The following is a 54,664-nucleotide window of genomic DNA, read 5'->3' as shown; positions in this document are numbered from 1 at the left end:
TGCGCGCGGAAGTCGCTCAGCTCACCGCTTGAAGCCGCGCAGGTACGCGAGCGCGATCCCGAGCGCGTCCTCCAGCGCCGTGAGGTCGTGCCGGATGTGCGCCAGCAGCAGTCCACCTTGGACGGACGTCATCGCCGCCTGCGCCAGCCGCGCCGGATCGGCGTCGACGGCGAGCTCCCCGTTGTCCTGCAATGTTTTCAGCCCGCGCGCCAGGTGGGACTCCCACGTCCGGTAGGCCTGGTCGACCAGCGGCGCGAGCTTCGGGTTGTCGCCCACTTCGCCGGCGAGGTTGCCCAGCGGGCAGGCGATCGGCGCGCCCGCGCGGCGGTGAACGTCCAGCAGCTGCTCGGTCCACGTCTCCAGATCGGCCCACGAGGCCAGCGTGAAGATCGCCGGCTGGTTGCCGAGGATCTGCTCGAGGTAGCGGTCGATCACGGCCTCGACCAGCTGTTCCTTGTTCTTGAAGTAGTGGTACATCTGCGATTTCCCGGCCCCGCTCGCGGCGAGCACCTTGTCGACGCTCGTGCCCGCGACGCCGTCGACGTACATCAGCGTGGCCGCCGCATCGACGATCGCCTCGCGGGTCCGCTTGCCGCGTGGGGTCGAAGCCGCTTGCGTCTCCATGTACTGGATAGTACAGTTCGCCTCACTGTACCGATCAGTACAACCATTAGGGGGATTTCATGACACTCCAGAACGCCCTGACCGGGATCAACGACCACGCCCGCGGCGCACTGCCGGCGGAGGTCTTCGCGGTCCTCGACGCCGACCGCCGCCGGGCCGGGAACCCGGATGTCTCCCAGGTGGGCGCCCGGATCGAGAACTTCGAGCTCCCCGGGGCCGACGGGAAGCTGACGAGCCTCGGCGAGCTGGTCGCGGTCGGGCCGGCGGTGCTCGTGTTCTACCGCGGCCAGTGGTGCCCGTACTGCAACCTGACCCTGCGCACCTACCAGCAGGAAGTCCTCCCAGAGCTGGAGAAGTACGGCGCGACGCTGGCCGCGATCAGCCCACAGCAGCCGGACGGCTCGGTGCCGTTCGAAGACCTGGCGTTCCCGGTGCTTTCGGACGTCGGCAGCACGGTCGCGCGTGGGCTCGGGCTGAGCTACCCGGTGTCCCAGCCCGTGCGGGAGGCCATGGAGGCGCTCGGCACGGACCTCGAGAAGGTCAACGGCAGCTGGGAGCTGGTGCACCCGGCGGTCGTCGTGGTCGATCAGGACCGCGTGATCCGCTACATCGACGTCCACCCGGACTTCGTCACGCGGACCGAGCCGGTGGAAATCCTGGAAGCGGTCAAGTCGCTTTGACGCTGTGTTTCACGCTGTAGGTGATCACCGAACCCAGGATCAGGGCCACGGCCAGGGAGAGCAGCGGGCTGATCCCGGGTTCGGTGACGATCCGGCCGCCGGCGTAGCCGAGGAAGGCCACGTACGACGTCCAGAGCGTGACGCCGACGGCCGAGGCGGTGAAGAACTCCGTCATCGGCCACCGGAGCGATCCGGCGAGGAGGGCGCCGAGCGTTCCGCCCGACGGCAGCCAGCGGGCGACCACCAGCACCGGCCGGGGATGGCGCTGCAGCCGCCCGTCGAGCCAGCCGAGGCCGGCGGCGATCTTCTTCCGCCGGCTCAGCCGGTCCAGCGCCGCCCGGCCACCGAACCGGCCCCACAGACTGCCCGAAACCATGCCAGGAGTTGTCATGGTTCGCCGCGAGGCTGGGCGCATGAACGAACTTTCCGGAAAAGTCGCCCTGGTGGCGGGCGGCACGCGCGGCGCGAGCCGGGCGATCGCCGTCGAACTGGGCCGCGCGGGCGCCTTCGTGTACGTGACCGGCCGGACCACGCGCGCCGGACGGTCCGAAGTGGACCGTCCGGAGACGATCGAGGAGACGGCTGAGCTGATCGAGCGGGCAGGCGGTGCGGCGGAAGCGATCCGCGTCGACCACCTGGTCCCGGCCGAGGTCGAGGCCCTGGCCAAGCGCATCGAACGCCTCGACATCCTGATCGATGGCCTCTGGGGCGGCGACCGGCACCTGGGCTGGGGCAAGCCGGTGTGGGAGCACGACCTCGACGCGGGTCTGCGGATGATCCGCCTCGGCATCGACGCGCACCTGATCACCAGCCACTACCTGCTCCCGCTGCTGATCGGCCGTCCGGGCGGGCTGGTCGTCGAGCTGACCGACGGGACGGCCGAGTACAACGCGAAGTACCGGGTCGGCACGTCGCTGCCGTTCTATCTGGCGAAGGCGTCGGCGCACCTGCTGGCGATCGGCGAAGCGGCCGAGCTGGCTTCTTTCGGGGCGGCTGCGGTCGCGTTCACGCCGGGGTACCTGCGGTCGGAGGCGATGCTGGAGATCTACGGGGTGACGGAGGAGAACTGGCGCGACGCTTGCGAGCGCGTGCCGCACTTCGCGATTTCGGAGACACCGACGTTCTGCGGGCGAACGGTGGTGGCCTTGGCAGCGGACCCCGAGCGGGACCGGTGGAGCGGGCAGACGGTGAGCAGCGGGCAGCTGGCGAAGGAGTACGGAGTGGATGACGTGGACGGCAGCAGGCCGGATGCGTGGCGGTACATGACCGAGGTGGCGGACGCCGGAAAGCCTGCGGACACCACCGGCTACCGCTGACACGGCCCCCCGCCCTCCCTGGGGGGCGTCCCCAAGTCCAGTCTATCGGCGAGGGGTGACAAAACCGCCCATTCGCCCGCCGCGACCGGAAGTTGTCCACATCCGCCGACCCCTGTGGATCAGCCGTTGCGGGCGGCCAGTTGTGCGCCGATCGCGGCCAGCGCCGCCCGCAGGGAAGCCGGCTCCAGCACCTCCACCCCCGGGCTCAACGCCACCAGCTGGCCGAGTCCGATCTCGTCGTCTTCCAGGGCGAGCTCGGCCTCGGCCCAGCCGTCCGCAGCCGGCGTCGCGAGCGAAACCACCGTGTCCGCCAGGTGCTCGCCCCCGAACACGCGGCGCAGCTCCCGCACCGCCGTCCGGTCGAGCCGGGCGCGCACCCGCAACGGCCGCGCCACCTGCTCGAAGGTCGCCGACGACGAACGCCACCAGCGGGCCAGATCGAAGTCCGGGGGCCGGTCGAAGGGCACGTCCGAAGACTGCACCTCCAGAACCCGCGACACCCGATACGTCCGCAACGCGTCGTCCGGGATCACGCGCGCCACCAGGTACCAGACCCCCGCCTTCAGCACGAGCCCCAGCGGTTCCAGCTCCCGCGACGCCACCTTGTCCCGGCGCCGGTACGTCACCGAAACCCGCCGCTGCGACCACACCGCCTGCGCCACCGCCGCCAGCGCCGGCGGCTCGTCCGCGGAGCCGAACCAGCCGGGCGCGTCCAGGTGGAACCGGCCCGCCACCAAAGCCGCGTGTTCCCGCAGCTCGGCCGGCATCCCGGCGGCCACCTTCGCGCGCGCCGCGCTGCCCGCGGTGTCGAGGCCGAGCCCGGCGAGCGCGTCCGGCACCCCCAGCGCGAACAGCGCGACGGCCTCCCGCGCCGTCAACCCGTCGAGCCCGGAGCGCCAGCCGTCGACCAGGCGGAAGCCGCCGTGGCGCCCTTGCTCCGTCCACAGCGGGACGCCTGCCTCCCGCAGCGCCGCCAGGTCGCGGTGCATCGTGCGCTCGGAAACGCCGAGCTCCCCCGCGAGCTCGGCGGCGGTCGCGCTGCGCCGCCGTTGCAGCGTGAACAGCAGCGCGACCAGCCGCTCGGCTTTCACCGGCTAGCGGTTGGCGCGGTTCACCGCCGAGACGACCGCGCGCAGTGACGCCGTGACGATCGACGGGTCGATGCCGATGCCCCAGAACACCCGGTCCGAGATCGCGCACTCGATGTACGACGCGGCGCGCGCGTCGTCGCCCGGCGAGAGCGTGTGTTCGTTGTAGTCCAGCAGGCGCAGGTCGAAGCCCACCGTCGACAGCGCGTCGAAGAACGCCGCGATCGGGCCGTTGCCGCGGCCGGTGACCTCGTGCTCGTCACCCTCCACCTTCACGGTCGCGGTGATGTCGTACTCGCCGTCGCCGTTGTCGCGCACGTGCTGGCGGACCAGCTCCAGCGGCGTCTTCAGCTCCAGGTACTCGGCCGAGAAGGCGTTGTACATGGTGGCCGGGTCGACCTCGCCGCCCTCGGTGTCGGTGTAGCGCTGGATGACCTTCGAGAACTCGATCTGCAGCCGCCGCGGCAGGTCGAGCTGGTGCTCGGCCTTCATGATGTAGGCGACGCCGCCCTTGCCGGACTGCGAGTTCACCCGGATCACGGCCTCGTACGTCCGGCCGACGTCCTTCGGGTCGATCGGCAGGTACGGGACCTCCCACGGGTACTCGTCGATCGGGACGCCGGCCTTGTCGGCGGCGTCCTTCAGCGCGTCGAGGCCCTTGTTGATCGCGTCCTGGTGGCTGCCCGAGAACGCGGTGAACACCAGGTCGCCGCCCCACGGCGAGCGCTCGCCGACCGGCAGCTGGTTGCAGTACTCGACCGTCCGCTTGATCTCGTCCATGTCGGAGAAGTCGATCTGCGGGTCGATGCCCTGGCTGTAGAGGTTCATGCCCAGCGCGACCAGGTCGACGTTGCCGGTGCGCTCCCCGTTGCCGAACAGGCAGCCCTCGATCCGGTCGGCGCCGGCCTGGTAGCCCAGCTCGGCGGCGGCGATGCCGGTGCCGCGGTCGTTGTGCGGGTGCAGCGACAGGATCACCGAGTCGCGGCGGTCCAGGTTCCGGGACATCCACTCGATCGAGTCGGCGTAGACGTTCGGCGTCGCCATCTCGACGGTCGCCGGCAGGTTCAGGATCACCGGCTTCTCCGGCGTCGGCTGCCAGATCTCGGTGACGGCGTTGCAGACCTCGAGCGCGTAGGACAGCTCGGTGCCGGTGTAGGACTCCGGCGAGTACTGGAAGCGGAAGTCGGTGTCCGGCTGCTTCGCGGCCAGCTCGACGACCATTTCCGCGGCCTGCGTCGCGATCTTCTTGATGCCCTCGCGCTCCTCGCGGAAGACCACGCGGCGCTGCAGGATCGACGTCGAGTTGTAGATGTGGACGATCGCCCGCGGCGCGCCTTCGAGCGACTTGAAGGTGCGTTCGATCAGCTCGGGACGGCACTGGGTCAGCACCTGGATGCTGACGTCGTCCGGGATGGCGTGCTCTTCGATGATCTCGCGGACGAAGTCGAAGTCGGTCTGGGACGCGGCCGGGAAGCCGACCTCGATCTCCTTGTACCCCATGCGGACCAGCAGGTCGAAGAACTTGCGCTTGCGCGCGGGCGACATCGGGTCGATCAGGGCCTGGTTGCCGTCCCGCAGGTCGACGGCGCACCACAGCGGCGCGCGGTCGATGCGCTTCTCGGGCCAGGTGCGGTCGGGCAGGTCGATGTTCTCGACCACGTCGTACCAGGGGCGGTAGCGGTGGACCGGCATGGACGTGCCGCGCTGGGTGTTCCAGGCGGGCTGGTCAGCGGGCGCGGGGCGAGAGGGTTTGCGGATGCGCGAACTCATGAAAGGGGTGTCTCCAGATCGACGGGTGCGACCGGCACCACGAAGCCCCGCGACGGGGAGCCGGTCCGGTCAGGCCCCGTCGCGGCAGCGAAGCAGGAGAGCACGCGCCACGGCCCCACCATAACCAGGGAACGCGGGCTGAGGGAAGCCGGGCCGCGATGGAACCGTCCCCACCACCGCCCTCAACGGAGGCGCTTCGCGCCGCCGAATTGTTATTCGTGATCGACCGAACGTGTTACCAGCGGGTAGCAATCGGCGGGGTGGCGTGCCAAACTGCGGGCATGGGTGAGCACGCAGAGTCGTCGGAGGAGACCCGTGTCTCCCGTCGCGCCGCCGTCGACTGGCGCCGGACCGGGGGCAAGGCGGCCTCGATGGTCGCGTCGATCGTCCGCTGGGTGGGCCTGGTCTTCGCCGCGATCCTGGTGATCCACGTGATCTTCACGGTCGGCTCGGCCAACCCGGCCAACGGCATCGTCTCGTTCGTGAAGTCCTGGGCCGACAGCCTCGCGCTCGGCTTCAGCGACCTGTTCACGCCCAGTGACGAGAAGCTCCGGGTGCTGGTGAACTACGGCATCGCGGCGATCTTCTGGCTCGTGGTGTCCGGGATCCTGGCCAAGGTCATCCGCCGCGTGGGCGGCGGGTCATAGCGCCGGCTTGCCCCACCGGTCGGTGAACGCGAACTCCTCGAGCGGCAGCCGCACCCGGTCCGCCTTCTCGCGCTCGATCCGCCAGTCCTCCTCGAGCACCTCCGGCGACGCGGGCGAGCCCACCGCGATCGCCACCTTCGGGACGGCGTCATCCGGGAGGGCGAAGGCCGCGTGCACCGCGTCCGGGGAGAACCCCGCCATCTGGTGCGCGATCAACCCCAGCTCCACCACCTGCAGCACGAGGTTCTCCGACGCCAGCCCGAGCCCGTACTCCGCGTAGGGAACCTCGCCCTTCTTGTTCGTCGTCACCATGACGCCGATCAGCAGCAGGCTCGCCCGGCGCGCCCAGGCCTGGTTGCCCGAATTGAGCGTCGCCAGGATCGCGTCGAACGCCGGGGTGCCGCGGACGCCCACCAGGTAGCGGGCCGGCTGGGTGTTGCCCAACGACGGTGCCCAGCGGGCCGCTTCGAGCAGGGAGCGAACCTGCTCCGGGGAGACCACGGCCGACGCGTCGTAGGCCCGCGGGCTCCACCGCTCGGCCAGCAGGGTTGCGATCGGGATGCTCGTCACAGCTGGTTTTCGCACGATCAAGACGGTACCCGCGAGTGCTGTGCATCACTCGGGAGGAAGGGCTCCGCGCATTTCGTTGGTGTTGCGGAAGATTTACTTCCGCGACACCCACCGGAGGGATCCGCCCCACGTCAAGAGGGTGGCGGGCCGCCGAAGCCCCGGTAGGCTCCTGGTCAAATCATGGGACGCGGGGGCTCTCCGGTGCCCACCAGGGAGCCGCCCGGCCCGCGAGGAGGTTCGGGCGTGGCCCTCGTGGTCCAGAAGTACGGCGGATCGTCGCTGGAAAGTGCCGACCGGATCAAGCGCGTGGCGGAGCGGATCGTCGCGACGAAGAAGGCGGGCAACGACGTCGTCGTCGTCTGCTCGGCGATGGGTGACACCACCGACGAGCTGCTCGACCTGGCGCAGCAGGTCAACCCGGCGCCGCCGGAGCGGGAGATGGACATGCTGCTCACCGCCGGTGAGCGCATCTCGAACTCGCTGGTCGCGATGGCGATCGCGGCCCAGGGCGCCGAGGCGTGGTCGTTCACCGGTTCGCAGGCCGGCGTCGTCACGACGTCGGTGCACGGCAACGCGCGCATCATCGACGTCACGCCGAGCCGGGTCACCGAGGCGCTCGACCAGGGGTACATCGCGCTGGTGGCGGGCTTCCAGGGCGTCGCGCAGGACACCAAGGACATCACCACGCTGGGCCGCGGCGGCTCGGACACCACCGCCGTCGCGCTGGCCGCCGCGCTGAACGCCGACGTCTGCGAGATCTACTCCGATGTGGACGGTGTGTACACGGCGGACCCGCGGGTGGTGCCGGACGCGAAGAAGCTCGACACCGTCACGTACGAAGAGATGCTCGAGCTCGCCGCGAGCGGGTCGAAGATCCTGCACCTGCGTTCGGTCGAGTACGCGCGCCGCTACGGCGTCCCGATCCGAGTCCGTTCTTCCTACAGCGACAAGCCGGGCACGACGGTGACCGGTTCTATCGAGGAGATCCCCGTGGAACAAGCCCTGATCACCGGTGTGGCGCACGACCGCTCCGAAGCCAAGATCACGGTCACCGGGGTGCCGGACCACACCGGCGCCGCGGCCCGGATCTTCCGCGTGATCGCCGACGCCGAGATCGACATCGACATGGTGCTGCAGAACGTGTCCAGCACCGTCTCCGGCCGCACGGACATCACGTTCACGCTGTCGAAGGCCAACGGCGCCAAGGCCGTCAAGGAACTGGAGAAGGTCAAGGCGGAGATCGGCTTCGAGTCGGTCCTCTACGACGACCACGTCGGCAAGGTGTCGCTGGTCGGCGCCGGGATGCGCTCGCACCCGGGTGTCACGGCGACGTTCTGCGAAGCGCTGGCCGAGGCCGGCGTCAACATCGAAATCATCAACACCTCGGAGATCCGCATTTCGGTGCTGATCCGCGACGCGCAGCTCGACGACGCCGTGCGCGCGATCCACGAGGCATTCGAACTCGGCGGCGACGAAGAAGCCGTCGTCTACGCGGGGAGTGGTCGCTGATGGCGGACGGGCTGCGGGTCGGGGTGGTCGGCGCGACCGGCCAGGTCGGTGCGGTGATGCGCAAGCTGCTGGCGGAGCGGGAGTTCCCGATCGCCGAGCTGCGCTACTTCGCTTCGGCGCGCTCGGCGGGGTCGAAACTTCCGTGGCGTGACACCGAAATCACGATCGAGGACGCCTCGACGGCGGATCCGTCCGGTTTGGACATCGCGCTGTTCTCGGCGGGCGGCTCGACGTCGAAGGCGCAGGCCCCGCGGTTCGCCGCGGCCGGGGTCACGGTGATCGACAACTCGTCGGCGTTCCGGATGGACCCGGACGTGCCGCTGGTCGTCAGCGAGGTCAATCCCGAGGCTGTCAAGGAAGCGCGCAAGGGGATCATCGCGAATCCCAACTGCACCACGATGGCCGCGATGCCGGTGCTGAAGCCGCTGCACGACGAGGCCGGCCTGGTCCGGCTGGTCGCGTCGACGTACCAGGCGGTGTCCGGCAGCGGGCTGGCCGGCGTCGACGAGCTCGCCGGGCAGGTGCGGGCGGCGGCCGAGCACGCATCGCTGCTGACCCACGACGGCGCGGCGATCGACTTCCCGAAGCCGGAGAAGTACGTCCGGCCGATCGCGTTCAACGTCCTCCCGATGGCCGGGTCCATTGTGGACGACGGCGAGTTCGAGACGGACGAAGAGAAGAAGTTCCGCAACGAGAGCCGCAAGATCCTGAGCATCCCGGGTCTCGCCGTCTCGTGCACCTGCGTCCGGGTGCCGGTGTTCTCGGGCCATTCGGTCTCGGTGAACGCGGAGTTCGAGCGGCCGCTGTCGGTCGAGCGCGCGACGGAGCTGCTGACCCACGCGCCGGGCGTCGAGCTGTCGGAGGTGCCGACCCCGCTGCAGGCGGCGGGCAACGACCCGAGCTACGTCGGCCGCATCCGCGTGGACCCGGGTGTCGAGGGCGGCCGCGGGCTCGCGCTGTTCCTCTCGAACGACAACCTGCGCAAGGGCGCGGCGCTCAACGCCATCCAGATCGCGGAGCTGGTCGCCCAGCAGCTCTGACGACCACGCCGAAGGCCCCTCACCGAGCGCGGTGAGGGGCCAACGCGTGAATTCACGGCCGGGTTGCGCCGTAGCAGGCGAGGTAGCGCGTCTTCAGGAACTCGCGTTCCGGGCGGCCGGTGTAGGCCCAGACGAGCGCGTCCGCGTGCACGCCGAGCACCTTGAACTGCTCGACGGCCTCGTCGCACCGGTCGTTCGCCACCAGTGCCTTGGCCGCGTACGCGCGGTCGCGGAGGTTCGCCGGGTGGTCCCGGCCTTCGCCGTCCAGCCAAGGCCGGACGACGTCCAGGGCGAGCTTGGTCCGGTCGCTCTTCCAGGCCGCGACGCCCTTGTCCTCCGCTTCGTGCGCGGCGACGAGCGCTAGGCCCGCCAGCTTCGGCGCCTTGTCGAGGGCTTCGTCGGCGAACGCGAACATCTGCTCGTGCGAGCCGAACCACTTGGCGCACCAGTACTGCAGTGCCTGCTCGTGGGCAGGCCGGTGGAGCGGGTCGCGGGCCACGAGCTCCGCCCAGACCGCGCGGAAGTCGTCGTTCCCGTACTGCCGCCCGCGGGCGACGGTGAGCATGGTGCACCACGGCGTGGGATCGTCCGGCGCGGCTTCGATCGCGGCCTGCGTGGCCGCTTCGGCGTCCTCGAGCACCCGGAAGAACCCGGCCCACTGCTCCTCGGAGACGTGTTCGGGGGTGAGCCCCGAACGGATCTGCCAGGCCAGCGCGACCAGGCCCTGCGCGTTGACGGCGGCCGCGTCCGCGCTTCCCGACGCCTGCCACTCCTTCAGCGGAGCGTCGTCGTCCGCGGCGGCGTCCCCGAGCTGCTGCACGGCGAACGCCCGGCGGTCCCAGTCGGTGCCGAGCTCGGTCAGCAGTGCGGCACCCGGCTGCCAGTCACCGGCGCGGTAGGCCGTGACGGCTTCGGCGACGCGGGCGTCGGCGACGAACTTCGCCGCCGTCACCTCCTTGTCCGGCGGGAGACCCCACAGCGCGACGTCCGGCATCTCGACCTTCGGCTTGTCGTCTTGGGGGACGTATTGAGCGAGCTCCTCCGGGGAGAGCGTCTTCGCGTAGTCCTCGGCGCTCATCCCGCGGGCCTTCGCGGCCTTCACCAGCGCGATGGCGGCCTTGCGCCGCTTGGAGTTGAACAGGGAAAGCAACGGTTCCTCCTCAGGAACGGACGGGAAGCACGTCGGCGGCGGCCAGCAGGCGGCGCAGTGGCGCCGTGTCGTGGTCGGCCGCCGCCGCGGCGTCGAGGGCGGTGGTCAGTCCACTGCCGAGGGGTTCGTCGACGACGAATTCGGGCGGCCCGGACCACGACAGCTTCCAGTGCGCCACCTCGGCTTCGGCGAGGTACGCCTGGACCACAGTGGACAGCCGCGCGCGGACCGAGGCGGCGGCGAACTCGCGCCGGGCCCGGGGACCGGCCGACGCCGGCGGCGCGAGCTCCGGGTCGGCCAGTTCGGCGGCCCGGCCGGCGTCGATGAGATCGAGGGCCTGCGCCAGCGTTTTCCCCGCGCCCAGGATCCTGGCCGCCTCGACCGTGACGGAGTGGCGGACGCCGAGGTCGACCAGCCGGTCCCAGTCCGTGCGCCGCTTGGCCTTCGCCTTCTCGGAAAAGTCGGAAGCCACGGCCGCTTCCAGCGTCGGGGCGGCGTCGCGGAGGATTTCGCTCGCCGGGTGACCGCCGCCGGGGCGTCCCGGGAACTCCGGGAGCGCTTCGAGCGCCGCGATCCGGGCCGGTGTCGGCGGGTGCGTGTCGTAGCGGGACCCCTCGCCGGCCGGCGGGTCGTGCCGGACGCGGTCGAACTCCCCGGCCCGCTTTTCGTCGGCGAGCAGCGCCTGGAACCCCCCGGCCAGCCGGTCGGGCAGGTAGCCGGCGTCCCAGCCGATCGCGACGTAGCGGTCGAAGTAGAAGTCCCAGGCGACGTCGAGGGTTTCGATCTCGCGCAGCGCGCCGATCATCGCTGCGGTACCGGCGACGCGGGCCGCGGCGGCGTCGGCGGCGAGCTCCTGACGGCGGCAGACCGCGGCGGAGACCGCGAAGTACAGCTTCGCGTAGAGCACGAACAACTTGCGGACCAGGCCTTCGAACCAGCCGTCGCCGCTCAGGCCGAGCAGCGCGCGCTCGATCGAACGGCGGCCGCGGTAGGTGAGCGCGGCCAGCCGGGTGTCTCGGTTGCTGTAGTGCCCGAGTTCGTGCCCGAGCAAGGCGCACAGCTGGTCGTGCCGCAGTCCGGCGAGCAGCTGCGCGCCGATGAACATCTCGCGCCGGCGCACGCGCAGGCCGAGCCAGCCGGTGCGCTCGCGGACCCCGGCGTTGACCTCGCTGACCAGCGTGATCGTGTCCGGCGGCCGGGTGCCGACCGCGGTGGCCAGCTCCTCGACGAGCGCCCACAGCGCGGGCTCGCCCGCCCGCGTCGCCGGCACGCCCGGCGTGGTGGCCCCGCGCGTCCGCTCGATCGCGAACAGGGCCTTGAGCAGGGCGTACGACATCGGCACCGCGACGATGCCGAGCTTGATCGCCAGGATCCCGGAGTGCTGGAAGAAGAAGTACTCGGCCGCGGCCAGACCGCCGACGACCAGGAACACGAGAACCGGGAACCCGGCCAGCAGGGCGACCGCGACAAGCGCGCGCCACGACGTCTTCACGATGGATCGATCCTCCCCCTGGCCGCCCTCCCCGGACGGTCGGCTCATTGTGCCGGACGGACCGGTCCGGCCGGATTTCTTTTCGCTCACGAACAAATCGCGTTGCCGTTCGGCGGCTGCCGGGTGATCCTGTGCCCCGCAAGCCAACCAGGGGAGGAACCATGTACACCGCTGTCGAAGGGGCCCGCGTCCCGATCCGGATGTGGGCGGATCCCGCTTCCGTCGAAGACCAGGCCATGCGGCAGCTGCACAACGTCGCGAACCTGCCGTGGGTGCACGGCGTCGCCGTGATGCCCGACGTCCACTACGGCAAGGGGGCCACCGTCGGCAGCGTCATCGCCATGCGCGACGCCGTCTCGCCCGCCGCCGTCGGGGTCGACATCGGCTGCGGGATGAGCGCCGTCCGGACGTCGCTCACCGCGAGCGATCTGCCCGACGACCTCGGGAAGCTGCGCCGGCGCATCGAAAGCGCCGTGCCCGTCGGGTTCGGGCTGCACAAGACGCCGGTGAACCCGGCGAAGGTGCACGGCGTCGGCGGCTGGGACGCGTTCTGGAAGCAGTTCGGCGAGCTGCACACCGGCGTCCAGGAGCTGCACGACCGGGCCGCGCGGCAGATCGGGAGCCTCGGCGGCGGGAACCACTTCATCGAGGTCTGCCTCGAGGAAGGCGGTGCCGAAGAGGGCCGGGTCTGGCTGATGCTGCACTCGGGTTCGCGCAACATCGGCAAGGAGCTGGCCGAGCGGCACATGGCCGTCGCGCGCAAGCTTCCGCACAACGCCGACCTGCCCGACCGCGACCTCGCGGTGTTCGTCGCGGGCACGCCGGAGATGCAGGCCTACCGGCGCGATCTGTTCTGGGCGCAGGAGTACGCGGCGCGCAACCGGGCCACGATGGTCGCGCTGGTGAAGCTGGCGCTCGCGGACGTCGTGCCGGGCACGACCTTCGACGACGCGATCTCGTGCCACCACAACTACGTCGCCGAAGAGACCTACGACGGCGTCGAGCTGCTCGTCACCCGGAAGGGCGCGATCCGCGCCGGATCGGGTGACCTCGGGATCATCCCGGGCAGCATGGGGACCGGTTCGTACATCGTCCGCGGGCTGGGCAACGACTCGTCGTTCCAGTCGGCTTCGCACGGCGCCGGGCGGCGGATGTCGCGCACCAAGGCCAAGACGCTGTTCACCGCCGACGACCTCGCGGCGCAGACGGCAGGCGTCGAATGCCGCAAGGACTCCGGCGTGGTCGACGAGATCCCGGCGGCCTACAAGGACATCGAAACGGTGATCCAGGCCCAGACGGACCTGGTCGAGGTCGTGGCGCACCTCAAGCAGGTGGTCTGCGTCAAGGGCTGAGCGGTACCTTGGCGCCATGACGAGGGGTGGAACGACGGCCGCGTTGCTGGCCGCGACTGCACTGCTGTTGAGCGGGTGCACCGAGGTCGGCAACGCGGTCGACCAGGGGAGCAGGACGGCGGACAAGGTCGGCGCGTGCACCGAGGCACTCGGGCTCGCCGATTTGAACCCGCTGGCCGACCCGGCCAAGTTCAAGGCGCGCGCCGAGGACAAGGAGAAGCGGCTGCGCGAGCTCGCGGGTGACGTCCAGGACCAGAACGTCAAGAACGCGCTGCTCGGCATGGCCGACTCCTACGTCCAGGTGCAGAAGGAACGCATCGAGGACGCCGGCGTCGTCGCCAAGTGGGTGCAGCGCAACGTCAAGAAGCTCGACGCGCTCCGGGCCGCCTGCGGCTGACCCGCGTTCGGTCGCGAGCCCGGCTCACTCGGGACCGGCCGTGGCTGCCGCCAGTGCCGGTTCCGCGGCGGTGGCCGGGCCGCGCCGGCGGAGCAGGCCGGCCGAGGCGATCGCCAGGCCGCCGAGGCCGGCCGCCACGAAACCCCATTCCGGGCTCGAGTGGTCGATCGCGAAGCCGACCACCGGGCCGCCCACGGCCAGGCCGAGCCGGGTGAACGCGTCCTGCAAGCCCATCGCCTCGCCGCGGACCCGTGGCGGGGCGAGCCGGGTGACCGTCTCGGTCGTGGCCGAGAGCGTCGGCGCGCACATCAGGTTGGTCGGGATCAGCGCCAGCATCAGCAGCCACCACGGGTGGTCCGCCAGGCCGACCGGCATCACCAGCAGCGCGAGCAGCAGCATCAGCACGCCCTGCGGCAACGACCGCTTCACGAGGCCGTGCACGATGCCGCCGGTGATCGACGCCGTGCACATCACCACGATGACCAGGCCGGTCACGCCGAGCTCGCCGTTCGCGCGCAGGGCCGCCAGCGTCGCCAGTTCGGTGCCGATGAGCACGAACAACGCGCCGCCCGCGATCAGCAGCGTCCCCACCAGCCGGCCGGTGAGCCAGCTCCGCAGCGGCGGCCGCGGGCCGAGTTCGGCCGCTTGACCGGCGCCCTCGCGGATCGGCGGGTCGACCAGCCAGATCAGGAACGCCGTGCCGCCGAACAGCACGCCGAGCGCGGTCAGCGTCCACATGGGGGAGAACGCCGTGATGGCCGCGATGCCGGCCGCGGGGCCGACCATGAACGTCGCTTCGATCGAGATGGTGTCGAGCGAGTAGGCCGCGCGGCGCTGCTCGGGCGGCACGAGCGTGGCCAGTGCCTGCCGGGCCAGCGAGCCCGCCGGCACCGAAAGCATCCCGGCCGGGACCGCGACCACGGCGAGCGTCTCGAACGGCAGGTGCGGCGCGGCGATCCAGAACACGGTCGTGCCGATCCCGCAGACCGCGACGACCGGGCGCAGCCCGTACCGGTCGAAGCAGCGGCCGAGCATCGGCGCGCCGAGCGCCATCCCGAGCGTGACGCCGCCGCCGACCAGCCCGGCGGCGCCGTAGCCGCGGCCGAGCCCGGCGACGATGTACAGCGTCATCAGCACGCCGTTCATGGTCATCGGGAGGCGTGCCAGGAACATCAGGGCCATCGTCGAGGGGACGCGCGGGACGGAGAGCACTCGGCGGTAGGGCTGCAGGGGCACGTCCTCGATGAGAACCCAAGGTGGTACGCGCGTGCAACTTATTTCGTCGAGCGGTCCCCCTGGCGCCGGAAGATTATGAGAGTTACTCTCACTTGGTAGCTACTATCAATTGGGGGTCGCTATGACTCAGGGACATCCACGCAGGTGGTGGGCGCTCGGCGCGCTCGCGGTGAGCCTGCTGACCATCGGCCTCGACCTGACGGTGCTCAACGTCGCCGTGCCGACGCTGGCCGTCGACCTCGGCGCCACGACCACGCAGCTGCAGTGGTTCGGCAACGCCTACACGCTGGCGCTGGCCGCGCTGCTGCTGCCCGCGGGCCTGCTCGGCGACCGGTTCGGGCCGAAGAAACTGCTGCTCGGAGCGCTCACGGCGTTCGGGCTGGCTTCGCTGTGGTGCGCCCACGCCGGATCGCCGGGCGAGCTGATCGCCGCCCGCGTCGCGCTCGGCGCCGGCGCCGCGTTCCTCATCCCGTTGTCGCTCTCGCTGCTGAACATCCTGTTCCCGCCGGAGGAGCGGGCGAAGGCGCTGACGACCTGGGTGATGGCCATGTTCGCCGGCATCCCGCTCGGGCCGCTGCTCGGCGGCTGGCTGCTCGACCACTTCGCGTGGGGCTCGGTGTTCCTCATCAACGTCCCGATGACCGCGGTCGGCGTCGTCGCGGTGCTGTTCTTCCTGCCCCGCACGCCGGGGTCCGGGCGCGGCGCGATCGACTTCACCGGGATCGCGCTCTCGGCGGCCGGGCTGGTCGCGCTCACCTACGGGTTCGTCCACGCCGGCGAGCACGGCTGGGCCGATCCGGTGACGTACGGCCTGATCGGGCTGGGCGCCGCGCTGGTGGCGGTGTTCTGCTGGACGCAGACGCGGGTGGCCGCGCCGCTGACCGACCTCGCGTTGTTCCGCGAGCCGCGGTTCGTCTGGGGCGCGGTGCTGGCCACGGTGGCGTCCTTCGCGCTGATGGGCCTGCTGTTCGTGCTGCCGCAGCTGTTCCAGGCGGTGCAGGGGGCCGACGCGCTGCAGACCGGCGTGCGGCTGCTGCCGCTGATCGGCGGGATGCTGGTGGCGGCGAAGGTCGCCGAGCGGCTGGTCGCCGCCCTGGGCGTGCGCGGGGTCGTCACGGGCGGATTCGTGCTGCTCGCGGCCGGGCTGGCGTGGGGTTCGACGACGTCGCCGTCGGGCGGCTACAGCGCCACCGTCGGCTGGGAGCTGGTGATCGGGCTGGGGACCGGCGCCACGCTCCCGCCGCTGATGACGATGGCCATGGGCGCGCTCACCGAAGGGCGCTCGGGGGCCGGTTCGGCGCTGATCCAGGTGCTGCGCCAGGTCGGCGGCACCATCGGGGTCGCGGTGCTGGGCACGGTGCTCAACGGCGCCTACCGCGACGGCGTCGACGTCGGGGGCCTGCCGACGCCGGTTGCCGACGCGGTGCGCGGCAGCGCCTCGGCCGCGGTCGCCGTCGCGGAGCGGCTGCACCGGCCCGAGCTCGCCGCGTCCGCGCGGGCCGCGTTCACCGACGGCATGGCCGCGACGCTGTGGGTGTGCGCCGGCCTCGGCGTCGCCGGGGCGCTGCTCGCGCTGGTGTTCCTGCCCGGCCGGGCGGCGGCGGGAGCGCAGCCGCGAGAATCGGAGCATGACGTCGTCGCCATCTGAGCCCACGGGACTGCGGGAGCGGAAGAAGGCCAGGACGCGTGCCGCGATCCAGCGGCACGCGTTGCGGCTGTTCCACGAACAGGGCTACAGCGCCACGACGGTCGACCAGATCGCGGCCGCGGCGGAGATCTCGCCCAGCACCTTCTTCCGGTACTTCCCGACGAAGGAGGCGACGGTGCTCTACGACCCGTTCGACCCGGTGCTCATCGAGGCCGCGCTGGCGCAATCGTCCCAGCTCAGCCCCATCGGCGCGCTGCGGGCGACGATGGACTTCATCCGCGAGCAGATCCCCGCCGACGCGTGGCAGGACGAGCGCCGGCGGCAGCTGCTGGTGTTCCGGGAGCCGGAGCTGCGCAGCGCGGTGATGGACAAGTTCGCCGAGGGCATCGACCTGCTGGCCGGGTTCGCCGCCCAGCGGACCGGGCGGCACGCGGACGACTTTGAGGCTCGCAACTGGGCGGGCGCGGTGGTCGGCGTGGTGATGGCTGCGTTCGTCGGCGCGGCGGCGGACCCCGACGCCGACCCGCTGGTGATCGTGGATCAGGCCTTCGCCCATCTGGAGGCGGGCCTGCCGTTGTGACCGGCAGCAATTCTCGAAACCGATTTGCCTTTTCGCTTCCGCCTCGGGGAAACCGTGTGGGTGGCGGTGCGAGCGTGGGGGACGCCCCATCTGGAGCAGTCGAGACGCGCGGCCCGACGGAGTGATGAAGCTAAATGATCACTGTTTACACTCGTGTGGGTTACCCAAACGTTCCATAGTGGACGGATGCTACCAGCAGTGATCGTCGGAATCGGTCATGATGATCTTCGGGGGGACGGGCAAGGTTTCGCGGTTAATCCAATGCGGGCCAGTTCGCCTCATTCAGATCCGGCACGTAAGGGTGTTAAACATCCCGAACCGGTGATCGGGTGGCTTATCTCCGACACGGGGGGTATCGATTTACCCCGTCAGGTCTCGATGCCAGGAGGTAAGGAATGAAAGCCAAGTTCGGGCGAGTCATCGCCCTGGTGGCTGCCGGCAGTCTGCTGGCAGTGGCGACGGCGGGGATCGCGTCGGCGAGTCCGCAGGGGGGCAAGGGTTCCTCCAGCACCCAGGCCCTCGCCGCGCAGGTGCTCCAGATGCGTGACGACCTCACCAAGGTGGCCTACGCGGGCGACGTCGGTGCCACGCGGACGGACCTGGGTCAGCTGAGCCCGGTGCTCGCGGACATCGCCGCCGGCAAGCGCTACACGGTCCAGACCGAGACCGGGCAGCTGGCGGGCCTGGCCAAGGGCCGCGCCGACGAGTCGACCCGGCTGCTGGCCGACCCGACGGCGAAGGCGCGCCAGCTGCCGCCGTTGCCGCTGCCGATCCCGTCCCTGCCCGATCTGCCCGGCCCGCTGAAGATCGTCAGCGACCTGGTGAAGGCGCTGCTCGCGGCCGTCACCGGCATCCTGGGCGGGCTGCTCGGCGGGCTGCCGGTGCCGCCGCTGCCGTTGCCGCCGCTGCCGGTCCCGGGGTCGTAACCGCCGAAGGAAACCGGGGGCCCGGAGCCCGGCCGCGGACATTTCTCCGCGCCGGGCTCCGGGGCGTTCGCCGCCTGGTGCAGTGAATGACTCATTCCTGACGTCCGAAGCCAGGAATGAGTCATTCACTGCGGCCGGGCCGGGGTCAGTGCACTTTGGACAATCCCTGCCGCAGGGCGCCCGCCATCTCCGCCAGCGCTTCCCGGAAGCGGGTGCCGACGCCGGTGAAGTTGATGAACCCGTGGATCAGGTCCTCCTGCCGGCGCAGCGCCACCTCGACCCCCGCCTCGCGCAGCTTCTCCGCGTACGCCTCACCTTCGTCGCGCAACGGGTCGAAGCCCGCCGTGACGATCAAGGCCGGCGGCAGGCCGCTCAGGTCGTCCGCGCGCAACGGCGAGAGCCGCGGGTCGGTCAGGTCGGTTCCTTCGGGCACGTAGTGCCCCTCGAACCACTTCATGTGCACGTCGGTCAGGAACAGGTTCTCGGCGAACAGGTCCTGCGAGCGGTAACGCTGCGCGAAGTCCGTCGCCGGGTAGATCAGCAGCTGGAACGCCGGCACCGGGCCGCCGCGGCGGACGGCCTGCTGGGCCGTCACGGCGGCGAGGTTGCCGCCCGCGCTGTCGCCGCCGACCGCGATCCGGGCCGGGTCGGCGCCCAGATCACCCGCTTTCGCCACCGCGTACTCGAACGCCGCCAGCGCGTCTTCCGTCGCCGCCGGGAACGGGAACTCCGGGGCCAGCCGGTATTCGATCGACAGCACCCGCACCCCGGCGTGCTTGGCCAGGAAGCGGACGGCGTTGTCGTGGCTCGAGCGGGTGCCGATCACCCAGCCGCCGCCGTGGAAGAACACCAGCAGCGGCGACCCCTCGGGCAGCCCGACCGGCGTGTACAGCGTCGCGGGCAGGTCGCCATCGGGCGTGGGGACCGCGATTTCCCGCACCGAAACGGGCTCGATCGGCTTCCCGCTGACCAGATGCCTGCCGGCGTCGAGCAGCGCGCGTGACTGCTCGACCGAGCCGCGCACGAGCTCGGCTCGGGCGATCTTCTGGAGCCGGAGAAGAAGCTGGGCGTCGAGCGCGAGGTCCTGGCCGTCGATGCGGACGGGCCGCCCGGCGACCGCCCGCCGCACCGGCGTGGGCAGCCAGAACGCGAGCTGCGACGCGGCCGCCTGAGCACGAACGGGGAGCGGGATCGCCATGGTTCCTCCATCAGCCTCGGGACTGCGGGTGAGGTTACTTGCCAGTAGGTAGCTGGTCCAGGTGTGACCGGAACCTCGGTCCCAGAGTCTGGTCCTCCAGTTAACTGGAGGGGTTAGCCTGGAAAACGTGACTTCAGCCAGGACGATCAACGTGCTCGGGATCGGCGGCTCTCTGCGTGAGGGCTCCCAGTCCGAACGCGCGCTGCAGATCGCGCTCGCGGGCGCGGCCGAAGCGGGCGTCCGGACCCGGCTGATCTCCGGCCCCGAACTCGTGCTGCCGTTCTACGACGCCGGTGTCCCGGAGCGCGACGAGCGCGCCACCCGGCTGGTGGAGGCCATCCGGGAGGCGGACGGGCTCATCGTCGTCTCGCCGGGCTACCACGGCGCGCTGTCCGGCCTGGTCAAGAACGCCCTGGACTACGTCGAGGACCTGCGTGAGGACCGCCGCCCCTACCTGGACGGCCGCGCGGTCGGCCTCGCCGCCGTCGCGTACGGCTGGCAGGCCGCGGTGACCACGCTCGAGCAGCTTCGCACCATCACGCACGCCCTGCGCGGCTGGGCCACTCCGCTCGGCGGCTCGATCAACTCGGCCGAGACCAAGTTCGACGAGGCCGGCGGGGCCTCCGACGAGAAGAGCGTCCGCACCCTTCGCCTGATCGGGCGGCAGGTCGCCGAGTTCGCGGTGACGCGCGCCGCATGACGTTTTGCCTGGGGGCCGCCGGGTACGCCAGGTACGTGATGCCTGCCATGTGGGGGCACCGTTCCGCGGATGCGGGATGTTGTGCCCAGTGAGACGCTCGCTGTGGAGCGTCCGCGACAGAAGGCAGGCTGAGCATGGGTCAGGCGATCTACACCGCGGTGGCAACGGCGCGCGGCGACGGCCGCAACGGCGAAGTGACGTCGTCCGACGGTGTCATCGACGAGTCGCTGGCCATCCCGAAGGAGATGGGCGGCCCCGGCGGGGACAAGACCAACCCCGAGCAGCTGTTCGCCGCCGGCTACTCGGCCTGCTTCCACAGCGCTCTGCAGCTGGTCGCCCGCCAGGCGAAGGTGCCGCTGAACGGCTCCACGGTGACCGCGGAGGTCAGCGTGCTCAAGCAGGAGGTCGGGTTCGGCCTCGGCGTCGCGCTGAACGTCTCGCTGCCGGGCCTCGACCAGGCCCAGGCCGACCAGCTGGTCGAGCAGGCGCACCAGGTGTGCCCCTACTCCAACGCGACCCGCGGCAACATCGAGGTCGCGCTCTCCGCCACCGTCTGACCCCGTCCACCTCCGCACGAGTCCGAGGAAAGGATTTCGCCAGATGAGCAAGTCTCCGATCAAGAGCCCGCTTTCCGAGGCCGACAAGGAGATCACCGGCAACGCCCTCCAGGCGACGCTGGTCGACCTGGTCGACCTGTCCCTCATCGCCAAGCAGGCGCACTGGAACGTCGTCGGCTCGAACTTCCGCAGTGCGCACCTGCAGCTCGACGAGCTCGTGAACACCGCGCGCCAGTACGTCGACGAGGTCGCCGAGCGCGCCAACGCCATCGGCATCTCGCCGAACGGCAAGGCGAAGACCGTCGTCGAGAGCTCGGGCGTGCCCGAGTACCCGGACAACTGGCAGTCGGTCGAGGCCACGGTCGCCGCGATCGTCGACATCCTGGCCGCGCTCATCGAGCGGCTGCGCCAGCGCATCGACGAGACCGACAAGAGCGACCTCGTCACGCAGGACCTGCTGATCGAGATCACCCGGGCGCTGGAAGAGGCGCACTGGATGTGGCAGGCCCAGCAGGCCTGATTTTTCCCACCAAAGGGGCCGTTCCGGATGGAGCGGCCCCTTTCGTGCAGCCACGGCCAGTACGTTCGGTGGCATGGTCTTGCATCAGGGGAAAGCCGGCCGCCCGGACCGCACGGCGGGGACGAACCCGCTCTACGCCGGAGCGAATCCGGCGCTCGCGGCGGGCTTCGTCATGCCGCACGACAAGCTGCGTGAGGACTCGCTGCCGCCGGACACCGCGCTGCAGCTCGTGCGCGACGAGCTGATGCTCGACGGCAACGCGCGGCTCAACCTCGCCACCTTCGTCACGACGTGGATGGAGCCGCAGGCGCGTGAGCTGATGGCCGAGTGCGTCGACAAGAACATGATCGACAAGGACGAGTACCCGCAGACGGCCGAGCTCGAGCGGCGCTGCGTGAACATCCTGGCCGACCTGTGGCACGCGCCCGACCCGGGCGACGTCATGGGCTGCTCGACGACCGGGTCGTCGGAAGCGTGCATGCTCGCCGGGATGGCGCTGAAGCGGCGCTGGTCCAAGCTCGGGCGCACCGGGAAGCCGAACCTGGTGATGGGCGCGAACGTCCAGGTGTGCTGGGAGAAGTTCTGCGAGTACTGGGAAGTCGAGCCGCGGCTGGTCCCGATGGACGGCGACCGCTACCACCTCACCGCCGACGAAGCCGTGGCGCGCTGCGACGAGAACACCATCGGCGTGGTGGCGATCCTGGGCTCGACGTTCGACGGCAGTTACGAGCCGGTCGCGGAGATCGCCGCGGCCCTGGACTCGCTGGAAGAGCGCACCGGCTGGGACATCCCGGTGCACGTCGACGGCGCTTCGGGCGCGATGATCGCCCCGTTCCTCGACCCGCACCTGGAGTGGGACTTCCGCCTGCCGCGCGTGGCGTCGATCAACACGTCGGGCCACAAGTACGGGCTGGTGTACCCGGGCGTCGGCTGGGTGCTCTGGCGCGACAAGGCCGCGCTGCCGTCCGAGCTGGTGTTCAACGTGAACTACCTCGGCGGCGACATGCCGACGTTCGCGTTGAACTTCTCCCGCCCGGGCGCCGAGGTCGCGGCCCAGTACTACACGTTCGTCCGGCTCGGCCGGGAAGGGTTCCGCGCGGTGCAGCAGGCTTCGCGTGACGTCGCCCTGCACTTGTCGTCCGGGATCGCGTCGCTGGGGCCGTTCTCCTTGCTGACCCGAGGTGATCAGCTGCCGGTGTTCGCGTTCACCACCCGCCCGGACGTCGGCTTCGACGTCTTCGACGTGTCCCGCCGACTGCGTGAGCGCGGGTGGCTGGTCCCGGCGTACACGTTCCCCGAGAACCGGACGGACCTGGCGGTGCTGCGGATCGTGGTCCGCAACGGCTTCACACACGACCTGGCGGATCTGCTGCTGGCGGATTTGCGGCGGGTGCTCCCGGAGCTGGAGCAGTTCGGCGGCCGCCCGAAGGACCCGGCGAAGGCGACCGCGTTCCACCACTAGCTCACATCGCGTCGCCAGGGCGGCTACCGACGGGTAGCGTCGACGTCATGGGTGTCGCTGCTGACGAACGCCGGGCGCTGAGCGCCCTCTTCGAAGACCTCGGGCCGGACGCGCCGACGCTGTGCGAGGGGTGGACCACGCGGGATCTCGCCGCGCACCTGGTCGTGCGCGAGCACCGGCCGGACGCCGCTCCCGGCATTCTCGTGCCCGCCCTCGCCGGGCACACCAAGAAAGTCCAGGACCGGTACGCCGCGAAACCGTGGGCGAGCCTGGTCGAGCAGGTGCGGAAGGGCCCGTCGAAGTTCTGGCCCACCGCGATCGGCCCGCTCGACGAGCTGACCAACGCCGCCGAGTTCCTCGTCCACCACGAGGACGTCCGGCGCGCGCAGGAGGGCTGGGAACCGCGGCCCGCCGACCCCACCCGGGACGCCGCCGCCTGGCGCTCGGCGACGCAGGCGGCGAAGCTCAACCTCCGCAAGTCGCCGGTCGGCGTCACCTTGCGCACGAAAGACGGCCGCGAGGCCGCCGTGAAGACCGGGCCGGACCCGGTCACCGTGGTCGGCGACCCCGTCGACCTGCTGCTGTTCGTGTTCGGCCGCGACGCCGTCACCCTGGACTTCGAGGGCGACGCGGCCGCCGTCACGAAGCTGCAGGCTGCGAACCGCGGACTCTGACCGTCACCCACCGCCCGACCGGCAGCGCGACCACGACCGCGGCCAGCACCAGGTGCACGGCCATGAACGCGACCGCGGCCGGGACGCTGGGCGGCCCGCCGAGGAACACGATCATGTGCGACGCCCACTTCAGCTCGGCCGGCTTCGTGCCGGCCGACCAGACGTCGTTGAGCGCCCAGAACGTCAGGTCGTTGACGCCGGAGATGACCACCAGGATCGACGCGACACCCACCTTGAGCACGTTCGCCGTCCGGCCGCCGCCGAGGCGGTAGGCCAGCAGCGCGAACAGCACGATGAACGTCGTCACGAACAGCTCGAACTGGTACACCGGCTGGAACGCGTCGTCGTTCGTGGGCGCTTCGCGGGCGAACTGCTGGACGCGCATCACCAGTTCGGTGTCCAAGTAGGACATGTAGCCGAACACGGCGAACACGATCAGCGCGGGCCCGAACTTGCCGCGCGGGAACAGCGACACGGTCAGCACGGCGAAGACGAACGGGCACAGCTTGAACGCCCAGTCGCCGACGTTGTCCAGCGTCTGGTCCGGCGGCAGCACCACCATGATCAGCAACGCGGTGACCACGGCCGGGACGGCGGCGACCAGCCACAGCCACCGCCGTTGCCGGTACAGCGCGCCGACCCAGCCCCGGCCGGGAGTGACCGGGGCTGGTGCCGAGGTCGTCGTCATTCTTCCTCCAGCTGCGGCTTCTCGACCCAGAACGGGCCGAGGGCCAGCGCGTCGACGTCGGTCTTCAGGTAGCAGGCGATGGCGTCCTGCGGGCTGGCGACGATCGGCTCGTTGTTGTCGTTGAACGACGTGTTGACCACCATCGGCACGCCGGTGAGCTTCTCGAACTCGCTGATCATCCGGTAGTACAGCGGATTGTCCTCCCGGCTGACGGTCTGCACCCGCGCGGTCCCGTCGACGTGGGTGATCGCGGGGACCTCGGCGCGCTTGTCCGGCAGGACGTCGAACACCAGCAGCATCACCGGCGACGGGTAGCCGCTGACGAAGTACTCGCCCGCGCGTTCGGCCAGGCACGACGGCGCGAACGGGCGGAACGCCTCGCGGTGCTTGACCTTCTCGTTCATCCGGGTCTTCGATTCGGGGTCGCGCGGGTCGGCGACGAGGGAGCGGTTGCCGAGCGCCCGCGGGCCGCACTCCATCCGGCCCTGCACCCAGCCGACGATGCGCCCCTCCGCCACCTTCGCGGCCGTGTGCGCGGCGATGTCGGCGACGCGGGTGTACTGGACTCCGGCGTCCTGCAACGCCAGTTCCATCTCGGCCTCGGTGTAGTCCGGACCGGTGTAGGTGTAGCCGTCTCGCGGCCGGGGGCGGTGGTACTTGCCGACCGAGACCTCGAGCGCGGCCCCGAGCGCGCAGCCGTCGTCGGCGGCCGCGGGCTGGGCGAAGAAGTCCTCGAACGGCGTCTCCAGCAGGATCCGGCCGTTCATGACGCTGTTCAGCGCGACGCCGCCGGCCACGCACAGCCGCTTCGAGCCGGTCTCGCGCTGGAGCCACCGCGCGAGGTGCAGGCCGGCTTCCTCCAGCGTCACCTGGAGGGCGTAGGCGACGTCGCAGTAGTGCTGCGGCACCGGGTTCTCCGCCGTCACCCGGGTCTTCGGCCGCGCCGGGCCGAAGGTGTCGGTGAACTTCTTCGCCATCACGTGCTTGCCGGTCCGGTGGTGGCCGAACCAGCTCAGGTCGAGCTCGAAGCCGCCGTCGTCGTCGAGGTGGATCAGCTGCTTGAACGCATCGACGTAGGTGTCCTCGCCCAGTGGCGCGAGTCCCATGATCTTGCCCTCGTCGCGAGTCGGGTAGAAGCCGAGGTAACCGGTGACGCCGGCGTACATCGCGCCGAGGGAGTGCGGGAACTTGATGCGCCGCAGGTCGGCGATCCGGTCGCCGCGACCGTGCGCGAGGTACGTGGCCGTGCCGTCGCTGCCGATGCCGTCGAACGTGAGCACGGCCGACTCGTCCCACGGCGAGATGAAGTAGCCGCTGGCCGCGTGCGCGCGGTGGTGGTCGACCAGGTGCGTCTTGAACTTCGCAGGGCCGGTCCACCCCGCGGCGTCCTTGACGTCCTGCGCGAGGGTGTAGGACCGCTTGATGTGCGCCAGGACCGCGCCGCCGACGTGGTAGTCGTCGCTGCCCGGGCCACCGCCGGTCTTGAACGTGTCCACCATCCCCGCCGACTTGCCGCCCTCGTCGCCGTTGTCGTTGCGGAAGACGTCCAGGGTGCCCGGGAAGTACCGCGCGAACACCTTGGCCGCGTGGATGCCTTCCTTCCAGCGCTGCCAGTAGTAGGCGACGTGGTCGACGTCGGCGAGGGTGATCCCGCCGCGGTCGAGGCAGAACTTGATGGCCTCGGCGGGGAAGCCGCCGTCGTGCTTGACGCGGGTGAAGCGTTCCTCTTCGGCGAAGGCGATGATCTCGCCGTCGCGCACGAGCGCTGCGGCCGAGTCGTGGACCCTGCTGATGCCCAGAACGTACATGACTTCCTTCTCCCCTTGTGCTGACATCAGTGACGGCGGATCAGGCGCCGCAGGACGGCGGCCTTGACGGTGAGTGCGAGGACGAGCGCGGCGAACCCGCCCACCGGCCCGAGTGGCGGGACGAGCAGGGCCGCGGCGAGGGTGGTCGCGGCCAGTGAGACGACGGCGGTGCCCGACGTCAGCGTCAGCACCTTGCTGTTGGTGTTTTCGACGAGGAAGCTCGCGTAGATCCCGGTCGCGTACAACGCCGTCTCGACGAGCACGAGCACCCCGAGCACGACGTAGCCGCCGGCCGTGAGCAACGCCCGTGCCGACGGCACGGCGAGACCGGCGGCCAGCAGCACCGCGAACGCGATCCCGCCGCGCTCGACCAGCTTCAGCAGCTCGGCCGCGCGGGCCCGGCCTGCCGCCGCGCCGGTACCGCGCATCCGCCACGACGCCGTCGGCTGGTGCACCCTCAGCTGGTAGAACAGCAGCGAGCAGAACGCGCTCGAAACCAGCAGGGCCAGGTAGAACGGGCCGCTTTCGGTGGTCCGCCCGGACAGCGCGAACACGCCGAACACCACCGACGTCGCGAGCACGTCGAGCACTTCGGTCAGGCCGAGCAGGACCGTGCTGCGCCCGAACGCGGGCAGCAGCCGGTGCCCGGGCAGCCCCCCGCCGCGCAGCCACGGCCGGGGCAGCAGGGCGGCCGAAACCCCGAGGATCACCAGGAGACCGCCCAGCAGCATCGCCAGGTGCGCCCCGGGCGGCCACCGCACCGCCCACGTCACGCCGGTGACGGCGGCGACCACGGCCGAACCGGCGGTGAACGCCACCGCGTCCAAAGTGGACTTCCCGCGCAGCCGGTGCAGACCGGACACGGTCATGAGCAGCCCGCCGGAGATCGACCAGGCCGCCGCCGTCAGGTACAGCGCCGCGTCCGACCGCGGTGCCACCACGAGGGCGACGGCCGTGGCGGCCAGCACCACCAGCACCGGCACCGCGGCGAGCCGGACCGCGAGCGCGGCGACCGCGTCCCGGGTCAGCCGCAGCCGCGGGAGGGCCTTGAGCGCGGACTTCTCCGCCGCGCCCGGGATGAAGTTCAGCCAGGTCACCAGGCCGAGCGCGGTGGCGAACCGCCCGTAGTCGCCGGCGCCCCACGCGGTGATCAGGACGAGCCCCATCAGCTGGACCGACAGCCGGAACGCGCCCCGGCCGGCGAGCAGCCGCAGCACCACCGCCGGCCGCGGCGGCGCCACGGCCGGCGCGGCGGTGACCGAGGAGGAGCCGGTCACGGCAGCGGTACCGCCATGTCCTGCTCGTGGAGCAGGAACTTCAGCGTGCCGCGCACGGCGTTCTCCGCGGTGAGCAGCTCGGGCACCGAGCCGGCGGTGAGCACGACGTAACCCAGCTTGTGCCCCGCCTGCTCGTACGGCCGGATGAACGAACCCTCGTCGGCGAACAGGTGGAGCCCGACCACTCCGGGCATGGCGCGCACCTCCTCGGCACCGTCCACCCGGGACAGGTGCCCGCCGCGGTCGGAGGCGAGGACGTGCACCAGCGTCGGCTTCGGTTCGTGCAGCTCCAGCCGCACCTCGTCGCCGGTCGCGGTGGCGATCGCGGCGGCGATCAGGTCGGCGCCGTGGCACTGCGCGATCGCTTCCGCGAGGCCGTTCCCGCCCATGCGCGCGCCCATCTCGACGAGGTACAGCCGCCCGTCCCGGCCCAGCACGGCGTCCAGCGTGAGCGGCCCGCTCCGGTAGCCGAGCTCCGTGCAGATCAGGTCGAGGGCCTCGACCAGCTGGAGTTCGGCGTCCGCCGGCAGCTCGGCGGGCAGCAGGTGCGACGACGTCACGAAGAACGGCGGCGGGGTGAGCGTTCGTTCGGTGACGGCGTGGAAGACGATCCGGCCGCCGACGACCAGCGCCTCGATCGTGAAGTGGGAGCCGTCGAGGTGTTCCTCGACGACCAGCCGTCCGGAGGGGGAGAACGCGAGCGACTCGGTGAACGCCGCGGTCAACCGGCCCGGACCGGGGCAGGAGACGACCCCGCGGCTGCCGGAGGAGTCGACCGGCTTGACCAGGGCGGGGAACCGCAGCTGCTGGGCCGCGTTGACCAGTTCCGGCCCGGGGCGGCCGCTGACGCTGCGGTAGCCCGGCAGGCCGAGGTCATCGCAGAGGGCGCGGAACACGGACTTGTCGGTCGACGCTTCGACCGCGGCCACGGGCAGCGGGTCCGGCATGCCCCAGTGCCGGGTCAGCCACGCCAGTGCGGGCAGCCCGACGTCGCTGGCCGGGCTCAGCACGCCGGCGAGGTCACCGCGGCCGTCGAGCGCGGCCGCGATCTGCTCCGGTGCGCGGACGCTGACCTGCAGGAACTCATCCGCGTACGCCACCGCCGGCGCACCGGGCCGGACGTCGACACAAAGCGTGCGGAACCCCAGTTCCCGCGCGCGCTCGTAGGTGCTGACCGAACCGTCCGCGCCCCCCAGGATCACCAGGGTTCTCGCGGGGTCGTTGTTCGAACTCGTCACGCTGAAACGCCTTTCCCCAGTTGCACATCGATGAGCCGGGGACCCGCCGGGTCCGCCGAGGTGAAGAGCCGGTCGTCCGCGTCCACGACGACGTTCGCTTCCCGGACGTAGAACTGCCGGGGCCGCGGCTGCCCCGCGCCGACCACGACGAGGTAGCGCACGGTCAGCGACAGGACGACCAGGAGCACGCTGAGCAGCGCGAACAGCAGCGCGGCCGTGGCGCTCGCGCCGAGCAGCCCGAAGGTGGCCGCGCCGGCGGCCAGTACCCCGAGCCCGCCGGCGATCAGGGCCGTCACGGACGCCGCCGTCGTCAGTCTTCTGGTGAAGCCGACGAACAGCTCGATGGCGTGCGAAGCCAGGAAGCCGAAGCCCACCTTCGACTCGCCGCGCTCCCGGGCCCGGTGCGCCACCTGGACGCAGGTGTACCGGCTGGTCAGCCGGGGGACCGTGGCCAGGAAGTACGGCGTGCCGAGCCGCAGGTCGACGATTTTCCGGGCCAGCTCGGCGCGGACCAGCCGGAACGCCGTGGCCCCCGGCGGGATCTCGATGCGCAGCACGCGCCGGCCGAGGAAGTGGAACGCGGCGGTGCCCCAGCGTCGCAGCCGCGGGTCCTGGCGGTTGGTGCGGACGCCGAACACCGCGTCGTTGCCCTGCTCGGCCGCCGCGATCAGCTTCTCCGCCTCGGCGGCGGGGAACTGCTGGTCGGCGTCGACGTGCAGGATCCACGGCTTCGTCGCGTACCGGTAACCGGCCGAGAAGGCGGCCTCGAACCCGAAGTTGCGGGAAAAGGACAAATAGCGCACGCGCGGATCGCCTGCCGCCAGTGAACGGATCACTTCCAGTGACCCGTCACTGCTCCCGTCGTCGACGTAAAACAGTTCCAGCGGATAGTGGCCTAGTTCGTTGGTTATTTCCCGATAGGACGGTTCCAGGTTTTCGACTTCGTTGAAGCACGGAATGACTACGCTGAGTCCACTGTGGTTTGGTCCAGGGAAAGTCCTGGTCATCGCCGGCGCCTGGCGCGCCGGGCGGGTCTCGTGGTCATTCGGTCACCGAACGTGGTATTACTACTCATGAATCCCCCAGTGGATCCGGTAAGGCGGCTTGCCTGTCTGTGCGACCTGCGAGTTATAAGCAGAAAAGCTTCCGTTTGGGGACGGCCTCGGCGGGAATTCCTCCTTTCAGCCCAGGGAGGAAGTCGCGACTTTAGGGCATTCGGTCTGTTCTTCCGTGAAGTTGCTTCCCAAACCCGATCGGATGGCTCAGACTCCTGCGCCATGGGGAATCCGGGGGTGTCCTTGGTTTGGCGTGCCGCCTATAAGCGGGCGGTGCGGTCGGCGTTCGCCACCGTGCCGTTCTACCGCGAGCGCTGGGCGCTCGACGGCCGGGAGGACCCGGTCGTCGTGCCCGGTCGCACCGGGACGAACGGTGGCGCGGCGCCCCTTGCGGAAGCCGTGCACAAGCTCGTCGACCTGGTCCCGCTCGCCGGCGGCGCGCCTCGGCCCGATCCCGTGCGCGGTCTCGGCCGGGTGCTGCGGACGGCACGGGCTCCCGGGCCCGGGAGCCTGGTCGTCCTGCTCGGACCGGACGACTTGCGGCCGCCTGCCGACCTGCCGAAGGGGGTGCGTGGCTGCGTCGCGGACCCGGACGGGCCGAACGCGTCGGTGCTTCGCGAGCTGACGGCCACCCTGCACCGGGATCACCGCGTGCTCGTGGTCGGTGACGACAAGGCCATCGCCGCGTTCCCCGGTGACGACCGCGTCGAGGCGGTGCCGCACCGCGAACTCGACTCGCTGGACAGCGGTCCCTACGGCGTGCTGCACGACCCCGTGCTCGGGTACCTCGGCGCACTGGGGAACTGCGGCCGGTGGCACCTCGACTGGCCGCACGTCTACGCGCGGCCGACGGACGGCGGCCTCGCCTTCACCCTGCTGCGCCAGGATTCCCCCCGGTTCGTCGACGTCCTGCCGGCCGGTGGGGTGCGCGGCGAGATCGCCCCCTGCCCGCGCCACGGCACCCCGGTCGTCCTCACATGAGGTTCGAGTTCCACGATCCCCGCGTGGACCCGGCACCCGCGGGCTGGGCCGAGTTCTCCAGGACCGCGCGGCTGCACCCGGTGTGGGACTACGAGCTGATGGGCATCGAGGCGTGGGGCGCGCGCAACCCGCAGCAAGTGGTCGTCGCGACGGACGGCGGCGAGGTCGTGGCCGGGATGTCCGTGCTGGTTTGCCGCCCGTGGCTGGCTCCGCGGTTCGCGCCCGCGCCGGGACGGCGGTCGATGCGGCCGTTCTGGGCCGAGGTGTACCAGCCGTGGCTGAGCGGTTATCCGGGCATCGTGTTCGCGCCGGGTTTCCCGGCCGGTGATCGGGCCGCGCTGGTACGGGCCTTCGAACGGGCGCTGCGGCGGCACCTCGGGACCGGCCTGCTCGGCGTGCTCTACCGCGCGATCGACGGGGAGTTCGCGGGGCACGCGGCGGGCCGGGGCCGTCTGGTCCGGCCGGCGGAACCCACGGCCGTGCTGGAGAACCGGTTCGAGTCCGAAGAGGACTGGCTCAAGACGCTCCCGAGTGCCCGGCGCTCCAGTCTGCGACGGCGGCGCCGCCGGATCGCCGAAGACCCGGAGCTGACGGTGCGTGGGGGGCCCGGCCGCGACGACGTCGACGCCGCCGAGGTCGCCGCGTTGATCAAGGAACACCGGGGGCGTTACGGGAAGCTGCCGCTGGACACGCGCACGATCCCGTCGGCCGGCTTCCTGCACCGGTTCGTCCGGCGGCCGGACGTGCACACGCTCACCTACGCCGATCCCAGCGGCCGGCTGCTCGCGGTGAACACCCTGCTCGACCACCCGGACAGCCCCTGCATGCAGCATTGGGCGGCGCTGCCGCTGGACGAGCGCGGCCGGGGTTCGGGCCTGTACTTCGACTCCTACGTCCGCGCGGTGCGGTTCATGGCGCAGCGCGGGGCGAAGGAACTGTCGGCGGGCCGTGGCATGAACGAGCTCAAGGGGGAGCTCGGTTTCCTGCCGCGCAAGCTCTACGCGGCCGCGGCACCGAGGCCGGTACTGGGCCGATGACCGCTCCCGCTGTGACGACGTCGGCAGTGGACATCCACGACCCGCGGATCGACCCGCGGCCCGGCGGCTGGACGGAGTTCCGCAACCGGTCCCTGCCGCCGGTGTGGGATTACGAGCTGCTGCGCCGCGAGGCGTGGCTGGCGAAGAACCCGCCGGTGCTCGCGGTCGTCCGGCTGGGCGCCCGGGTCGTCGGCGCACTGTCGGTGATGGTATGCCGCGGCTGGGGTTCGCGGGAGTTCGCGCCGGTGTCCGGTGGCCGGTTCCCCCTGCGCTGGGCCGAGGTCTACCTCCCGCTGCTGAGCGGCTATCCGGCGTGCGTGTTCGACGATGACCTCGACGCGCCTTCGCGGCGCGAGGCGATCCGCGAGTTCGAACGGGCGCTGCGGCAGCACGTCGGTGCCGGCCTGCTCGGGGTGGTCTACCGGGCGATGAACCCGGAGCTGGTGCCGGTGCTGGCGGGCCGCGGCCGGGTCAGCCGGGAGATCGATCCGGCCGCCGTGCTGCGCAACACGTACGCCACGCCGGCCGAGTGGGAGTCGTCGCTGAGCCCCGAGGTCCGGCGGTACCTGCACGCCGGCGTCGCCACCGAAGCGGCGTTCGGGCGCACCGACCTCGACCCGCACGAGCTGGCGGTGCTGCTCAACGCCCACCGCGCCCGGCAGGACGAACGCGCGTGGGCGGGCGGCCAGCGCTCGCGTGTCGGCGGGCTGCACCTGGACACCCGCAGCCCGATCGCGTCCGGGTACCTCGACGCGCTCGTCCGGCGGCCGGACGTGCTGACCCGCACCTATCGCGACGGCGCCGGGCGGCTGCTCGGCTTCAACACGATGATCGACCACGAGAGCGGCTGCGCGGTCCACCACTGGGCGGCGCGGCCGAGCGCGGCCGGTGGCCGGAAAGGTCTCTATGTCGACTGCTACGCGAAGTGCGTGGCGCACATGATCGCCGCCCGCCGGCCGGAGCTGACCGCGGGCCGGGCCATGCTGCCCGAGAAGTCCGCGTTGGGCTTCGGCGCGCGGAGCCTGTTCTCGGTGGCCGTGCCCCGGCCGGTGCTGGGCCGATGATCGACGTCCTCGACCCGCGCCACGACCCGGAACCCGGGTACTGGACCGTGTTGCGCGAGCAAGCCGGGCTCCGGGCGGACTGGAGCTGGGAGGTGCTCGTCACGCAGGCCTGGGCGGCGCGGACCCCGCAGCCGATCACGGTGTTCCGGGACGGGGACCGGCCGTGCGGGGTGGTCAGCGCCGCGTGGGTCACCGGCCGCACCCGGCGGAACCGGTTCGCGGGTGCGGGCCGGGGCCGCGTGGGCGGTCTCGACGTCCGGGGGCCCGGCGCGAGTTCGCAACCCGGCTGGTGGTTCGCCGAGGACGATGCCGACGGTGGCGTGCGGCGGCTGCTCGAAACGTACGTCCCGGCGATGCGGGCCGCGCTCGGGCCGGGGTTCGGCGGGCTGCTGCTGCGGCAGGTCGGGGAGGTGGGCCTGCCCGCCGTCTCCGGCCGGTTCCGGCTGGTGCGGCGGACCGAGGACGTCGCCGTGCTCGACGTCTCGGCGTTCGGCTCCCGCGACGACTGGATGAACTCCCTGGCCCGGAAGCGGAAGCAGAACCTGCGCAAGATCTTCCGCACCTTCGACGCCGATCCGTCGGTCGAGGTGCGGTGCGTGCCGGGCAAGGAAGCCGACCCGGTCGCCATCGCGGAGGTGCTCCGGCACAACGAACACAAGCACCGCGACGTGCCGATCGTGCCGCTGCCGCACTTCACCGGCTACCTGACGGCGCTGCTGCGCCAGCCCGACGTCCGGGTGGTCGAGTACCACGACACGCGCACCGGCCGGCTGCTCGCCTTGGCCACCCTGTTCGACCACCCGACGGTCCCGATCGCCCGGCACTGGGGCGCAGTGCCCCCGGAGGACGGCGGCCGGCCCAACCTGTACTTCCACTTCTACGGCGAAGCAGTGCGCTGGGCGATCGAGAACGGGCGCGCGTCCATGGTGTTCGGGAAGAAGATGGCCGAGATGAAGGCGACGCTGGGCGCGCGGCTCGTACCCCAGTACGCGGCTGCCATCCCGGCGTGGTGCTAGCTTCCGGGCGTCACCCAACTGCAGGAGCCGCCATGCCGATGATCAGCGTTGCCATGTTCCCCGGTCGCACGCCGGCCCAGAAGAGCGCCCTGGTCCGGGAGCTGACCGACGCCTTCATCCGCACCTGCGGCGGCAAGCCCGAAGGCGTGCAGGTGACGCTCGTCGAGGTCGGCGCCGACCACTGGGCGACCGGCGGCGTCCTGCACTCCGAACGCTGACCCGCCGGGAGACCGGTCCGGCCTCCCGGCGGGGTGTCAGCGCAGGCCGAGGGCCCGCAGCGCGAAGTGGACCTCGATCGAGGTCTGCTTGATCGTCTCGGCGATCACCAGCGAGCCGTGGCCCGCGTCGTAGCGGTAGAACTCGTGGTGCAGGTCACGGCCGCCGAGCCGGTCGAGGTAGTTCTCGATCTGGCGGATCGGGCAGCGCGGGTCGTTGTCGCCGGCCAGCACGAGCACCGGCGCCTTGACCGCGTCGACGTAGGTGATCGGCGAGCACTCCCGGTACACCGCGGGCACGTCCTCCGGCGAGCCGCCGAAGATTCCCCGGTCGAACGAGCGCAGCTGCTCCATCTCGTCCTCGTACGCGGCGACGTAGTCCGCCACCGGCACCCCGGCGACACCCGCCGCCCACCGCGACGGCTGCGTGCCGAGCGCGAGCAGGGACAGGTAGCCGCCCCACGAAGCGCCGTTCACGACGCACTTCGCCGGGTCGGCGAGTCCACTTTGGATGGCCCAGTCGTGGACCGCGGCGACGTCTTCCAGCTCGGTCAGGCCGGGACGGCCTTCGATGGCGTCGCGCCAGGCCGAGCCGTAGCCGGTCGAGCCGCGGTAGTTGACCTCGACCACGGCGAACCCGGCGTCGAGCCAGGTCGCGCGGTAGGCGGAGAAGCGGTCCTCGTCCGCCGCGTGCGGGCCGCCGTGCAGGGAGAACACCGTGGGCAGCGGACCGTCCGGCGCGCCCGAAGGCCGCGAGACGAGCGCGTGGATCCGGCCGCCGACGCCTTCGACGAACGCGTGGGTCACCGGCTCCGACCCCGGCGCCCGCTCACCCGGCGGTTCGAGCAGGATCGAGTCGGTCCCGTCGCTGGTCCGCGCCCGCACCGCGGGCGGCTCGGCGGCGCTCGACCACGAGTACTCGACCGTGCCGTCCGGGCGGACGCCCGCCCCGCCGATCCGGCCGGCCGGGGTGTCCAATGAGGACAATTCGGCCGTGTCGAGTTCGTAGCGGTACAACGAACTGCGGCCCTCGTGGAATTGGACGACCAGCAGGGCTCGCGCATCCGGGTACCAGCCCGCGACTACCTCGCCGGGCAGGTCCAGTTCGATTTCGGTTTCGGTGTCGGCCCGGACGTCCCAGACGAGCAGTTCCTCGCGACCGCGGCGCTCGTGCAGCACCAGCAGCCGCTGGTCGCCGGGCAGTGGCGAGAATTCGAGGGCGGAGAGGGCCTTGCCCGCACCGTCCCACTTTTCGGCGACGGTCCCGAACCCGTCGGTCGCGAGCACCCGCAGCGCGGGGTGGCGCGAGTCGCCGTGCTCGGAGTGCGAGATGGCGATCAGGCTTTCGTCGCGGGACAGGGACGCGATGCCGGCGTCGTCCGGGTGGCTGTAGAAGCGGCGCGTCTCGCCGCCGATCCGGGCGAACAGCTCGCTGCCGTCGTCGGTCGAGACGCCGACCGCGACAACCTTCGCGCCGATCTCGAGCCCGGCCTGGTAGCCGTCGTGGACGTCCGGGACGGCCTTCTCCGGCTTGCTGCCCTCGGTCGCGGCGAACGGCTCGCGGACCCAGGAGCCGAACTCGTCGCCGTCGGTGTCGTCGAACCACCAGATCCACTCGCCGTCCGGGGACGGCGTGGACTGCAGGGTGCCGTTGGGCCGGTCGGTGACGCGGCGGTGCTCGTCCGTCGCGCGGTTCCAGGCGTAGACCTCCCAGACACCGCTGGCGTTGGAGACGTAAACGTTGGCTTCGGGGGCGTCGCGGGCCCACTCGGGCACGGAGATGCGCGGGGCGTGGAAGCGGGCGCGCCAGCGGGCTTCGGCTTCGGCGTCGTCGAACAGCCGGTCCGGGACCACCGCGGGCGGGAATTGGTTGGCTGACTGCGTGCTCACCCCTCGATCCTGCCACCTTCTGGCCGTACTGTGTGCGGGGTGCTGGAGGGTTACGCGCCGGGCTACGGGCGAGACGCGGTGTCGATGATGTCCGCGCGCACGGCGGCGGAGCGCGCGACGTTCGCCCAGCCCCTGTTCCGGCCGGGGATGTGGGTGGTCGACCTCGGCTGCGGCCCCGGCTCGATCACCCTGGGCCTGGCCGCGGAGGCCCGGGTGACGGGCGTCGACCGTGACGCGGGCCAGGTGGCGATGGCCCGGGACGCAGCCCGCCGCGCCGGACGCTCCACAGTGGACTTCCTGGTGGCGTCGGCGTACGACCTGCCGTTCGCGGACGGCAGCGTGGACGTGGCGTTTTCCCATGCGCTGTTCGAGCACCTGGCCGCCCCGCGGGACGCGCTGGCGGAGCTGCACCGGGTGCTTCGCCCCGGCGGACGGCTCGCGTTGTCCACATCGGACTGGAGCAAGGCCCGCCTGCGCCCCAAGACGGCGAACGTCGACGCCGCTCTGCGCGGGCACTACCTGCTGCGCCGCCGGGCGGGCGGCGACCCGTTCGCCGGCCGCACGATCGCGGACCACTGCGCGTCGGCGGGGTTCACCGAGATCGTCTCGCGCGCCCGCTACCGCGAGGACATGACGTACCGGGGGCTGGCGAAGTACGTGGAGTCCCGGCTGGGTGAAGCGGTGGCGGACCCGCAGTTCGGCCGCGACCGCGACCAGCTGGCAAGTGCGGCCCGCTCGGCCCAGACGTGGGTCCGCAGCGGCGACGGCGACTTCAGCCAGTGCTGGGTCGAGGTGACGGCCACGCGATAGCCCGGGAGGCGCGGGGGTCCGGGGGCGAAGCCGCCCGGCGGGGTTTGGGGTTCGACCCCAAAAAACACCGAGAGGGCCGGCACGGTTGGCGTTTTCCGCCAACACACCGGCCCTCTCGGCGCTCTCGTCGGGGTGGCGGGATTCGAACCCACGACCTCCTCGACCCGAACGAGGCACGCTACCAAGCTGCGCCACACCCCGAGGTACTGCTTAACGGGTCGTGGAGAAGTCTAGCGGACGGTGTCGCGGGCTTTACGGGGGGCCGACTTACGGGAGTCCGACGACCCCGAACCGCGCGGGACCAGGGTCAACAGGCTCGCCTCCGGCGGGCACGCGAACCTGGCCGGGGCCCACGGCGACGTCCCCAACCCGGCCGAGACGTGCAGCCACATGTGCGCTCCCCACCGCGAAGCGCCCCGCGCACGGCTGCGATCCAGGTCACAGTTGGTGACGATCGCGCCGTAACCCGGGAGCCGGAGCTGGCCGCCGTGGGTGTGGCCCGCCAGGACCAGGTCGTAACCGTCCGTGGCGAACGTGTCGAGCACCCGCGGCTCCGGCGAGTGCGTCACGCCGATGCGGACGGCCGCGCCGCTGTCGGCCGGGCCCGCGATGTCGGTGTAGCGGTCTCGGCGCAGGTGGGGGTCGTCGACGCCGGCCGCGAACACGCGCTGCCCGCCGACGTCGATCGTGCGGCGGACGTGCGTCAGGTCGGTCCAGCCGTGCTCGACGAACGCCGCGCGCAGGTCGCGCCACGGCAGCTGGACGCCGTGGATGCGCTTCTTCTTGCCCCGCGGCATCAGGTAGCGGGCCGGGTTCTTCGGCTTGGGCGCGTAGTAGTCGTTGCTGCCGAAGACGAACACCCCGGGCCGGTCGAGCAGCGGCCCCAGCGCCCGCAGCACCGACGGAACGGCCGTCCGGTGCGACAGGTTGTCGCCGGTGTTGACCACCAGGTCCGGGTTCAGCTCGTCGAGCGCGGCGACCCAGCGCTGCTTGCTGTGGTGACCGGGCAGCATGTGCAGGTCCGAGACGTGCAGGACGGTGAACGGCCGGGCGCCGGGCGCCAGCACCGGCAGTTCGGCGGTGCGGAGGGTCCAGCGGCGCCGTTCGATGCCGACGGCGTAACCGAGGGTCGCGGCGCCGAGCGCCACCGTCCCCGCGGCGAGGCGCGCGGCCGTCGCCCCCGACGTGCGTGTGTTACTGAGCGTGCTCACGAACTCCAGGATACGTGCTCAACGGTTGGGTGACTTCACCGCCGTTTCGGGGAACCTCGCGCTTAGCATTTGCGTCGGCCTGACGACGGGTCTTGAGCCGGGGGGCTTGGGGAGAACGATGGAGCAGTTCGGGCCGTACCGGATCGAGGGCCTGCTGGGCCGCGGCGGCATGGGCGAGGTGCACCGCGCGTACGACACCGCCCACGACCGCGTCGTCGCGCTGAAGCTGTTGTCCGAGCCGTTCGTCACCGACGAAGCCTTCCGCGCGCGCTTCCGCCGCGAGTCGCAGATCGTCGCGCGGCTGCGGGAACCGCACGTGATCCCGATCCACGCCTACGGCGAGATCGACGGCCGCCTCTACCTCGACATGCGGCTCGTCGAAGGCCGCGACCTCAAGGAGCTCCTGGCCGACGGGCCGCTCGACCCCGCGCGGGCGGCCGGAATCGTGGCCCAGGTCGCGGGCGCGCTCGACGCCGCCCACGCGGACGGCCTGGTGCACCGCGACGTCAAGCCGTCGAACGTGCTCGTCACGAGCGCCGACTTCGTGTACCTCGTGGACTTCGGCATCGCCCGGTCGATGACCGCCGAAGGGACGTCGATCACCGGCACCGGCAACGTGATCGGCACCCTCGACTACATGGCGCCGGAACGCTTCGGCGACGCCCCGATCACCGGGCTCGTCGACGTCTACGCGCTGGCCTGCGTGTTCTTCGAGTGCCTCACCGGCCGCCGCCCGTTCCCGGCCGAGGGTGCGGCCGCGCAGATGGGCGCGCACCTGACCGCGCCGCCGCCGGTGCTCTCCCAGGCGCGGCCGGGCCTGCCGCCGGCCCTGGACGCCGTGGTGGCCCGCGGCATGGCGAAGCACCCCGCCGACCGCTACCCGACGGCGGGAGCGTTCGCCGACGCCGTCCGCGCGGCGGTGACCGCGCCGGCGCCGCCCATGCCGACGTGGCAGAAGACGTTGCCGGGCCCGGTGCGGCAGTCCGTCCCGGCGCCGATGACCCCGCCGCGGCCGATGCCGGTCCCGATGGCGCCGCGCCCGGGTCCGCCGACCGGACCGTTCACCGGAACCGGACCGCCGAGCGCCCCGTTCCGGGCGCCGGTCGTGCCGCCGCCGCTGCCCGCGAAGTCGCCGCGGAACCGGTGGATCACGCTGTGCGCCGCACTGGCGGGAATCGTCGTGGTGGCGCTGGTGATCACGTACGTCGTGACGCGGGACAGGGCGACGCCGACGGCCGGACCGGGACCGGCGACGAACCCCCCGGCCACCCAAGAGACTTCCGCACCGCCGGCGGATTCGTCCCCGGAGACGTCGGCGCCACCGTCCACTTCGGAATCGAAGCCGGCCCGCGACACCCAGCTGTACAACGCCCTGCCCTCGGCGTACAAGGGAAACGCCACCTGCGCCGATGCGGAGCCGGACGCGGGCGCGGTGGCCGCGGTGGAGTGCGCGGACTCGAACGTCGGGGACGTGGCGTCGGGGAACGTGGTGCTCAAGCAGCCGACCGGCGCACGGTTCCTCCGCTTCCCCGACGCGGGGGCGATGGAGGCGTTCTTCCAGAGCATCGTCAGGGCGCAGGGGCTGACCCGCAACGACGCGCAGGGTGCGTGCCGTCCGTTGAAGGCGCCGAAGATCTGGGGCACCTACTACCGCTCGGAGAAACGCAATCCGGTGCCGGGCGACTACCTGACGTGCTACCTGGGCGACCCGGCGATGCTCGTGTGGACGGACCAGCAGAACCTGCTGGCGGGCCTGCTGAAGTCGGCGAAGGTGACGAACGCCGACGAGCTGGACCAGCTCTGCTACTGGTGGAACGAGCAGATCCTCTCCACCATGCCCGGCGGCTGAACGCCGAAGCGGGGCGGGAGGTCGCCCTCCCGCCCCGCTTCGCCGGGTGAACCTAGCGGCCGGGGCCGCCCATGTACTGCGGATCCGGCTGCGGCAGCGGCGCTTCCGGCTGGCCGTCCAGGATCTTCGACACCGCACCGAACCAGGTCCGGGCCGGAGCGTGCCCACCGAAGATGTTGCCGTCGCGGCCACCGGGGCACAGGCTGACCCGGCCGGGGCCGGCGTCGCAGATACCGCCTTGGCCGCCGCCGAACTTGAACGTCATCGCCGCACCGGCGATCTGCGGGGTACCGCCGACGAACGCCGCCGAGACGTTCGCCTGCGTGGTTCCGGTCTTGCCGATCAGCGGACGCGTCCAGCCCGCCGCGTTCGCCGCCTGGAACGACGTGCCGCCACCCGGCTGGTCGTCCTTGCTCATCCCGACCGCGAGCGTGTTCGCGAGGCCTTCCGGCACCGCTTGCTCGCACGGTGCTTCCTTGATCTGCACCGGCTGCCCGTTGCGGTCGGTCACCGCCGCGATCGGCGTCGGTGGGCACCAGACGCCGCCGGACAGGATGGTGGCGGCCACGTTGCCCATTTCCAGGCCGCTGACCGGGCTCACCCCGAGGGTGAACGAGCCCAGGCCGGCGATGTGGCCCTGTGGGCCGTAGAACTTGGACTGGGGATCACGCAGCTCGGCCTTGTTCGAGTTGGGGTCGGGCGTGCGACCCGCCGCGTTGCTGGCCATCGTGTCACGCAGCCCGAGGCGGTGCGCCATGTCGATCGCCGGGCCGGTGCTGCCGATCCGGTCCTCGAGTTCGACGAACGCGGTGTTCGGCGAGGTCGCCAGTGCCGTCTGGATGGTTGCACCGGAGGCGAGCCTGCTGTAGTCGCCGGCGTTCCCGACGCAGTACCAGTTGGAGCGCAGCGGCGGTCCGGTCGGTGGGCAGCTCTTCGCGCCGCCGGTGTACACGTGCGACACGTAGGTGTCCGGGATGTCGATCGGCGAGTAGATCCCGGCGATCCCCTTGTCCATCGCCGCGGCGGTGGTGAAGATCTTGAACGTCGACCCGGCACCACCGGTGTTGTAGACCCCCGCGGGCAGCGTGTACGTCGTCTGGCCCGCGTCCTGGTTCTGCCCGTAGTCCCGGTTCGCCGCCAAGGCGACCACTTCGTGCCGGTCCTTGCCCGGTTTGATCAGCGACAACGTGTTCGCGATGTACGGCTGGGTCTTGTTGACCTGCGCCTCCGCCGAGACCTTCGCCTCGTGGTTGGCGCGCTCGTCCAGCGTGCTCTTGATCGTGTAGCCGCCGGAGTAGAGCTGGTCCTTCGTCATCCCGCCTGCCTTGAGGAGGTAGTCCTCGACGTACTGGCAGAAGAACCCCGCCTCCGGGCCCGCGCCGATGCAGTTGGCCGGCGGCTTCTTCGGGTTGTCCGGCACCACGCCCAGCGGCTCGGCCTTGAAGCGGTCCGCGTCGGCCTTCGCCAGCTTCTTGTTGTCCACCATCCGGTCGAGTACCAGGTTGCGGCGCGCGGTGGCCTTGTCCGGGTGGTTCCACGGGTCGTTGTTGATCGGGTTGTTCACCAGGCCGGCCAGCAGCGCGGCCTGCGGCACCGTGAGCTTCTCCGGCGTGGTGTCGAAGTACGCGTGCGCCGCCGCGCCGATCCCGAAAATCTGCCGGGAGAACTCGACGATGTTGAGGTAGTTGGCCAGGATCTGCTGCTTGCTCAGCTTCGTCTCGAGGTTGATCGCGATCCGCGCTTCCTTCAGCTTGCGGGAGATCGACTGCTCCTGAGCCTTCTTCTGGCCGATCGGGTCGTTCCGGTAGACGACGTTGATCAGGTAGTTCTTGGTGAGCTGCTGGGTCAGCGACGAGGCGCCCTGCGTGTCCGCGCCGGTGCTGTTGCTGACGGCCGCGCGCAGCGTGCCCTGCCAGTCGACGCCGTGGTGCTCGTAGAACCGCTTGTCCTCGACCGAGACCAGGGCCCACTTCATGGCCTCGTTGATCTGGTTCTCGTTGATCGGCAGCCGGTACTGGCTGTACAGGGTCGCGATCGGCTTGCCGGTGCTGTCGGTGACCGTCGTCACCAGCGGCGGAGGGATGTCCGCGAGATCGGAGGAGGTCTTCTCCACCGTCTCGCTGGCCTGGTTGGACATGACACCGGCGGCCCCCACGACCGGGAAGAGCATGCCGGCGACCAGCACCCCCGCGAGCAGGCAGAGGCCGATGAGCTTGAACAAACCATCCGCTTTTCGCACGAGGGCCAGGTTACCCGGAGTCGGTCAGGCGGCGGTGACGCCGTGTCTCCGCAGGTGTGAAATCAGTGACAAAACGGCCCCCCTTCGGTGACAACTGGTAACGGACGGCATTCTGGTCTCGACGGGGGGAACCGAGGACCCCTACAGTCCGTCAACGTCTCACGAAGACAAGCCGACGGATGGATCAACGCGAGTGGGAGCTCGCCTGCTCCGTTCGGCGGCACCGGCACCGGGGAGGTGCCCGGGTAACCGACGTGAGCTGAGGGAGACACGCTCGCGGGGGCAAGGAGCGCAGTGCCTTTCCCCGCTGGTGCGTCGATCACCAGGGTAGGGAGCTGGGGGCATGGAAACCAACCAGTCGAGCTGGCGAATCAACGCGTCCTGCCGGGACGCCGATCCGGACGGCCTGTTCGTCCGGGGTGCGGAGCAGAACCGTGCGAAAGCGGTCTGCATGGGCTGCCCGGTCCGCACGGAATGCCTCGCCGAAGCGCTCGACGGCCGGATCAACTTCGGCGTTTGGGGCGGCATGACCGAACGGGAGCGGCGAGCTCTGCTGCGCCGCCGCCCCGACGTGGTGAGCTGGGCCGAACTGCTCGAAGCGGCCAAGCGCGACGCCGAGGAACGCGTCGAGGTCGGCTGACCGGCCACGGGCGGCGCGGTCCTGCTGCCGCGCCGTCCGTACCGCTCAGCCCGCGAGCTTCACGCCGATGTCGCGCAGGCCCTCGAGGTCGTGCACGTCACCGGCCAGTGCCGGCACCTTCGCCAGCGCCACCTCCGGGTGCGCCCGGGTGAACCGCGCCAGCAGCCGTTCCTCGCGCGCCGCCAGCTCGACGCGGTCGGCGTGCAGCCGCAGCACCGCCTCGGCCAGCGGCGCGTTCACGTCGCCCTCCTGCAGCGACTCGGCCGCCGCCAGCGCCTCCGCGCCCGACAGCTTCGCGAGCACCGGGTGGGTCCGGTTCGCGATCAGCCCGCCCAGCGGCATCGACTCGGCCGAAAGCCGCTCCACGAAGTAGGACGCCTCGCGCAGCGCGTCCGGCTCCGGCGCGGCCACCACCAGGAACGACGTCCCGGACGAGCGCAGCAGCTCCGCGGTCTTGCGGGCCCGCTCGCGGAAGCCGCCGAACATGCTGTCGAAGGCCTGCATGAACGCCGACGCGTCGGTCAGCAGCTGGCCGCCGATGATCGTCGACACGGCCTTGGCGAACATCGAGAACCCGGCGTTGACCACCTTGCGCAGGCCCCAGCCGCCGGCCTTCGCCGGGGCGGTGAGCAGCCGGATCATCCGGCCGTCCAAGGCGGAGGAAAGCCGCGTCGGCGCGTCCAGGAAGTCCAAGGCGGACCGGCTCGGCGGGGTGTCCACGATGATCAGGTCCCACTCGCCGGTGGCGGCGAGCTGGCCCAGCTTCTCCATCGCCATGTACTCCTGTGTGCCGGAGAACGACGTGGAAATCGTCTGGTAGAAGGGGTTCTGGAGCAGCTGCTCGGCGCGCTCGGGGCCGGCGTGCACGCGCACCATGTCGTCGAAGGTGCGGCGCATGTCGAGCATCATCGCCCAGAGCTCGCCCTTCGGCTCGAACCCCTCGACCTGCACCTGCCGCGGGTGGTTGCCGAGTTCGCGCAGGCCGAGCGCCTGGGCCAGCCGGCGCGCGGGGTCGATCGTCAGCACCACGGTCTGGCGGCCGCGCTCGGCCGCGCGCAGGGCCAGCGCCGCGGCCGTGGTCGTCTTGCCGACGCCGCCGGAGCCGCAGCAGACGATCACGCGGCTTTCCGGGGCGTCGAGCAGCGCGTCGATGTCGATGGTGGTCACAACCGCACCCCCTGGTCGGTCAGGGCTTCGGCCAGGTCGTAGAGGGCCGCGACGTCGACGCCGTCGGTCAGGTCCGGCAGCTCCAGGGTCGGCAGGTCGGCCTCGGCGAGCTGCTCGCGGGCCCGCTGCTCGGCGGCGACCCGCACGGCGTGCTCGACGGTCTCGTCGACCAGCGCGTCCAGGGTCTCCTGCGGCAGCTTCAGCCCGGCCGAGGCGAGCCCGGTGCGGACGCGGGAGGCGTCGACGCGGCCGTCGGCGGCGGCGGTCACCGAACGGGCGGGCAGCCGCGGCGGCCGGACCCGGTTGACCAGCACCGCGCCCGGGCGCAGGTCGGCGCCGTCCAGCTCGGCCACGGCCTCGACGGTTTCGCGCACCGGCATCTCCTCCAGCAGCGTGGCCAGGTGCACGGCGGTCTCCCCGGAGTGCAGCAGGCGGACGACGCCGTCGGCCTGGCCGCGGATCGGGCCGGTCTTCGCGAGGTCGGTCAGCGCCTTGGTGACGTCGAGGAACTTGACGACCCGGCCGGTCGGCGGCGAGTCGACGACGACGGCGTCGTAGGTGTGCCGCCCGTCGGACTCGGTCCGGCCGACGCACTCCTTGATCTTCCCGGTGAGCAGGACGTCACGCAGGCCCGGCGCGAGCGTGGTCGCGAACTCGATCGCGCCCATCCGCCGGAGCGTCCGGCCGGCGAAGCCCAGGTTGTAGAACATCTCGAAGTACTCGAGCAGCGCGGCTTCGACGTCGATGTGCAGCGCGCGCAGCTCGCCACCGCCGGGGACGGACGCGATGCGCTGCTCGGCGTAGGGCAGCGGCTCGGTGTCGAAGAGCTGGGCGATGCCCTGCCGGCCTTCGACCTCGATGAGCAGCACGCGACGGCCTTCGCGGGCGAGCGCGAGGCCGAGCGCGGCGGCCAGCGTCGTCTTGCCGGTCCCGCCCTTGCCGGTGACGAAGTGCAGCCGGGCGCGGGCAAGCTCGTCGGTCCAGCCGGCATGGGAAATGGTCACTTCTTCACCCTAAATCAGTGCTCAGCCGGCCAGCAGCATGACGCTGACCGCAGCGGCGACCGCCGCGACGAGCGCCCAGCTCACGAGGCCGGGCAGCACGGTGAGGGTGAGCACGCCCACCACGACCAGCAGGGTGAAGGTGATCACCCCGCCGAGCGCGACCTGGCCGGAACTCTGCGTCCGGTCGCGCACCTTCGCCATCACGACGAGCACCAGCGGCAGCCCGGCCGCCGCGAGCAGCGCCGTCGCGATCACACGCCAGGTGTCCACGGGCCAACGCTAGCGGTTCGAGCCGGACGTGAGATGGGCCACAGTCCACGGTGGTGGCGGCGCGTCGCGGACCGAAACCCGGCGGCGCTCCCCGGCGGTCTTGCCCGCTTGGCTACGCTCCGATCCATGAGCGCCACCAAGTGGGAGTACGCCACCGTCCCTCTGCTGATCCACGCCACGAAGCAGATCCTCGACCAGTGGGGCGAGGACGGCTGGGAGCTGGTCACCGTGCTGCCGAACCCGAGCGGCGAGCAGCACGTCGCCTACCTGAAGCGTCCGAAGGGCTGACCCGGTGACCTGGAGCGATCGGCTGAAGGAGCTCGGCATCGAGCTGCCCGGCGTCGCGGCCCCGCTGGCCGCGTACGTGCCCGCCGTCCAGAGCGGGAAGCACGTCTACACCTCCGGCCAGCTGCCCTTCGTCGACGGCGTGCTCGCCGCGACCGGCAAGGTCGGCGCGGAGATCAGCCCCGAAGAGGCGAAGGGCCACGCCCGCACGTCGGCGCTCAACGCGCTCGCGGCCGTGGACGCGCTGGTCGGCATTGACAACGTCGCGCGGATCGTCAAGGTTGTCGGCTTCGTGGCTTCCGCGGAGGGCTTCACCGGTCAGCCGGCGGTCGTCAACGGCGCGTCCGAACTGCTCGGCGAGGTCTTCGGCGACGCGGGCATCCACGCCCGCTCGGCCGTCGGTGTCGCGGAGCTGCCCATCGGCTCGCCGGTGGAGGTCGAACTCATCGTGGAGGTGCAGTGATGGACCCGGACATCGAGCAGTCCACCCACGAGCTGCTGATCCGGCTGGCCGGGCGGCTGCCCGACCAGCTGCTGTGGCGGTTCCGCGACTGGCTCGGCGAAGGTGCCATGGGCACCCTCGCCCGGACCCTGCCGAGGTCTTTGCTTAAGCACAGGATTGACCTCGACCAGACGGAGTACCGCCTGCTCGTGGCCGGGCTCATCCCGCACGGCGCCGACTGGCACCAGGTCAGTTCGACGCTGGGGGTAGACGACGTCTCCGAGAACCGGTACACATTCACGTCGAGTGCGCCCGAATGGGTTAACTCGGTCGACTCCGTGTCCGTTCTGATCCACGCAACGTTGCGGGGTCGCCCGGACGTGGGGGAAGTGCGGCAGAGCTGGCGACACGTCGGTGTGGTCGGGCAGGGGACCGCCAAGCGCGTCCTGCTCATCACCGCGCAGGCGGGACAGCCGAGGCTGACCGGCGAACTGCAGCGGGTGCTGCGCGTTCTGGGCGACGAAGAGCCCAGCGTCGAGGTCATCCCGCCGCGCTTCGACCTGCCGGGTTACCACCGGGCCGCGCTGGCCGACTCAGAGCTGGTCTGCGTGGGCGCGGTGACGGGAACCCGGCTAGTAGCCGCATAACGCTCGCCCGCCAGCGAGCTGGGAGGGAGCAAGGCAATGGTGGAGGTCCACGACGGCCCGCCCATGGACGGGTTCTCGGTGCCCCTGCGCCTGCACAACCTGTTGCTGGCCCTGGCGGGCCGGATCGACGACAGCGCGCTCACCGAAGCTCGTGAGCTGATCGCGCGGGCCCACATCGACGAGGCGGTCGAGCTGACCACCGGCACGCTCATCGCGGGCCGGATCCCGGTCAGCTCCGCCGAGCAGCGTGAGCTGGCGCTGGTCCTCGAGATGAGCCGGTCGGACGCGACGCTGGCGAACGATCTGCTGGTCGACGAGGCCGAGCCGGTCAACACGCACCGGTTCAGCGGCGAGAACTCCCCGGAGTTCGGCATCGCCGAGGCGCTCGACCGGACCCTGCAGGTGCTGCCGGACGTCCGCTCGGTGCACGCGGTGTGGCGCAACACCCCGGCCGGCAGCGTGCCGGGCGCGCTGCCGCAGCGGGTGGTGCTCGTCGAGCTGGGACCGGAGGGCAACCCGCCCGCCGTCGCGTTCCGCGTCGACACGGCGTTGCGCCGGGCCGGGATCCACTCGGTCGTCGAGGTCAGCGGCCCGGGCGTCGCGCACTCCGAGTACCACCAGGCCGCTTCGGCCGCCGCGTCGCCGGCTTGGGTGACCGGGAGCACGACGTCGAGTTCGTCGTCGTACCGCTCGGAGCCCGCCAAGCCGCCGGCCCCGGTGACGCCGGAGCCGCTCTCGGAGTCGGGCAGCCGGCACAGCATGCGCTCGGGCGGCACCACGACGGCGCCGCCCGAGCCGGTCGCCCCGGTGGTGCCGATCGTGTCGTCGCCCGCCCCCGAGCCGCCCCGCAAGGCGCGGTCGGAGACGCGGGCGGAGCGCACCGCCGACCTGACCCCGGCCGAGGTGGCGCAGCTGCGGCAGGCGCTGGCCGAGGACCCGGAGAAGGGCCGCGAGATCGCCGCGGGCAAGCCGTCGATGCACGAGGTCGTCGAGCTGCCGGCGCTGGACCTGGACGACCCCAGCCTGAGCGAGCGCGACCGGGCGCTGCTGCGCGAGCTGCACGCCGAACTGGCCGAGCGCGAGCGGGCCGAGGCGGCGAAGATGCGCCTCAACGGCGCGTCCCGCTCCGGTGGCGACCAGCGCGGCTGGACCGCTCCGTAAGACACTGTTCGCGAGAAGGCGGCACTTCCCCTCCGGGAGGTGCCGCCTTTTCCGTGTCCGGCGTGCCACAACTGCGCGACGGGACGCCGGGTACCGGAGGTATGTTGCCCGGGTGGAGCAGCCAACGGAGTTCGTCTTCGACATCCCGGTCGGTGCCGGGGTAGCCACCCGCGCCAACGCCGACGGCCCGCCGGCGACGCCGAAGGACGCGGCCACCGTCATCCTGGTCCGGGACGGCGCCGACGGCGTCGAGGTCTTCCTCCAGCACCGGGTCAAGGGCATGCCGTTCGCGGGCGGGATGACCGTCTTCCCCGGCGGCGGGGTCGACCGGCGCGACGCCGACACGTCGGTGGCGTGGGCCGGGCCCGACCCGTCGTGGTGGGCTTCGCGGTTCGGCTGCGACGACGCGCTCGCGCGGGCCCTGACCTGCGCGGCCGTGCGCGAGACGTTCGAGGAGTCCGGCGTGCTGCTCGCGGGCAGCGCGGACGCGGTGCTCACCGACGTCACGCCGTACGCGGCGGCCCGCCAGGCCCTGGAGACGCGGGAGGTGTCGCTGGCCGGGTTCCTCGCCGGCGCGGGACTGACGCTGCGGGCCGATCTGCTGCGCCCGTGGGCGCATTGGATCACCCCCGAGCAGGAGCCGCGCCGGTACGACACCCGGTTCTACGTCGCGAAGCTGCCCGAAGGCCAGGAAGCCGACGGGGCGACGTCGGAGGCGTCGAGCTCCGGCTGGCAGCGCCCGGAAGACGCCATCGCCGACGCCCGCGAGGGCCGCCGGATGCTGATGCCGCCGACGTGGCTGACGCTGAGCGAGCTGGCGAAGTTCGCCACCGCCGACGACGTCCTGAACGCGCCGCGCGAAATCGTCCGGATCGCCCCGACGCTGGTCCGCGAGAACGACCAGGTCCGCGTCGTGCTGGAGCAGCGGTGAGCGCCCCCGCGTACGGCGTGCTGCGCCAGGTGTCCGCGACGGCGTCGGTGCTGCTGGAGAACAACCCGTCGTCGATGACGCTCGAAGGCACCAACAGCTGGGTGCTGCGGGCGACGCCGTCGAGCCCGGCCGTGGTCGTCGATCCGGGCTACCGCGACCTCGAGCACCTCGAGCTGCTGGCCGGGATCGGCGCGGTGGAGCTGATCCTGCTCACGCACTGCCATCCCGACCACGCCGAGGGCGCGCCGTGGTTCGCCGAGCGGGTCGGCGCGCCGGTGCGGGCCTTCGATCCGTCGCTGTGCGTGGGTACGTCGTCCTTTGTGGACGGTGAGGAGATCTCGGCGGGCGGCCTTTCCCTCCGCGTCCTGCACACGCCGGGGCACACCGACGATTCGGTGTCGCTGGTCCTGGACGGCCAGGTGCTGACCGGCGACACCATCCTCGGGCGCGGCACGACGGTGCTGCACGACCTCGGTGACTACCTGCGTTCGCTGCGGAAGCTGATCGAGCTGCCGCCGGGGACGGCCGGCCTGCCCGGCCACGGCCCGGAGCTCCCCGATCTGCCCACGACCGCGCGCGAGTACCTCGCCCATCGGGAACAGCGGCTCGACCAGGTGCGTTCGGCCTTGAAGACGCTCGGGGCGGACGCCACCCCGCGCCAGGTCGTCGAGGTCGTCTACGCCGACGTCGACCGGGCGCTGTGGGCGCCCGCCGAGTGGAGCGTGCAGGCGCAGCTGGACTACTTGCGGTCGGAGGAGAACGGATGAGCAACGTCGAGGTCGAGTTCTATTGGCGGCCGGGGTGCGGGTTCTGCGCAGCGCTGGAGCGGCCGCTGTCGAAGAGCGGCTTCAACGTCCGCGCGATCAACATCTGGGAGGACCCGGCCGCGGCCGCGCGGGTGCGCGAGGTCGCGAACGGCAACGAGACGGTACCGACGGTGATCGTCGGCTCCCGGGCGATGGTCAACCCGTCGTTCGCGGAGGTCGAGGCGGCGGTCAAGGCAGCGTCGGCTTCAGCTTCGGCGGAGTGAGTGCGCTGGGCCGTTCTCCGTGGAGGAAGGCGGCCCACACTTCGCGCAGGCCGGTCTCGTTCTCCAGGCCCTTCGGGGCGCCTTCGAGCATGGGCGCGTCCCAGACGTCGTGGGTGCCGAAGAGGAACGGGATGTCGATGCAGTGGCAGGCGCCGAACCGGTTGCCCGGAGCCTGCCAGTCGAAGCGGTAGGTGAAGGCGCCGAGTTTCTTCGCCAGCCGGTCGCTGGTGAAGAAACCGTTCGCTTCGTCGATCGCGTCTTGGGGCGCGTCGGGGACGAAGGCGCGTAGTTCCTCTCGCGTCCAGCTGATCAACGCGGGCCCGGTCGGGGCGGCTTCGACGAGGTCGGTTGCGACGAGGTCGTCGTCGGCGACCAGCTGGAACGGCGGTTCGATCGAGCCGGGCTCGCCGGAGACCGCGAGCTGGGCGGCGATCAGCCGGGCAACCGGGGCCGTGCGGATGTCCTCGCCGAGTTCTCGCTGCAGCATGCGGGCTTTCCGGGTTGCTTCGTCCGGTGTGGACGGTCGCATGCCCAGCGGCGCGCTCTGCAAGGCGATCCGCTTGACGAGGCCGTTCACGCGCCGCGACGACCACAGCGCGAGCGTCGACTGCGCCCCGGCCGACTGCCCGCCGAGGGTGATTTCGGCCGGGTTCCCGCCGAACCCGGCGATGTTGTCCCGCACCCATTCCAGTGCGGCGAGCTGATCGGCGATCCCGAGGTTGGGCGGGATCCCCTCGGCGCTCAGGAAGCCGAGCACGCCCAGGCGGTAGTTGAGCGTCACGACGACGGCGTCGGCGTCGCGGGCCAGGCGCGTGCCGGTGTACCAGATCTGACCGCCGGAGCCGCTGGAGAACCCACCGCCGTGGATCCACACCAGTACCGGACGGCTTCCGGTGGTCGACGGCGTGAAGACGTTGAGGAAGAGGCAGTCTTCGCTCTGCGGCAGAGGCATCGGGCCGAGGGCGTGTTCCAGCCGCGACGGAGGCTGCGGTGCGGCGGGTCCGGCTTCGAGCGCGTCTTTGACGCCACTCCACGGCTTCGGCGGCTTCGGTGCTTCGAAGCGTTTCGCGGTGGCGTACGGGATGCCCTTGAACGCGCCGTGCGTGCCGCGGACCCGGCCGGTGGTGGTTTCGACGATCATCGTGCCTCCTCGAAGAACACCGCGGCACCGAAGGCGTCTTCGGCGTGGACGAAGAACCCGCGGTCGTGGGTGGTGGTCGGGACGTGCTCCTCGATCAGCTTCCGCGCTTTCGCGAGATCTGCCACCGCGACGCCGTGGGCGGCGAAGTACGGCAGCTCCCGCGGGGGTTCGCCGGGCAGGACGGCGTCGAGGTCGCTCGTCCCGATGATGTCGACCAGCCGTGCAGGATGCCCTCGGGGGTGCGGTCCCGTCTGATGTGGACACTGCGGAAGCGCGCGGTGCGGGTGCCTTCCGGCAGTTCGACGTCACGGTGCAGCTGCAACACGCCCGAGCAGGAAAGTCCGGCTTCGCGAAGTCTGCGCTCGGCTTCCCCGGAGTCGCCGACGCCGAAGGAACAGCCGTGCAGGCCGTTGCCGCGGGCGTCCAGAATCGGCAGCACGCGCCACGGGTCGCCGGCTTCCTCGTCGACGATCCCGATCAGTTCGAGGAACGAGCCGCCGAAGTAGGCGCAGCGGTTCGCGGTGCAGCTCGGAACCGGTTCGCTCTGGTCGCTGACGGCCGCGAAGTGCCGCGACGGCGGGCTCAGCGTGAAGCCGAGTTGTTCGTAGCGCCGCCAGGTGTCCGCGTGGTTCCTGGTCAGGAAGACCGTGTGGTCGATGTGCATGACCTCGATCGTGGTCCTCGCGCCGTCCTTCTTCCCTTCGCGGCGCAGTTGTGCCCGAAATTCGACATCTCCTAGGCTCTCTTGGTGGAATCCGGGCTCCTGGACGAGCTGGACCGCCGCTTGGCGCACGCGTTGCAGCTGGACGGCCGGGCGTCGTTCAGCACGATCGCTTCGGTGCTGGGTGTCTCGGACCAGCCGCCCTGGCTCGCGACGGTCGAGCCGACATGTCGACATTGGTGACGGCTTGCGGACGCTCGGAGTCGACGGTCCGCCGGCGGCTGGAGGTGTTGCGCTCATCGGGAGCGCTGTACTTCGACGTGGAGGTGGACGCGGCCCTGCTGGGCTACCCGCTGACCGCAACGCTGTGGCTGACGGTGGCGCCATCGGCGTTGGAGTCGGCGGGCCGCGCGCTGGCGGGCCACCCCCAGGTGGCGTTCGCGGCGGCCACGACAGGCCCGGCCAACCTGGTGGCGAACGTGGGGTGCCGCGACGACGCGGCGTTGTACGCGTACTTGGCCGACGACCTCGGCGGGCTGCCGGGAGTGCGGCAGGTGGAGACGGCGCCGATGATCCGGACGCTGAAGCGCTTCGGCACCGTGTAGCGCGCAACGCCACGCGGGCGACTCACCGCCTGTGGACGACGAGCGCGCGATCGACTTCATCCTCGACGGCGAGCAGCACCGCTTGAGCCGCGCCGAAGTGCTGAGCGTGGCCGTGCGGGGTGGCCCCGAGCCGATTCGCACGATGCGCAAACGGCCGCTCCTCGCCGAACCTCCGGCGGGCCTACGAGCAGCGCTTCGGGAGCGCCGCGCTGACCGTCAGCCAGTTCACCCGCGGGCCGGCCGCCGACGTGGCCCTCGTCGACCTGGCCGAACTGCTCGGAATCGGCTGATCTACCGGGGCAGCATCGGCATGAGGTAGTACGCCAGCGCCACCTCCCCGGGCTCCGCGGCCCGCAGGATGCACGCGCGCATCCCCGGCTGGATCGACAGCACCACCTGCTCGCCCGCGAACGCCGCCAACGCGTCCAGCAGGTACCGCGCCTGGAACGACGGCGACGTCCGCCCGCCGCTGACGTCGGCCTTCAGCGTCTCCTCCGCCTCGCCCGTGTCCTGCCGCGCGCTCGCCAGCCGGACCTGGGCGTCGCCGACCTCCAGCGTCAGCACGCGCCTGTCCTCCGCGTACACCCCCACCCGGCGGACGGCCGCCGCCAAGGCGTCCGCCGGAAGGCTCACCGTGGTGTCCACCGTGCCCGAGGGGATCGAGTCCTCCGACAGGAAGCCCGCGTCGAGGACCGCCGTCGCGACCAGGCCTTCCGGCCAGCTCACCCCGAACCGGCCCGGGCCCACGTGCAGGCCCACCCGGCCACGCGCCTGCCGGGCCGCTTCCGACAGCAGGGCCGCCGGGACCAGGACGTCCAACGAACCCGGCGAAGACAGCGGCAGCCGCGCCACCGCCATCCGGTAGCGGTCGGACGCCGTCAGCGTCAGGCCGGCGCCGGCGGCCTGCACGCGGACCCCCGTGAACAGCGGCAGCGGGTCGTCCTTCGCCGCCGTGCCCGCGACGATCCGCAACGCCGAGGCGAACGCCGCTCCGTCCACTTCGGACACCTTGGCGGGCGGGTCCGAAACCGCACCGGATTCGGGCAGCAGCGGCAGCGCGAACCGGGCGTTGTCCAGCCGCAACGCCAGGCGCGAGCCTTCGACGACCAGGCGGACCAGCTCCGTGTCGAGCACCTTCAGCGTCTCCACCAGCGGGGCCGCGGGGACGACGACCGAACCGTCGGTGTGCGTGGTCGCGGGGCAGCCGAACCGAACGGCGAGGTCCGACGCGACACCGGCGACCGTCAGCCCGGCCGCGGCCGCCTCCAACCGCAGCCCGGCGCGGGCGGGCAGCAGGCGTGACGCGGCGGAGACGGCCGCCGAGAGGCGGTGGGCAGGCGCGGTGACGTCCATGCCCGCAAGCTAGCGGCCGGCACCGACAAAAACCGCCGGACTACGCGTTGACCAGCTCGGGAACCGGAGCGGACCGGGAAGAGCGGACCGTGCCGCGCAGCAGCCACACGACCAGCGCGAGCACCAGCCCGGCCACGCTCGCCGCCAGGAAGGCCGTGCCCGGGCCGGCGTGCTCGACGACGTACCCGCTGATCGACTGGCCGGCCGCCAGCCCCAGCGTCACGGCCGTGAGCACCCAGCCGAACGCCTCGGCCGCGGTCCCGGACGGCGCGACCACCTCGATCGCCGTCGAGTGGGCCGTCGACTGCGGCGTGATCAACGCGCCCGCCAGCAGCATCATCAGCGCCAGGCCCCACAGCGAGGACGGCCACGCGAGCAGCGCGACCAGCGCACCGAACCCGCCGAGCAGCACCGGCAGCCGTAGGCCCAGCTGCCGCGGCCACGGGCGCAGGCTGTAGGCGACGCCGAACGCGACCGAGCTCAGCGACCACGCCGACAGCAGCAGGCCACCCACGGACGCGTGGCCCGCTTCGGTGGCCGCCGCCGGCACGGCGACCTCGACGAACCCGATCACTACGCCGAAGCCCAGTGCGGCGATGGCCAGCGTGCGCATGCCCGGACTGGCCAGCGCGCCCAGCAGCGACCCCGAAGGACCCGAAGCCGGGCGCCACGCCCGCACCACGGGGCTCAAGGCGAACAGCACCGCGCCGGTGAACTGCAGGGCGACCCCGAGCACCAGGCCGGTGCCCGCCCAGGGCGCCATGACCAGCAGCCCGGCCACGCCGGGGCCGAGGATGAAGAAGACCTCCATGCTTATCGCCTCGTACGAGTAGGCGGCGTTGCGCGGGGCGCCCGGCGGGAGCAGCCGTCCCCACAGCGCCCGCGAGGCCGACCCGACCATCGGCTCGGTCAGCCCGGTGAGGGCGGCGAGCGAGACCAGCACGGCGGTCGCGGCGTGCGACTCGATGGCCGTGACCAGCGCGCTCATCGACAGCGCCAGCAGGACGGCGACGGTGAGCAGCGGCCGGGTCGGCCCGAACCGGTCGATCAGCCTGCCCTGCACCACCGCACCCACCGACACACCGACGAGTGAACCGGCCGAGACGAGCCCGGCGATGGCGAAGGAACCCGTCTCGCGCTGGACGTAGAGCAGGGCCGAGATGCCGATCATGGCGATCGGCAGGCGCGCGAGCACGGACGCGACGGCGGGCCACCGGGCCGCGCGGGTGGTCAGCGCGGTGCGGTAGTCGGCGAGGGACGTGCGGCTTTCGTGGTTCGAGACAGACTGGGACACGCGTACGAGTATGCCGCAGACTGGTACGTCAGTACCAGTTATTTGACGGTCAGGTGCATCACCGGGAGACTGGTGGCAGATCTTGCGATCGGGACAAGAGGTCTCGATCAGGTAACACTCACGATATTCTCTGTGGACTCCTGCAACGAAACGGCCGAGGCAGCGTCCTTGAGAGTGAATGGCCTTGAATTCGTGGGTATGGGCCGTGATGGTTGAACAACAGCACAGAAAAACCCAGCTCCCTCCGGCACACGGGTCGGGGCCTGGCCCGGAGGGCGGGGAGCGCGGATCGTCGGGGGATGGTCCGCGCAACAACGAAGAGCCGGTGCGCCACGTCGGGGGTGGCGCCCGGCTCTTTGTTGTGTCGAGAAGTGTTGTGTGTCAAGAAGAAGGCCTCCTCACCCGCCGGGTGAGGAGGCCTTCGACGTAAGAGGGCTAGCGGCAAAGCCGTTCAGTTAGCGGGTCTGTCTGCTGGTCAAGGATGTTGTTGTCGGCGTGTTGGTGCCGGAAATAGGTGCG

Annotated in this window: 59 protein-coding genes and 1 tRNA gene (1 of these 60 cut by a window edge); 34 read left to right on the top strand and 26 right to left on the bottom strand. The window is 71.4% G+C overall.

Annotation, left to right across the window (positions count from 1 at the left end):
* On the top strand, positions 1-32 hold the final stretch of the coding sequence (locus tag ISP_RS45905; RefSeq protein ID WP_013230607.1) for a LysR family transcriptional regulator. Its footprint begins 937 nt before the window's first position; only the last 32 of its 969 coding nucleotides appear in the window; the start codon falls outside the window, past its left edge; it ends in the stop codon at positions 30-32.
* Here the strand turns inward: ISP_RS45905 and ISP_RS45900 are convergent.
* The gene (locus ISP_RS45900) at positions 22-624 is read right to left on the bottom strand and encodes a TetR/AcrR family transcriptional regulator (RefSeq protein WP_013230606.1); all 603 of its coding nucleotides are present in this window, start codon (positions 622-624) and stop codon (positions 22-24) included. The genes ISP_RS45905 and ISP_RS45900 overlap by 11 nt on opposite strands.
* Before the next feature lie 59 nt (positions 625-683).
* On the opposite strand from ISP_RS45900, the gene ISP_RS45895 reads away from it, so the two are divergent.
* Positions 684-1,304 carry a peroxiredoxin-like family protein gene (locus ISP_RS45895; protein WP_013230605.1) on the top strand — a complete coding sequence of 207 codons (621 nt, stop codon included), beginning with the start codon at positions 684-686 and terminating at the stop codon, positions 1,302-1,304.
* On the opposite strand, the gene ISP_RS45890 is transcribed toward ISP_RS45895, so the two are convergent.
* Positions 1,291-1,680 carry a DedA family protein gene (locus ISP_RS45890; RefSeq protein WP_013230604.1) on the bottom strand — a complete coding sequence of 130 codons (390 nt, stop codon included), beginning with the start codon at positions 1,678-1,680 and terminating at the stop codon, positions 1,291-1,293. The genes ISP_RS45895 and ISP_RS45890 overlap by 14 nt on opposite strands.
* Positions 1,681-1,717: 37 nt before the next feature.
* Here ISP_RS45890 and ISP_RS45885 point away from each other — a divergent pair, with 37 nt between their 5' ends.
* Positions 1,718-2,620: an SDR family oxidoreductase gene (locus ISP_RS45885; RefSeq protein WP_013230603.1), complete on the top strand. Its 903-nt coding sequence runs from the start codon at positions 1,718-1,720 to the stop codon at positions 2,618-2,620.
* Between the two features lie 119 nt (positions 2,621-2,739).
* Here ISP_RS45885 and ISP_RS45880 read toward each other — a convergent pair whose 3' ends face one another.
* Both ISP_RS45880 and leuA read right to left on the bottom strand, forming a co-directional pair.
* A complete protein-coding gene (locus ISP_RS45880; protein WP_013230602.1) occupies positions 2,740-3,711 on the bottom strand; it encodes a helix-turn-helix transcriptional regulator in 972 nt (323 codons plus the stop codon).
* Positions 3,712-3,714: 3 nt separating this feature from the next.
* The gene (gene leuA, locus ISP_RS45875) at positions 3,715-5,478 is read right to left on the bottom strand and encodes a 2-isopropylmalate synthase (protein WP_037374166.1); all 1,764 of its coding nucleotides are present in this window, start codon (positions 5,476-5,478) and stop codon (positions 3,715-3,717) included.
* Between the two features lie 281 nt (positions 5,479-5,759).
* Between leuA and ISP_RS45870 the strand changes: the two genes are divergently transcribed.
* On the top strand, positions 5,760-6,125 hold the full coding sequence (locus ISP_RS45870; RefSeq protein WP_013230600.1) for a hypothetical protein: 366 nt from the start codon (positions 5,760-5,762) through the stop codon (positions 6,123-6,125).
* Here ISP_RS45870 and ISP_RS45865 read toward each other — a convergent pair.
* Positions 6,120-6,710: a nitroreductase family protein gene (locus tag ISP_RS45865; protein WP_230468643.1), complete on the bottom strand. Its 591-nt coding sequence runs from the start codon at positions 6,708-6,710 to the stop codon at positions 6,120-6,122. The genes ISP_RS45870 and ISP_RS45865 overlap by 6 nt on opposite strands.
* Positions 6,711-6,938: 228 nt before the next feature.
* On the opposite strand from ISP_RS45865, the gene ISP_RS45860 reads away from it, so the two are divergent.
* Together ISP_RS45860 and ISP_RS45855 are read left to right on the top strand one after the other, a co-directional pair.
* The gene (locus ISP_RS45860) at positions 6,939-8,204 is read left to right on the top strand and encodes an aspartate kinase (RefSeq protein WP_013230598.1); all 1,266 of its coding nucleotides are present in this window, start codon (positions 6,939-6,941) and stop codon (positions 8,202-8,204) included.
* On the top strand, positions 8,204-9,244 hold the full coding sequence (locus ISP_RS45855) for an aspartate-semialdehyde dehydrogenase (RefSeq protein ID WP_013230597.1): 1,041 nt from the start codon (positions 8,204-8,206) through the stop codon (positions 9,242-9,244). Before ISP_RS45860 ends, ISP_RS45855 begins: the two co-directional genes overlap by 1 nt.
* Before the next feature lie 52 nt (positions 9,245-9,296).
* On the opposite strand, the gene ISP_RS45850 is transcribed toward ISP_RS45855, so the two are convergent.
* Both ISP_RS45850 and ISP_RS45845 read right to left on the bottom strand, forming a co-directional pair.
* Positions 9,297-10,394 (bottom strand): hypothetical protein, encoded by a 1,098-nt coding sequence (locus ISP_RS45850; protein WP_013230596.1) that lies wholly within the window; start codon positions 10,392-10,394, stop codon positions 9,297-9,299.
* A 10-nt stretch (positions 10,395-10,404) separates the two neighbouring features.
* Positions 10,405-11,886, bottom strand: coding sequence for a M48 family metalloprotease (locus ISP_RS45845; protein WP_013230595.1), 1,482 nt, complete (start codon positions 11,884-11,886; stop codon positions 10,405-10,407).
* A gap of 161 nt (positions 11,887-12,047) precedes the next feature.
* Between ISP_RS45845 and ISP_RS45840 the strand changes: the two genes are divergently transcribed.
* A complete protein-coding gene (locus tag ISP_RS45840; RefSeq protein WP_013230594.1) occupies positions 12,048-13,238 on the top strand; it encodes an RtcB family protein in 1,191 nt (396 codons plus the stop codon).
* A gap of 16 nt (positions 13,239-13,254) precedes the next feature.
* Positions 13,255-13,635 (top strand): hypothetical protein, encoded by a 381-nt coding sequence (locus ISP_RS45835; protein WP_176742095.1) that lies wholly within the window; start codon positions 13,255-13,257, stop codon positions 13,633-13,635.
* 24 nt (positions 13,636-13,659) lie between these two features.
* On the opposite strand, the gene ISP_RS45830 is transcribed toward ISP_RS45835, so the two are convergent.
* Positions 13,660-14,808, bottom strand: a complete 1,149-nt coding sequence (locus tag ISP_RS45830) for an MFS transporter (protein ID WP_013230592.1) — start codon at positions 14,806-14,808, stop codon at positions 13,660-13,662.
* A 184-nt stretch (positions 14,809-14,992) separates the two neighbouring features.
* Here ISP_RS45830 and ISP_RS45825 point away from each other — a divergent pair, with 184 nt between their 5' ends.
* The 3 genes from ISP_RS45825 (at position 14,993) to ISP_RS45815 (ending at position 18,025) form a co-directional block, all read left to right on the top strand.
* Positions 14,993-16,519 carry a DHA2 family efflux MFS transporter permease subunit gene (locus ISP_RS45825; protein WP_230468642.1) on the top strand — a complete coding sequence of 509 codons (1,527 nt, stop codon included), beginning with the start codon at positions 14,993-14,995 and terminating at the stop codon, positions 16,517-16,519.
* Positions 16,500-17,099 carry an acyl-CoA-like ligand-binding transcription factor gene (locus tag ISP_RS45820; protein WP_230468641.1) on the top strand — a complete coding sequence of 200 codons (600 nt, stop codon included), beginning with the start codon at positions 16,500-16,502 and terminating at the stop codon, positions 17,097-17,099. The genes ISP_RS45825 and ISP_RS45820 overlap by 20 nt, the downstream gene beginning before the upstream one ends.
* A gap of 395 nt (positions 17,100-17,494) precedes the next feature.
* Positions 17,495-18,025, top strand: a complete 531-nt coding sequence (locus ISP_RS45815; protein WP_013230589.1) for a hypothetical protein — start codon at positions 17,495-17,497, stop codon at positions 18,023-18,025.
* Positions 18,026-18,170: 145 nt separating this feature from the next.
* On the opposite strand, the gene ISP_RS45810 is transcribed toward ISP_RS45815, so the two are convergent.
* Entirely contained in the window at positions 18,171-19,223 is a 1,053-nt protein-coding gene (locus ISP_RS45810) for an alpha/beta hydrolase (RefSeq protein ID WP_013230588.1), read from the bottom strand.
* A 127-nt stretch (positions 19,224-19,350) separates the two neighbouring features.
* Between ISP_RS45810 and ISP_RS45805 the strand changes: the two genes are divergently transcribed.
* The 5 genes from ISP_RS45805 to ISP_RS45785 all read left to right on the top strand — a co-directional run bounded on the left by ISP_RS45805 (position 19,351) and on the right by ISP_RS45785 (position 23,136).
* On the top strand, positions 19,351-19,923 hold the full coding sequence (locus ISP_RS45805; protein WP_176742094.1) for an NADPH-dependent FMN reductase: 573 nt from the start codon (positions 19,351-19,353) through the stop codon (positions 19,921-19,923).
* Between the two features lie 134 nt (positions 19,924-20,057).
* Entirely contained in the window at positions 20,058-20,480 is a 423-nt protein-coding gene (locus ISP_RS45800; RefSeq protein WP_013230586.1) for an organic hydroperoxide resistance protein, read from the top strand.
* Positions 20,481-20,523: 43 nt separating this feature from the next.
* The gene (locus ISP_RS45795) at positions 20,524-21,000 is read left to right on the top strand and encodes a Dps family protein (protein ID WP_013230585.1); all 477 of its coding nucleotides are present in this window, start codon (positions 20,524-20,526) and stop codon (positions 20,998-21,000) included.
* 73 nt (positions 21,001-21,073) lie between these two features.
* A complete protein-coding gene (locus ISP_RS45790; RefSeq protein WP_013230584.1) occupies positions 21,074-22,462 on the top strand; it encodes a glutamate decarboxylase in 1,389 nt (462 codons plus the stop codon).
* A 47-nt stretch (positions 22,463-22,509) separates the two neighbouring features.
* On the top strand, positions 22,510-23,136 hold the full coding sequence (locus tag ISP_RS45785) for a TIGR03085 family metal-binding protein (protein WP_013230583.1): 627 nt from the start codon (positions 22,510-22,512) through the stop codon (positions 23,134-23,136).
* Here the strand turns inward: ISP_RS45785 and ISP_RS45780 are convergent.
* From ISP_RS45780 to ISP_RS45760, 5 genes are read right to left on the bottom strand one after another with little or no spacing between them, the layout of a single operon-like run.
* On the bottom strand, positions 23,102-23,824 hold the full coding sequence (locus tag ISP_RS45780; protein WP_013230582.1) for a hypothetical protein: 723 nt from the start codon (positions 23,822-23,824) through the stop codon (positions 23,102-23,104). The two genes, ISP_RS45785 and ISP_RS45780, sit on opposite strands and share 35 nt — an antisense overlap.
* Positions 23,821-25,632, bottom strand: a complete 1,812-nt coding sequence (locus tag ISP_RS45775; RefSeq protein ID WP_013230581.1) for a carbamoyltransferase family protein — start codon at positions 25,630-25,632, stop codon at positions 23,821-23,823. The genes ISP_RS45780 and ISP_RS45775 overlap by 4 nt, the downstream gene beginning before the upstream one ends.
* 26 nt (positions 25,633-25,658) lie before the next feature.
* The gene (locus ISP_RS45770; protein WP_013230580.1) at positions 25,659-26,909 is read right to left on the bottom strand and encodes a hypothetical protein; all 1,251 of its coding nucleotides are present in this window, start codon (positions 26,907-26,909) and stop codon (positions 25,659-25,661) included.
* Complete coding sequence (locus ISP_RS45765) at positions 26,906-28,147, bottom strand: ATP-grasp domain-containing protein (RefSeq protein ID WP_013230579.1); 1,242 nt, start codon at positions 28,145-28,147, stop codon at positions 26,906-26,908. Before ISP_RS45765 ends, ISP_RS45770 begins: the two co-directional genes overlap by 4 nt.
* A complete protein-coding gene (locus ISP_RS45760; RefSeq protein WP_034285517.1) occupies positions 28,144-29,154 on the bottom strand; it encodes a glycosyltransferase family 2 protein in 1,011 nt (336 codons plus the stop codon). Before ISP_RS45760 ends, ISP_RS45765 begins: the two co-directional genes overlap by 4 nt.
* Positions 29,155-29,475: 321 nt before the next feature.
* Here ISP_RS45760 and ISP_RS45755 point away from each other — a divergent pair, with 321 nt between their 5' ends.
* The 5 genes from ISP_RS45755 to ISP_RS45735 are packed head-to-tail and all read left to right on the top strand — an operon-like array spanning position 29,476 to position 33,518.
* Positions 29,476-30,183, top strand: a complete 708-nt coding sequence (locus ISP_RS45755; RefSeq protein WP_013230577.1) for a hypothetical protein — start codon at positions 29,476-29,478, stop codon at positions 30,181-30,183.
* Positions 30,180-31,220 (top strand): GNAT family N-acetyltransferase, encoded by a 1,041-nt coding sequence (locus ISP_RS45750; protein WP_013230576.1) that lies wholly within the window; start codon positions 30,180-30,182, stop codon positions 31,218-31,220. Before ISP_RS45755 ends, ISP_RS45750 begins: the two co-directional genes overlap by 4 nt.
* On the top strand, positions 31,217-32,284 hold the full coding sequence (locus ISP_RS45745; RefSeq protein WP_034285519.1) for a hypothetical protein: 1,068 nt from the start codon (positions 31,217-31,219) through the stop codon (positions 32,282-32,284). The genes ISP_RS45750 and ISP_RS45745 overlap by 4 nt, the downstream gene beginning before the upstream one ends.
* Entirely contained in the window at positions 32,281-33,300 is a 1,020-nt protein-coding gene (locus tag ISP_RS45740; protein WP_013230574.1) for a GNAT family N-acetyltransferase, read from the top strand. The genes ISP_RS45745 and ISP_RS45740 overlap by 4 nt, the downstream gene beginning before the upstream one ends.
* A gap of 32 nt (positions 33,301-33,332) precedes the next feature.
* Positions 33,333-33,518, top strand: coding sequence for a tautomerase family protein (locus ISP_RS45735; protein ID WP_013230573.1), 186 nt, complete (start codon positions 33,333-33,335; stop codon positions 33,516-33,518).
* A gap of 36 nt (positions 33,519-33,554) precedes the next feature.
* On the opposite strand, the gene ISP_RS45730 is transcribed toward ISP_RS45735, so the two are convergent.
* Positions 33,555-35,405, bottom strand: coding sequence for a S9 family peptidase (locus ISP_RS45730; RefSeq protein WP_013230572.1), 1,851 nt, complete (start codon positions 35,403-35,405; stop codon positions 33,555-33,557).
* Positions 35,406-35,444: 39 nt separating this feature from the next.
* Here ISP_RS45730 and ISP_RS45725 point away from each other — a divergent pair, with 39 nt between their 5' ends.
* Positions 35,445-36,215 (top strand): methyltransferase domain-containing protein, encoded by a 771-nt coding sequence (locus ISP_RS45725; RefSeq protein WP_013230571.1) that lies wholly within the window; start codon positions 35,445-35,447, stop codon positions 36,213-36,215.
* A 127-nt stretch (positions 36,216-36,342) separates the two neighbouring features.
* On the opposite strand, the gene ISP_RS45720 is transcribed toward ISP_RS45725, so the two are convergent.
* Together ISP_RS45720 and ISP_RS45715 are read right to left on the bottom strand one after the other, a co-directional pair.
* A tRNA-Pro gene (locus ISP_RS45720) sits at positions 36,343-36,416 on the bottom strand.
* Between the two features lie 29 nt (positions 36,417-36,445).
* Positions 36,446-37,426, bottom strand: a complete 981-nt coding sequence (locus ISP_RS45715) for a metallophosphoesterase (protein ID WP_014467832.1) — start codon at positions 37,424-37,426, stop codon at positions 36,446-36,448.
* A 118-nt stretch (positions 37,427-37,544) separates the two neighbouring features.
* Here ISP_RS45715 and ISP_RS45710 point away from each other — a divergent pair, with 118 nt between their 5' ends.
* Positions 37,545-39,275, top strand: a complete 1,731-nt coding sequence (locus tag ISP_RS45710) for a serine/threonine-protein kinase (protein ID WP_013230569.1) — start codon at positions 37,545-37,547, stop codon at positions 39,273-39,275.
* A 52-nt stretch (positions 39,276-39,327) separates the two neighbouring features.
* On the opposite strand, the gene ISP_RS45705 is transcribed toward ISP_RS45710, so the two are convergent.
* Complete coding sequence (locus ISP_RS45705) at positions 39,328-41,514, bottom strand: transglycosylase domain-containing protein (RefSeq protein WP_230468640.1); 2,187 nt, start codon at positions 41,512-41,514, stop codon at positions 39,328-39,330.
* Positions 41,515-41,857: 343 nt separating this feature from the next.
* Here ISP_RS45705 and ISP_RS45700 point away from each other — a divergent pair, with 343 nt between their 5' ends.
* On the top strand, positions 41,858-42,154 hold the full coding sequence (locus tag ISP_RS45700) for a WhiB family transcriptional regulator (RefSeq protein ID WP_013230567.1): 297 nt from the start codon (positions 41,858-41,860) through the stop codon (positions 42,152-42,154).
* Positions 42,155-42,199: 45 nt separating this feature from the next.
* Here the strand turns inward: ISP_RS45700 and ISP_RS45695 are convergent, their stop codons facing one another.
* From ISP_RS45695 to ISP_RS45685, 3 genes are read right to left on the bottom strand one after another with little or no spacing between them, the layout of a single operon-like run.
* A complete protein-coding gene (locus ISP_RS45695; protein WP_013230566.1) occupies positions 42,200-43,321 on the bottom strand; it encodes an ArsA family ATPase in 1,122 nt (373 codons plus the stop codon).
* Positions 43,318-44,325, bottom strand: a complete 1,008-nt coding sequence (locus ISP_RS45690; RefSeq protein ID WP_013230565.1) for an ArsA-related P-loop ATPase — start codon at positions 44,323-44,325, stop codon at positions 43,318-43,320. The genes ISP_RS45695 and ISP_RS45690 overlap by 4 nt, the downstream gene beginning before the upstream one ends.
* A 21-nt stretch (positions 44,326-44,346) precedes the next feature.
* The gene (locus tag ISP_RS45685) at positions 44,347-44,595 is read right to left on the bottom strand and encodes a hypothetical protein (RefSeq protein ID WP_013230564.1); all 249 of its coding nucleotides are present in this window, start codon (positions 44,593-44,595) and stop codon (positions 44,347-44,349) included.
* 126 nt (positions 44,596-44,721) lie between these two features.
* Here ISP_RS45685 and ISP_RS45680 point away from each other — a divergent pair, with 126 nt between their 5' ends.
* From ISP_RS45680 to ISP_RS45650, 7 genes are all read left to right on the top strand, one after another.
* Positions 44,722-44,883, top strand: a complete 162-nt coding sequence (locus ISP_RS45680; protein WP_003068074.1) for a DUF4177 domain-containing protein — start codon at positions 44,722-44,724, stop codon at positions 44,881-44,883.
* 4 nt (positions 44,884-44,887) lie between these two features.
* Positions 44,888-45,343: a RidA family protein gene (locus ISP_RS45675; protein ID WP_013230563.1), complete on the top strand. Its 456-nt coding sequence runs from the start codon at positions 44,888-44,890 to the stop codon at positions 45,341-45,343.
* Positions 45,343-45,969 (top strand): hypothetical protein, encoded by a 627-nt coding sequence (locus ISP_RS45670; protein WP_013230562.1) that lies wholly within the window; start codon positions 45,343-45,345, stop codon positions 45,967-45,969. Before ISP_RS45675 ends, ISP_RS45670 begins: the two co-directional genes overlap by 1 nt.
* A 36-nt stretch (positions 45,970-46,005) precedes the next feature.
* Complete coding sequence (locus tag ISP_RS45665) at positions 46,006-47,130, top strand: hypothetical protein (protein ID WP_013230561.1); 1,125 nt, start codon at positions 46,006-46,008, stop codon at positions 47,128-47,130.
* Between the two features lie 112 nt (positions 47,131-47,242).
* Positions 47,243-48,061, top strand: coding sequence for an NUDIX hydrolase (locus ISP_RS45660; RefSeq protein ID WP_013230560.1), 819 nt, complete (start codon positions 47,243-47,245; stop codon positions 48,059-48,061).
* The gene (locus ISP_RS45655; protein ID WP_013230559.1) at positions 48,058-48,828 is read left to right on the top strand and encodes an MBL fold metallo-hydrolase; all 771 of its coding nucleotides are present in this window, start codon (positions 48,058-48,060) and stop codon (positions 48,826-48,828) included. The genes ISP_RS45660 and ISP_RS45655 overlap by 4 nt, the downstream gene beginning before the upstream one ends.
* Positions 48,825-49,091 carry a glutaredoxin domain-containing protein gene (locus tag ISP_RS45650; protein WP_013230558.1) on the top strand — a complete coding sequence of 89 codons (267 nt, stop codon included), beginning with the start codon at positions 48,825-48,827 and terminating at the stop codon, positions 49,089-49,091. Before ISP_RS45655 ends, ISP_RS45650 begins: the two co-directional genes overlap by 4 nt.
* Here ISP_RS45650 and ISP_RS45645 read toward each other — a convergent pair.
* From ISP_RS45645 to ISP_RS45635, 3 genes are read right to left on the bottom strand one after another with little or no spacing between them, the layout of a single operon-like run.
* Positions 49,057-50,232, bottom strand: a complete 1,176-nt coding sequence (locus ISP_RS45645) for a carboxylesterase family protein (protein ID WP_013230557.1) — start codon at positions 50,230-50,232, stop codon at positions 49,057-49,059. The two genes, ISP_RS45650 and ISP_RS45645, sit on opposite strands and share 35 nt — an antisense overlap.
* The gene (locus ISP_RS45640; protein WP_014467830.1) at positions 50,229-50,357 is read right to left on the bottom strand and encodes a hypothetical protein; all 129 of its coding nucleotides are present in this window, start codon (positions 50,355-50,357) and stop codon (positions 50,229-50,231) included. Before ISP_RS45640 ends, ISP_RS45645 begins: the two co-directional genes overlap by 4 nt.
* A complete protein-coding gene (locus ISP_RS45635) occupies positions 50,327-50,896 on the bottom strand; it encodes a VOC family protein (RefSeq protein WP_013230556.1) in 570 nt (189 codons plus the stop codon). The genes ISP_RS45640 and ISP_RS45635 overlap by 31 nt, the downstream gene beginning before the upstream one ends.
* An 84-nt stretch (positions 50,897-50,980) precedes the next feature.
* Between ISP_RS45635 and ISP_RS45630 the strand changes: the two genes are divergently transcribed.
* From ISP_RS45630 to ISP_RS45620, 3 genes are all read left to right on the top strand, one after another.
* Positions 50,981-51,136 (top strand): AsnC family protein, encoded by a 156-nt coding sequence (locus ISP_RS45630; protein ID WP_013230555.1) that lies wholly within the window; start codon positions 50,981-50,983, stop codon positions 51,134-51,136.
* The gene (locus tag ISP_RS45625; protein ID WP_230468639.1) at positions 51,121-51,498 is read left to right on the top strand and encodes an Lrp/AsnC family transcriptional regulator; all 378 of its coding nucleotides are present in this window, start codon (positions 51,121-51,123) and stop codon (positions 51,496-51,498) included. Before ISP_RS45630 ends, ISP_RS45625 begins: the two co-directional genes overlap by 16 nt.
* A 119-nt stretch (positions 51,499-51,617) precedes the next feature.
* Positions 51,618-51,788, top strand: a complete 171-nt coding sequence (locus ISP_RS45620) for a hypothetical protein (RefSeq protein WP_014467827.1) — start codon at positions 51,618-51,620, stop codon at positions 51,786-51,788.
* 1 nt (position 51,789) lies between these two features.
* On the opposite strand, the gene ISP_RS45615 is transcribed toward ISP_RS45620, so the two are convergent.
* Both ISP_RS45615 and ISP_RS45610 read right to left on the bottom strand, forming a co-directional pair.
* Complete coding sequence (locus tag ISP_RS45615) at positions 51,790-52,851, bottom strand: DNA polymerase III subunit beta (protein WP_013230553.1); 1,062 nt, start codon at positions 52,849-52,851, stop codon at positions 51,790-51,792.
* Between the two features lie 40 nt (positions 52,852-52,891).
* Positions 52,892-54,145, bottom strand: a complete 1,254-nt coding sequence (locus ISP_RS45610) for an MFS transporter (protein WP_013230552.1) — start codon at positions 54,143-54,145, stop codon at positions 52,892-52,894.
* Positions 54,146-54,664 lie beyond the last annotated feature (519 nt).

The sequence above is a fragment of the Amycolatopsis mediterranei genome, assembly GCF_026017845.1.
Classification (GTDB): Bacteria; Actinomycetota; Actinomycetes; order Mycobacteriales; family Pseudonocardiaceae; genus Amycolatopsis; species Amycolatopsis mediterranei.
Note: the sequence above shows the minus strand (reverse complement) of the source record. Positions and strands in the feature narration are given on the sequence as shown.

Excerpts from the sequence above, each read along its gene's own strand:
- ISP_RS45900 (WP_013230606.1), bottom strand. The coding sequence starts at position 624 with ATGGAGACGCAAGCGGCTTCGACCCCACGCGGCAAGCGGACCCGCGAG.
- ISP_RS45895 (WP_013230605.1), top strand. The coding sequence starts at position 684 with ATGACACTCCAGAACGCCCTGACCGGGATCAACGACCACGCCCGCGGC.
- ISP_RS45890 (WP_013230604.1), bottom strand. The coding sequence starts at position 1,680 with ATGGTTTCGGGCAGTCTGTGGGGCCGGTTCGGTGGCCGGGCGGCGCTG.
- ISP_RS45885 (WP_013230603.1), top strand. The coding sequence starts at position 1,718 with ATGAACGAACTTTCCGGAAAAGTCGCCCTGGTGGCGGGCGGCACGCGC.
- leuA (WP_037374166.1), bottom strand. The coding sequence starts at position 5,478 with ATGAGTTCGCGCATCCGCAAACCCTCTCGCCCCGCGCCCGCTGACCAG.
- ISP_RS45870 (WP_013230600.1), top strand. The coding sequence starts at position 5,760 with ATGGGTGAGCACGCAGAGTCGTCGGAGGAGACCCGTGTCTCCCGTCGC.
- ISP_RS45855 (WP_013230597.1), top strand. The coding sequence starts at position 8,204 with ATGGCGGACGGGCTGCGGGTCGGGGTGGTCGGCGCGACCGGCCAGGTC.
- ISP_RS45840 (WP_013230594.1), top strand. The coding sequence starts at position 12,048 with ATGTACACCGCTGTCGAAGGGGCCCGCGTCCCGATCCGGATGTGGGCG.
- ISP_RS45835 (WP_176742095.1), top strand. The coding sequence starts at position 13,255 with ATGACGAGGGGTGGAACGACGGCCGCGTTGCTGGCCGCGACTGCACTG.
- ISP_RS45830 (WP_013230592.1), bottom strand. The coding sequence starts at position 14,808 with ATGTTCCTGGCACGCCTCCCGATGACCATGAACGGCGTGCTGATGACG.
- ISP_RS45825 (WP_230468642.1), top strand. The coding sequence starts at position 14,993 with ATGACTCAGGGACATCCACGCAGGTGGTGGGCGCTCGGCGCGCTCGCG.
- ISP_RS45820 (WP_230468641.1), top strand. The coding sequence starts at position 16,500 with ATGACGTCGTCGCCATCTGAGCCCACGGGACTGCGGGAGCGGAAGAAG.
- ISP_RS45815 (WP_013230589.1), top strand. The coding sequence starts at position 17,495 with ATGAAAGCCAAGTTCGGGCGAGTCATCGCCCTGGTGGCTGCCGGCAGT.
- ISP_RS45810 (WP_013230588.1), bottom strand. The coding sequence starts at position 19,223 with ATGGCGATCCCGCTCCCCGTTCGTGCTCAGGCGGCCGCGTCGCAGCTC.
- ISP_RS45800 (WP_013230586.1), top strand. The coding sequence starts at position 20,058 with ATGGGTCAGGCGATCTACACCGCGGTGGCAACGGCGCGCGGCGACGGC.
- ISP_RS45795 (WP_013230585.1), top strand. The coding sequence starts at position 20,524 with ATGAGCAAGTCTCCGATCAAGAGCCCGCTTTCCGAGGCCGACAAGGAG.
- ISP_RS45790 (WP_013230584.1), top strand. The coding sequence starts at position 21,074 with ATGGTCTTGCATCAGGGGAAAGCCGGCCGCCCGGACCGCACGGCGGGG.
- ISP_RS45785 (WP_013230583.1), top strand. The coding sequence starts at position 22,510 with ATGGGTGTCGCTGCTGACGAACGCCGGGCGCTGAGCGCCCTCTTCGAA.
- ISP_RS45780 (WP_013230582.1), bottom strand. The coding sequence starts at position 23,824 with ATGACGACGACCTCGGCACCAGCCCCGGTCACTCCCGGCCGGGGCTGG.
- ISP_RS45775 (WP_013230581.1), bottom strand. The coding sequence starts at position 25,632 with ATGTACGTTCTGGGCATCAGCAGGGTCCACGACTCGGCCGCAGCGCTC.
- ISP_RS45760 (WP_034285517.1), bottom strand. The coding sequence starts at position 29,154 with ATGACCAGGACTTTCCCTGGACCAAACCACAGTGGACTCAGCGTAGTC.
- ISP_RS45750 (WP_013230576.1), top strand. The coding sequence starts at position 30,180 with ATGAGGTTCGAGTTCCACGATCCCCGCGTGGACCCGGCACCCGCGGGC.
- ISP_RS45745 (WP_034285519.1), top strand. The coding sequence starts at position 31,217 with ATGACCGCTCCCGCTGTGACGACGTCGGCAGTGGACATCCACGACCCG.
- ISP_RS45740 (WP_013230574.1), top strand. The coding sequence starts at position 32,281 with ATGATCGACGTCCTCGACCCGCGCCACGACCCGGAACCCGGGTACTGG.
- ISP_RS45735 (WP_013230573.1), top strand. The coding sequence starts at position 33,333 with ATGCCGATGATCAGCGTTGCCATGTTCCCCGGTCGCACGCCGGCCCAG.
- ISP_RS45710 (WP_013230569.1), top strand. The coding sequence starts at position 37,545 with ATGGAGCAGTTCGGGCCGTACCGGATCGAGGGCCTGCTGGGCCGCGGC.
- ISP_RS45700 (WP_013230567.1), top strand. The coding sequence starts at position 41,858 with ATGGAAACCAACCAGTCGAGCTGGCGAATCAACGCGTCCTGCCGGGAC.
- ISP_RS45680 (WP_003068074.1), top strand. The coding sequence starts at position 44,722 with ATGAGCGCCACCAAGTGGGAGTACGCCACCGTCCCTCTGCTGATCCAC.
- ISP_RS45670 (WP_013230562.1), top strand. The coding sequence starts at position 45,343 with ATGGACCCGGACATCGAGCAGTCCACCCACGAGCTGCTGATCCGGCTG.
- ISP_RS45665 (WP_013230561.1), top strand. The coding sequence starts at position 46,006 with ATGGTGGAGGTCCACGACGGCCCGCCCATGGACGGGTTCTCGGTGCCC.
- ISP_RS45650 (WP_013230558.1), top strand. The coding sequence starts at position 48,825 with ATGAGCAACGTCGAGGTCGAGTTCTATTGGCGGCCGGGGTGCGGGTTC.
- ISP_RS45645 (WP_013230557.1), bottom strand. The coding sequence starts at position 50,232 with ATGATCGTCGAAACCACCACCGGCCGGGTCCGCGGCACGCACGGCGCG.
- ISP_RS45635 (WP_013230556.1), bottom strand. The coding sequence starts at position 50,896 with ATGCACATCGACCACACGGTCTTCCTGACCAGGAACCACGCGGACACC.
- ISP_RS45625 (WP_230468639.1), top strand. The coding sequence starts at position 51,121 with ATGTCGACATTGGTGACGGCTTGCGGACGCTCGGAGTCGACGGTCCGC.
- ISP_RS45615 (WP_013230553.1), bottom strand. The coding sequence starts at position 52,851 with ATGGACGTCACCGCGCCTGCCCACCGCCTCTCGGCGGCCGTCTCCGCC.